The organism is Spirosoma profusum, from assembly GCF_014699005.1.
Lineage (GTDB): Bacteria > Bacteroidota > Bacteroidia > Cytophagales > Spirosomataceae > Spirosoma > Spirosoma profusum.
On record NZ_JACWZY010000048.1, the window covers coordinates 1 to 41,309 of the forward strand.

At 48.4% G+C, this 41,309-nt stretch carries 36 protein-coding genes and 2 pseudogenes; 16 read left to right on the plus strand and 22 right to left on the minus strand.

The window, feature by feature from the left end:
* Positions 1 to 665, minus strand: a pseudogene (locus tag IC229_RS31535) (hypothetical protein); the annotation flags it as partial.
* A 270-nt stretch (positions 666 to 935) separates the two neighbouring features.
* Here IC229_RS31535 and proS point away from each other — a divergent pair.
* A complete protein-coding gene (gene proS, locus IC229_RS31540) occupies positions 936 to 2,408 on the plus strand; it encodes a proline--tRNA ligase (protein ID WP_190892401.1) in 1,473 nt (490 codons plus the stop codon).
* Between the two features lie 57 nt (positions 2,409 to 2,465).
* Here proS and IC229_RS31545 read toward each other — a convergent pair whose 3' ends face one another.
* Positions 2,466 to 2,990 carry a hypothetical protein gene (locus IC229_RS31545; RefSeq protein WP_190892403.1) on the minus strand — a complete coding sequence of 175 codons (525 nt, stop codon included), beginning with the start codon at positions 2,988 to 2,990 and terminating at the stop codon, positions 2,466 to 2,468.
* Between the two features lie 52 nt (positions 2,991 to 3,042).
* The gene (locus tag IC229_RS31550) at positions 3,043 to 3,411 is read right to left on the minus strand and encodes a PadR family transcriptional regulator (protein WP_190892405.1); all 369 of its coding nucleotides are present in this window, start codon (positions 3,409 to 3,411) and stop codon (positions 3,043 to 3,045) included.
* 278 nt (positions 3,412 to 3,689) lie between these two features.
* On the opposite strand from IC229_RS31550, the gene IC229_RS31555 reads away from it, so the two are divergent.
* Positions 3,690 to 4,142 carry an FKBP-type peptidyl-prolyl cis-trans isomerase gene (locus tag IC229_RS31555; protein WP_190892407.1) on the plus strand — a complete coding sequence of 151 codons (453 nt, stop codon included), beginning with the start codon at positions 3,690 to 3,692 and terminating at the stop codon, positions 4,140 to 4,142.
* Positions 4,143 to 4,234: 92 nt separating this feature from the next.
* On the opposite strand, the gene IC229_RS31560 is transcribed toward IC229_RS31555, so the two are convergent.
* On the minus strand, positions 4,235 to 4,636 hold the full coding sequence (locus IC229_RS31560) for a hypothetical protein (RefSeq protein ID WP_190892409.1): 402 nt from the start codon (positions 4,634 to 4,636) through the stop codon (positions 4,235 to 4,237).
* Between the two features lie 150 nt (positions 4,637 to 4,786).
* Here IC229_RS31560 and uvsE point away from each other — a divergent pair, with 150 nt between their 5' ends.
* Complete coding sequence (uvsE, locus tag IC229_RS31565) at positions 4,787 to 5,707, plus strand: UV DNA damage repair endonuclease UvsE (RefSeq protein WP_190892411.1); 921 nt, start codon at positions 4,787 to 4,789, stop codon at positions 5,705 to 5,707.
* 65 nt (positions 5,708 to 5,772) lie between these two features.
* Here the strand turns inward: uvsE and IC229_RS31570 are convergent, their stop codons facing one another.
* Complete coding sequence (locus tag IC229_RS31570; RefSeq protein ID WP_190892413.1) at positions 5,773 to 6,675, minus strand: TolB-like translocation protein; 903 nt, start codon at positions 6,673 to 6,675, stop codon at positions 5,773 to 5,775.
* Between the two features lie 104 nt (positions 6,676 to 6,779).
* Here IC229_RS31570 and IC229_RS35830 point away from each other — a divergent pair, with 104 nt between their 5' ends.
* Complete coding sequence (locus IC229_RS35830; protein WP_262893419.1) at positions 6,780 to 6,911, plus strand: hypothetical protein; 132 nt, start codon at positions 6,780 to 6,782, stop codon at positions 6,909 to 6,911.
* A gap of 31 nt (positions 6,912 to 6,942) precedes the next feature.
* Here the strand turns inward: IC229_RS35830 and IC229_RS31575 are convergent, their stop codons facing one another.
* From IC229_RS31575 to IC229_RS31590, 4 genes are all read right to left on the minus strand, one after another.
* Positions 6,943 to 8,406, minus strand: a complete 1,464-nt coding sequence (locus tag IC229_RS31575; protein ID WP_190892415.1) for a hypothetical protein — start codon at positions 8,404 to 8,406, stop codon at positions 6,943 to 6,945.
* A 138-nt stretch (positions 8,407 to 8,544) separates the two neighbouring features.
* A complete protein-coding gene (locus IC229_RS31580; protein WP_190892417.1) occupies positions 8,545 to 9,462 on the minus strand; it encodes a carbon-nitrogen hydrolase family protein in 918 nt (305 codons plus the stop codon).
* 129 nt (positions 9,463 to 9,591) lie between these two features.
* Positions 9,592 to 9,855: a DUF983 domain-containing protein gene (locus tag IC229_RS31585; protein ID WP_317171674.1), complete on the minus strand. Its 264-nt coding sequence runs from the start codon at positions 9,853 to 9,855 to the stop codon at positions 9,592 to 9,594.
* 236 nt (positions 9,856 to 10,091) lie between these two features.
* On the minus strand, positions 10,092 to 10,961 hold the full coding sequence (locus IC229_RS31590; RefSeq protein WP_190892419.1) for an AraC family transcriptional regulator: 870 nt from the start codon (positions 10,959 to 10,961) through the stop codon (positions 10,092 to 10,094).
* Between the two features lie 375 nt (positions 10,962 to 11,336).
* Here IC229_RS31590 and IC229_RS31595 point away from each other — a divergent pair, with 375 nt between their 5' ends.
* Entirely contained in the window at positions 11,337 to 12,434 is a 1,098-nt protein-coding gene (locus IC229_RS31595) for a fasciclin domain-containing protein (protein WP_190892421.1), read from the plus strand.
* A gap of 93 nt (positions 12,435 to 12,527) precedes the next feature.
* Here IC229_RS31595 and IC229_RS31600 read toward each other — a convergent pair whose 3' ends face one another.
* The 3 genes and pseudogenes from IC229_RS31600 to IC229_RS31610 all read right to left on the minus strand — a co-directional run bounded on the left by IC229_RS31600 (position 12,528) and on the right by IC229_RS31610 (position 19,010).
* Positions 12,528 to 15,338 (minus strand): hybrid sensor histidine kinase/response regulator transcription factor, encoded by a 2,811-nt coding sequence (locus IC229_RS31600; RefSeq protein WP_190892423.1) that lies wholly within the window; start codon positions 15,336 to 15,338, stop codon positions 12,528 to 12,530.
* Between the two features lie 106 nt (positions 15,339 to 15,444).
* A pseudogene (locus tag IC229_RS31605) lies at positions 15,445 to 18,117 on the minus strand (MGH1-like glycoside hydrolase domain-containing protein).
* A gap of 83 nt (positions 18,118 to 18,200) precedes the next feature.
* Positions 18,201 to 19,010: an SDR family oxidoreductase gene (locus IC229_RS31610; RefSeq protein ID WP_190892425.1), complete on the minus strand. Its 810-nt coding sequence runs from the start codon at positions 19,008 to 19,010 to the stop codon at positions 18,201 to 18,203.
* Positions 19,011 to 19,317: 307 nt separating this feature from the next.
* On the opposite strand from IC229_RS31610, the gene IC229_RS31615 reads away from it, so the two are divergent.
* On the plus strand, positions 19,318 to 19,752 hold the full coding sequence (locus IC229_RS31615; protein WP_190892426.1) for a VOC family protein: 435 nt from the start codon (positions 19,318 to 19,320) through the stop codon (positions 19,750 to 19,752).
* A gap of 160 nt (positions 19,753 to 19,912) precedes the next feature.
* On the opposite strand, the gene IC229_RS31620 is transcribed toward IC229_RS31615, so the two are convergent.
* A complete protein-coding gene (locus IC229_RS31620) occupies positions 19,913 to 21,175 on the minus strand; it encodes an alpha-hydroxy-acid oxidizing protein (RefSeq protein ID WP_190892428.1) in 1,263 nt (420 codons plus the stop codon).
* 123 nt (positions 21,176 to 21,298) lie between these two features.
* On the opposite strand from IC229_RS31620, the gene IC229_RS31625 reads away from it, so the two are divergent.
* From IC229_RS31625 to IC229_RS31650, 6 genes are all read left to right on the plus strand, one after another.
* A complete protein-coding gene (locus IC229_RS31625) occupies positions 21,299 to 22,312 on the plus strand; it encodes a bestrophin family protein (protein ID WP_190892430.1) in 1,014 nt (337 codons plus the stop codon).
* Positions 22,313 to 22,619: 307 nt separating this feature from the next.
* Positions 22,620 to 23,225 (plus strand): T9SS C-terminal target domain-containing protein, encoded by a 606-nt coding sequence (locus IC229_RS31630; protein WP_190892432.1) that lies wholly within the window; start codon positions 22,620 to 22,622, stop codon positions 23,223 to 23,225.
* A 360-nt stretch (positions 23,226 to 23,585) separates the two neighbouring features.
* Positions 23,586 to 23,996, plus strand: a complete 411-nt coding sequence (locus IC229_RS31635; RefSeq protein WP_190892434.1) for a hypothetical protein — start codon at positions 23,586 to 23,588, stop codon at positions 23,994 to 23,996.
* A 64-nt stretch (positions 23,997 to 24,060) separates the two neighbouring features.
* The gene (locus IC229_RS31640) at positions 24,061 to 24,552 is read left to right on the plus strand and encodes a hypothetical protein (RefSeq protein WP_190892436.1); all 492 of its coding nucleotides are present in this window, start codon (positions 24,061 to 24,063) and stop codon (positions 24,550 to 24,552) included.
* Positions 24,553 to 24,650: 98 nt separating this feature from the next.
* Complete coding sequence (locus IC229_RS31645) at positions 24,651 to 25,562, plus strand: winged helix-turn-helix domain-containing protein (RefSeq protein WP_190892437.1); 912 nt, start codon at positions 24,651 to 24,653, stop codon at positions 25,560 to 25,562.
* A 232-nt stretch (positions 25,563 to 25,794) separates the two neighbouring features.
* The gene (locus IC229_RS31650) at positions 25,795 to 27,117 is read left to right on the plus strand and encodes a sugar porter family MFS transporter (protein ID WP_190892461.1); all 1,323 of its coding nucleotides are present in this window, start codon (positions 25,795 to 25,797) and stop codon (positions 27,115 to 27,117) included.
* 249 nt (positions 27,118 to 27,366) lie between these two features.
* Here the strand turns inward: IC229_RS31650 and IC229_RS31655 are convergent, their stop codons facing one another.
* The 5 genes from IC229_RS31655 to IC229_RS31675 form a co-directional block, all read right to left on the minus strand.
* A complete protein-coding gene (locus tag IC229_RS31655; protein ID WP_190892439.1) occupies positions 27,367 to 27,678 on the minus strand; it encodes a hypothetical protein in 312 nt (103 codons plus the stop codon).
* A gap of 519 nt (positions 27,679 to 28,197) precedes the next feature.
* Positions 28,198 to 28,476 (minus strand): hypothetical protein, encoded by a 279-nt coding sequence (locus IC229_RS31660; protein ID WP_190892441.1) that lies wholly within the window; start codon positions 28,474 to 28,476, stop codon positions 28,198 to 28,200.
* 128 nt (positions 28,477 to 28,604) lie between these two features.
* A complete protein-coding gene (locus IC229_RS35970; RefSeq protein ID WP_317171675.1) occupies positions 28,605 to 29,882 on the minus strand; it encodes a xanthine dehydrogenase family protein molybdopterin-binding subunit in 1,278 nt (425 codons plus the stop codon).
* 3 nt (positions 29,883 to 29,885) lie between these two features.
* On the minus strand, positions 29,886 to 30,776 hold the full coding sequence (locus tag IC229_RS31670) for a molybdopterin cofactor-binding domain-containing protein (protein WP_190892445.1): 891 nt from the start codon (positions 30,774 to 30,776) through the stop codon (positions 29,886 to 29,888).
* Between the two features lie 48 nt (positions 30,777 to 30,824).
* Positions 30,825 to 33,278, minus strand: coding sequence for an ABC transporter permease (locus IC229_RS31675; protein ID WP_190892447.1), 2,454 nt, complete (start codon positions 33,276 to 33,278; stop codon positions 30,825 to 30,827).
* A 101-nt stretch (positions 33,279 to 33,379) separates the two neighbouring features.
* Between IC229_RS31675 and IC229_RS31680 the strand changes: the two genes are divergently transcribed.
* Positions 33,380 to 33,625, plus strand: a complete 246-nt coding sequence (locus IC229_RS31680; protein ID WP_190892449.1) for a hypothetical protein — start codon at positions 33,380 to 33,382, stop codon at positions 33,623 to 33,625.
* A gap of 60 nt (positions 33,626 to 33,685) precedes the next feature.
* On the opposite strand, the gene IC229_RS31685 is transcribed toward IC229_RS31680, so the two are convergent.
* Both IC229_RS31685 and IC229_RS31690 read right to left on the minus strand, forming a co-directional pair.
* Entirely contained in the window at positions 33,686 to 34,144 is a 459-nt protein-coding gene (locus IC229_RS31685; protein ID WP_190892450.1) for a nuclear transport factor 2 family protein, read from the minus strand.
* A 54-nt stretch (positions 34,145 to 34,198) separates the two neighbouring features.
* Positions 34,199 to 36,592, minus strand: a complete 2,394-nt coding sequence (locus IC229_RS31690) for an ABC transporter permease (RefSeq protein WP_190892452.1) — start codon at positions 36,590 to 36,592, stop codon at positions 34,199 to 34,201.
* Between the two features lie 245 nt (positions 36,593 to 36,837).
* Between IC229_RS31690 and IC229_RS31695 the strand changes: the two genes are divergently transcribed.
* Positions 36,838 to 37,728 carry a carbohydrate kinase family protein gene (locus IC229_RS31695; protein ID WP_190892454.1) on the plus strand — a complete coding sequence of 297 codons (891 nt, stop codon included), beginning with the start codon at positions 36,838 to 36,840 and terminating at the stop codon, positions 37,726 to 37,728.
* Positions 37,729 to 37,826: 98 nt separating this feature from the next.
* Here the strand turns inward: IC229_RS31695 and IC229_RS31700 are convergent, their stop codons facing one another.
* A complete protein-coding gene (locus IC229_RS31700; RefSeq protein ID WP_190892456.1) occupies positions 37,827 to 38,354 on the minus strand; it encodes a hypothetical protein in 528 nt (175 codons plus the stop codon).
* The gene (locus tag IC229_RS31705) at positions 38,332 to 38,961 is read right to left on the minus strand and encodes a hypothetical protein (protein ID WP_190892457.1); all 630 of its coding nucleotides are present in this window, start codon (positions 38,959 to 38,961) and stop codon (positions 38,332 to 38,334) included. The genes IC229_RS31700 and IC229_RS31705 overlap by 23 nt, the downstream gene beginning before the upstream one ends.
* A 218-nt stretch (positions 38,962 to 39,179) precedes the next feature.
* On the opposite strand from IC229_RS31705, the gene IC229_RS31710 reads away from it, so the two are divergent.
* Together IC229_RS31710 and IC229_RS31715 are read left to right on the plus strand one after the other, a co-directional pair.
* Positions 39,180 to 39,689 (plus strand): hypothetical protein, encoded by a 510-nt coding sequence (locus tag IC229_RS31710; RefSeq protein ID WP_223834315.1) that lies wholly within the window; start codon positions 39,180 to 39,182, stop codon positions 39,687 to 39,689.
* A gap of 615 nt (positions 39,690 to 40,304) precedes the next feature.
* Positions 40,305 to 41,180, plus strand: coding sequence for a serine hydrolase domain-containing protein (locus IC229_RS31715; RefSeq protein WP_190892463.1), 876 nt, complete (start codon positions 40,305 to 40,307; stop codon positions 41,178 to 41,180).
* The last annotated feature ends 129 nt before the right edge of the window (positions 41,181 to 41,309 follow it).

The following is a 41,309-nucleotide window of genomic DNA, read 5'->3' on the forward strand; positions in this document are numbered from 1 at the left end:
CCATAGCCGTAATAAGGCGAGTAGAAAGAGTTATATCCTCCCCAACCACCACCGTACGCATACGAACCATAGAACGGGTCATAACCGCGATAGGGCGAGTAGAAGGGGTTGTAGCCATACGCGCCACCATAGTAAGGAGAGTAGAACGGACTGCCAAAGCCAACCCCAAAACCAGGGTAGCCATAGTTGAACGCGCTCATGCCTAAACCGAGTCCCAAACCGTTATAGAAGCCCATGTTGTTGAAACCCCAGCGGTTCCAGCTATAGGCCGATGCTGTAGCGGCATTGTAGCCATTGACGAAGCCTGAATTATAGCTGTTGTCGTCACCCCAGCCTGGGTCAGGCGAGATGCCGCGTTTTAGATTACGAGCGCTCAATTCAGTGTAATACTCGTCGGTGTTCGAATTATAACTTTGCTCATCGTTATAATCCGGGTTGGTGTTACGGGAGCCTTGTTGCTGACGCTCGTACCGTTGTTGCCGACGGCTTAGCTGCGAATCGTTGTACGAATCATTGTTGTTTGCGTACACTTCCGAGTTATTGGAAATGCCATATAAATCGTCGGTCTCCGACGCGTTCTGCGCAGTCTGACGGCTGGAGGAGCAACTCCAGATACCAATCAAAGCAGCCAGCGTTACGTAGCGATATAGGGGTTGCGTTTTCATTTGGCAAGGGAATTAACGTAGTAAAAACTCATAACGAGTACTTGTCTTCTATATAACACAGGAATCCACCGTTTCATTACAAAAATAGAGTAAAAACCTATATTTGCAAGTTCTCAACCTATTAGATTCCCATTTGTTCATTAAGGTTTAATTCGATTTTAAAAATTGTTAAATTTAGATAGTCGCTAGTCATCAGTCGTTCGTCAATAGTTGTTCTTATCCCAGGACAATTGACTAACGACTGATGACTAGCAACTAATCCCCCAAAGTATGGCTAAAGCAATTCCTTCGCGCAGCGAAAACTATTCCGAGTGGTATAACGAGTTAATCAGAAAGGCCGATCTGGCCGAAAATTCAGCCGTGCGTGGGTGTATGGTCATCAAACCCTATGGTTTTTCCATTTGGGAAAAAATGCAGCGGGCACTGGATGATATGTTCAAGGAAACCGGCCACACGAATGCTTATTTCCCACTTTTTATTCCCAAATCGTTTTTAAGTAAAGAAGCGTCGCACGTAGAAGGCTTTGCCAAAGAGTGTGCTGTGGTGACGCATTACCGGCTCAAAAACGCTGAAGATGGTTCGGGCGTAATTGTCGATCCGGAAGCCAAGCTCGAAGAAGAACTTATTGTTCGGCCAACGTCGGAGACGGTTATCTGGAGTACCTACAAAAACTGGATACAGTCGTACCGCGATTTGCCATTGCTCATCAACCAGTGGGCGAACGTAGTGCGCTGGGAAATGCGGACGCGGATTTTTCTACGTACCACCGAATTCCTGTGGCAGGAGGGACATACCGCCCATGCGACTAAGGAAGAAGCGGAAGCTGAAACCCGCCAGATGCTCGATGTGTATGCACAGTTTGCCGAAGAATGGATGGCCGTCCCAGTGATCCGGGGCGCAAAAACGGCGAATGAGCGTTTCGCCGGTGCTGAAGATACACTGTGTATTGAAGCCATGATGCAGGACGGGAAAGCCCTACAGGCCGGTACGTCGCATTTTCTGGGACAGAATTTTGCCAAAGCGTTCGATGTGCAGTTTTTGACGAAACAGAATCAACTGGATTACGTCTGGGGAACGTCCTGGGGCGTATCGACTCGCCTGATGGGCGCACTCATCATGGCGCACTCCGACGACGACGGACTGGTGTTGCCACCTAAACTGGCTCCGATTCAGGTAGTTATAGTTCCCATTTATCGGAATGAAGAACAGCTTGAACAAATTACAGCCAAAGTTAAACCGTTGCTACAGGAACTGAAGAAAGCAGGTATTTCGGTGAAATTCGACGACTCCGACGCGAATAAACCGGGCTGGAAATTCGCTGAGTATGAATTGCGGGGCGTACCGGTACGTCTGGCGATGGGTGCCCGCGATCTGGAAAACGGTACGGTCGAAATTGCCCGGCGCGATTTGAAAACCAAGGAAACCGTTATGTTTGATGGCTTGCCCGAACGTATTAAAGCCCTGCTCGACGATATTCAACAATCGATTTACAACAAAGCAAAAGCGTTCCGGCAGGAAAATACGTACCGTGTCGATACGTTCGAGCAGTTTCAGGAGCAGATCGAAAAAGGCGGATTTCTGCTGGCGCACTGGGATGGTACGTCCGAAACCGAAGACGCGATCAAAGACGCTACCAAAGCCACGATACGTTGCATTCCGTTCGATCAGGAGCCCGAAGAAGGTGTCTGTATCTTCTCCGGCAAACCCTCGAAAGGACGGGTCGTTTTTGCCAGAGCCTATTAAAAATTAGTCGCTAGTCACGGCCCGGCGCAACGGCGGACCGTGACTAGCGACTCTTAACTACCTCATTGATAATTCCTGCTGGCGGATTCGTTCCATGTACCAACTGGCTGTAGCGAACGTAACGCCACATAGCCCAATCAGCCAGACAGCTCCCCACGGACTGAAATAAGACCAGGTTTTCCGGCTTAGTAAATCCATCATGGCCATAAGCATCATACATAGCCCAACAGCCATGATGAAGGCGTTACGAAGCGTGAGTCGATACGATTGACGTAGTGCGTAAGCCCCATAAGCTTTATTGCGAAACTCAAACACAATGTCGTCCAGACTGGCCTGATTGATTTGTTCAGGTGTCATGGCAAGTTCAACCTGATACGTATCGCGCAGGTGTCGAACGGCCGTTACGTTGGCCTGGTCCAAAACAGTGTTCAGAGCAGAATCGAAAGGTAAACCGATCCATATATAATATTCTACTTCGCAGGCCAGATGATCGACTAGTTCATCGACCAATACGTCGGTAGAGCCATTCTGAAGAAGATGTTTGTGCAAAATGGCGACTTGTTGCGGGCTTAGTTTTTCCATGGCGCTTTCTATTTAGTCGTGCATTTAGGTTTAGTCGTTCATTTAAGTAAGGTTAATGACCAGGATTCAGGCTGATCGGCGATTGCATTAGCAGTCGCATGTTTTCCATAAAACGTTCGAAATCAGATATTTTCTGCATAGCCGTTTCGTCGCCTTGTGGTGTGAGCGAATAATATTTACGTAATCGCCCTTCGGCTTCCTCAGTTTCGGTAATGAGCAAACCTTCCTGCTCCAACTTGTGTAAAACGGGGTATAAAGCCCCGAACGTCAGTACAATGTCGCCGTTGGTTCGTTCTTTCACGGCTTGCGTAATCTCATAGCCGTACATACGGCCCCGGTTAGGTGGCTTCTGTTCGGCCAGCAGCTTCAACACAATCGTTTTTAAGGTGCCTCGTAAAAATTCACTGCCCGATGTGTCCATAAGTTTTCCTCTGAATTAGGGTGGCTAATGTACAATAAAGATATATAAATATCCAATATATAGAAGCTGAAAACAATGATACTTTTTGTCTGGCCCTGTCTCCAGTCTGGCCCATTTGAGGTTGCGTATTTTAGGGTAACGGGCGTAGCTGGGACGTATTCCATACTAATTTTTTGTAAACTTTTGCCTGCACTAGCGAGTTGGTCAACAAGTAATGTGTAGTCGTTTGCTACAATTCTGGTAGCTTTACAGCTACGTTACATCAAAACTATACTATTATGGCACAGGCAAAATCTGGCGATACTGTTCAGGTTCATTATACCGGAACGCTAACCGACGGAACTATTTTCGATTCATCAGAAGGACGCACCCCGCTGGAATTTACAGTAGGGAGCGGACAGGTTATAAAGGGATTCGATGAAGGTGTGGCCGGGATGAATCAGGGCGAAAAGAAAACGATAAATATTCCGGTTGAGGATGCTTACGGGCCATCGAACGAAGAAATGATTTTTACGCTGAATCGCTCGGAAATTCCCGATGAGATTCCGCTCGAAGTGGGAGCCACGCTCAATATGCACGAAGATGGTAACCCGCGCCCCATCCCGGTTATTGTGCGGGATCTTACCGACACCAGCGTTACGCTCGATGCGAATCACCCACTGGCAGGCCAGGATTTAACCTTTGAGGTTGAACTCATTGGCGTTAAATCGCCGTCGGGATTGATTTCGTAGAACCGATAAAATAGGCGACAGGAAGAAGGGGTGTGAGGAGACAGGCAAACGCACGAACGTAGCGTCGCCGTCATCTCGCACCCCTTCCTGATTTATTCCGCTTTTGATTTCAGGAGTTCGTCCAGTTCCCGCAGTGTCGTCTGAAAACTACGTACGTTTGGACGTGCTACGTACGAGGCCATGGCCACAACGATGGCCCCGATATTGAGCGCAACGGGTAAATCCTGAACGTATTGAAGGCCCATTCGCGCCTTGTCGGTAGCCAGCCGGATCTGGTCTGCTACGTCGGAAGCATTCGGAAAAGCGGGCCTGACGGTACGTGTCTGGAGGTCATGCGCCCGGTTGAGCAAACTATTTTGGTAGGCATTGATGTCTAAAAGTTGTTCGTCGTCCAGCTCCTGCCAATGTTGCCCCTGAAATTCATTCAATGCACGAGCTAAATTGCGATAACCTTCTGTAATGTTGTTGATTTGCTCAAGTGTAAAATCTTCCATAGATCGTGTTGAGAACTCGTTACGTCCCTCTGCGAAAAGCCTATGACTTTCGTGCAAAAGATACAGCAAAGAGTTACAATTGTGGTTTAACTTTTGACGGAACGGTTAAACCATAAAAAAACACCCGTCGAAGAATCGAGTTACTACGTTATGATTGTAAAACCACACGCTGTTGGGTACGCCTGCATCAACCTCAGCCTACAGGAAAGTAAAATCACGACCAATCGGGGAATGATAAAAAAAACATTCACCGAAAAAGGAATTGCCTACGCGTCGGAACTGGCCCTGAAAAATGTGCAGGATTTGCTGAAAATCGTCGACTGGAATCTGGAAAATGGTTTCCGTTTGTTTCGGATTTCGTCAGACTTATTCCCATGGGCATCCGAGTATAAATTTTCGCAATTACCCGATTTTGTGGAGATCCGGGCCACGCTCGAAGAAATCGGAAGCCGACCCATCCGCCTGACTACACATCCGGGACCGTTCAACCATCTGGCGGGGCAGGGTAAAGTACTCGACAACACTATCGTCGATCTGGAGTACCAGTCAGAACTATTTGATTTGATGGGATTGGCGCCTTCTCACTGGAACAAGATCAATATTCACGCGGGTGGTACGTATGGCGATAAGAAAGCAACACTGGCCCGGTTTGCCCAGAATTTTGCCTTATTATCAGAAAATCTACGCGCTCGGTTAACCGTTGAAAACGATGATCGGCCAAGTCTGTATACGGTGTCTGATTTGACCTTCCTGTACGAAACCATCGGTACGCCGATTGTCTTCGATTATTTTCATCACGCTCTGAATCCGGGAGAACAGACCGAAGAAGAAGCCTTTCTGACTGCTTATGCTACGTGGGACGTACGACCCGTGTTTCATTATTCCGATTCCCGACAACGCTACGAAGACCCAAAAGCAAGGCGCGAAGCCCACGCCGACTGGCTCTACTCGTCGGCCAATACATATGGTAAGGAAGTTGACATCGTCTACGAATGCAAAATGAAAGAATTAGCGGTTTTGAGGCTACGAAACGGAGATTTCGCCGAAGGTGGCGTGGTTGAACAGGTGTAAAATACATCGTCCATCTACCCAAGCCGTAGCCCGAACGTAGCAGATTTTAACTTGATTACAACCCATCAACGTAGCGTATTGATCACCTCAGTTTTCACCCAAAAAATGTCTCCGCTTCGGGAAAAGAAAAGGTATTTCCCATCACTCGTTACAAAGGGGCAAAACTCATAACCTTCCGAGTTAACTACATTGCCCATATTTTTGGCTGGTTGCCATTCATCGGTTTTACTCTTGAAACTTATGTATAAATCGCCTTTACCAAACCCATCCGGGCGCTCGGCGCAGAAAATAACGTATTGCTCATCAGGTGATACAAACACATCGGCTTCATAGTGATCTGTATTAACCGTAGTTCCTAATTTCCGAGAAGGCTGAAATTTTCCCTGGACATACTTCGAAAACCGGATGTCATAATTCTTGTCAGTCGCTTGGGTGGTGCCACCATTCGATGAAAAATACATGGTGCCATCGTTGGTAAAGGACATGTAATACTCATTCTTGTCGGAATTGATGCCCGGTCCGGCACTAATCGGCATTTCAGACCAGCCGTCTTTTTGCCGCTCGATATACCAGATGTCAAAATCTTTCTTCTCTCCCTTCCCGTCGGTTGCCCGATCTGAGATAAAATACAACCGCTTTCCATCTGGCGACAAGAATGGATCATTATACTCGTATTTGGTACTACCAATGACCGTTTTGGGCGCTGTCCAGGCATTTTTTTCAAACCGTATGCAGCGAATCTGGGGCTTTTTATCAATAATAACCGCATAATAAAACTCCTTCCCGTCTCTCGAAAAGACCGACCCATATTCATAGTGATCTTTCAACGAAACCAAATCCGGGGCAAATACGCTGGGAGTTAAACCTGGCGGATTCTGATTCAGATATGAGGAATCCGTTGGTTTCTGTGCCAGTAACGAACCGGTGAAAATGAGTATCAGCGCAAATGCATTCGGTAAACAATTCATATTTAAATGATGGATTTAGGTAAAGTTGTCTTTGTTGAAGCTATAAAAGGAAATAGTAAACAAAAGTCTCGATTGAGTGAGCTTGCCGACCTAGGCGCGTCTGAATGCCAACATCTAATCGCTCCGGTGGCCTGGCCATAGATGATTTTGGTTTCTTAACCCGGCCGGGTTTATTTATCCGCTTAAAACAGCAGGTGGTTTCGACTCATCTTTCGTGCTACGTTGCTGGTTTCTAAATCCATAGAACACTTCCGAACACCTGACGAATTATTTCTTTTTCACCATTTGGTTGACGAGATGTTTTAACTCATCGATTTCGGCCTGATGCTTTTTCTCAAGTGCCTTGAGCTGTTGCTGTTGCTGCTGATTGGCTTTTTCCAGTTGAATACTATACAGCGTAAGTTCTTCGATCTTCTCCAGCAACGTAGCATTTAGTACGTTCAAATCTATTCCTTCTTTCACTACTTGTTCTGCTGGGGGTACACCCGGCAAATGACTGTACTGCTCAATATACGTAGCAACCGAGGATAACGGGCGGAGCTGGTAAGTCGGGTTAAAAACCTTATCGCTCCACTGGTTCGCATTGTCGATGCGTAGTCGCTGACGGGCCAGCACGGTTTCACCCTGTTCGTTGACGGTCAGAAATTGATCAGTGGTGCCGTTACGTAGGTTGGGGTTCAACAGATGGCTAAACTTGATCGTGCCACTGTTACGTAAGTTAATGATACCCCGCACGTCGAGCGGAAACTGGGGAGCGTTTGTGCCGATGCCGACGGCGATACTGGTATTGGTGTAGTCGCCCAGCACAATGGCGTTGTTGCGAGCCACCTGCGCATTGGCTCCGATGGCGACTGCATTTTGAAGCGCCCCACTGGTGGGCTGCGTATTATTCCCAAGCATGACGTTATCGCTGCCCGTTGTAACCGCCGTCCCTGAATTGGGGCCGATGCTGATGTTATTATTGCCAGTGGTGTTATTAAAACCAGCCTGTTGACCTAAGAAGACGTTATTCTGACCTGATGTATTCTGATTACCAGCGAGAAACCCTACAAACGTATTGTACTGCCCAACAGAATTTCTATACCCCGATGAGTACCCCAGGAAGGTATTATATTGTCCGGTTGTATTCTTATTGCCCGTAGCAAAACCCATGAAAACATTAGCGGTACCTTCTGTATTAGTGTAGCCCGCTTCGTTTCCAATAATGACATTTTCACCACCTGTTGTGTTGAGAAAGCCAGCCTGATTGCCCACAAACACGTTCTGAGTACCACCTGAATTTGTATAGCCAGCCAGATGACCAGCGAATACGTTGGCCGCTCCCCCCACATTCGCCTGACCTGCCCGAAAACCGACAAATACATTTCCACCACCAGTACTATTATTCTCTCCTGATTCATGGCCTATAAAGACGTTTTCCGTACCAATTGTGCTGTTAAAGCCCGCATATCCCCCTACATAGACATTATTACTGCCTGACGTATTCTCATTGCCCGCCTGATACCCAATCATAATGTTACTACTGCCTGATGTATTTTTAGATCCAGCAAATGGGCCGAATAAGACATTATAACCGCCCGAAATGGTTGCGTTGCCCGCAAAACTGCCAACAAGCGTATTATAAACCCCTGGTGTGCTTGAGTTGGGCGCGCGAACAACATAATTGGTTACAATCTGAGCTAATGCAGACGTACTAAATAGAATAGCGAATAGAGCGAAGAAAGCTTTCATGAGCGTATGGTTATAGAACTAATCAAAACTGCATGAAAGATAGGGCATTCAGGAAAAAAAGGTGTTGAACACCAAGTCGATACGTTAAGTTTTTAGTTATCGGTAAAGCCGTATTTATGTCACTACGCAGGTTGCTGCCTATCCATTATCCTGAACCTTACTCACATTAAAAGCGAACAGGTCCGGGCGAGTGTAGTGGCCTACTACGTCGAAGTCGAGTTTACTTTTCAGTACGTTATCCATGTCCAGTTCAGCGATCAAAATGCCTTCTTCATCCCAGAGCGGACCGGCTAAAAACTCACCTTGTGGCGAAACTATAGCACTGCCGCCGGCACTAACTACGATTTCGTCTTCGTCGAGAAACGGTTGATAATCTGCTGGATAATCGCTACGTTCAACGAATTGATTACAGCCCAGAACGTAGCAGCGCCCTTCGCAGGCAATGTGCTGTAACGTAGCAGGCCAGGTTGGACGAGCGTCGGCGGTGGGGGCGAGGTAAATGTGCGGAAATTGCTGGTAGATGCTCATGCGCGCCAGCGGCATGTAGTTTTCCCAGCAAATGAGCCCACCGATACGTCCCAGACTGGTGTCGAAAACACGTAACGAATCTTTGCCAGAACCTTCACCCCAGACGAGCCGCTCTACGCCGGTTGGCTTGATTTTCTGATGCTTACCCAAATACCCCTCCGTTGGCGATACGTAAATCAATGTACAGTACAGACTTCCGTGCAACGCATCCCGTTCGGTGACACCCACCGCCAGATACACGTTGTAATCGCGGGCAATCTGCTCAATTCGTATCAACTCAGAGCTGGGAATTTGCAGACTATTCTGCCAGTATTTCAGGTAAAGTTCACGACCGGCATCAGTACGTATTCCGACCTTGGCCCCAAACGTAAATTTTCGGGGATAACCCGGAATAAAGGACTCAGGAAACAGAATAAACTGGCAACCCTGTTCCGCCGACGTAGCGACGCAGGCTTCCAGCTTATCGAGTGTTTGCTGAATATCAAAAAATACGGGCGATGCCTGAACGACGGCGACTTTGACAAGCATAGATTTGTTTGGCTGATGGGCCTAAAGTTAACCATCTTGTCATTACTTGAATGATAAGTTTGTAGCCTGGCCGGGTTGGCGTACCAGCGGCCACATTCGGGCTACACTCGTCGCCCATACAATGACCAACTACGCCACTTTGGGGTTCGGAGCAACGAACAAGGTTAGCCAGGTTCGGCGGGCTACCCGGAAAAAGAAAGGCGTTAATAGTATCAGTGTGGGAACAAGACCAATCAGATAATAATCCAGATCAATCTGCAACCATTGCACAAAGATGAAGAATGTTAGTAGGCAGTAAATGGTATAAAACGCATAACTGACAAACATAGACGCCCAGTAAAATCCGGGTTCGGGCGTGAAGTTTTCGCCACAATGCGGGCAATGCGAATGCATTTGGTCAAAGTTTTTGCTGAAGGCACTGCTTTTAACGAAGAAGTCACCTTGATGACATCTTGGGCATTTATTGGCAACTACGCTATAAAATCGGCTATTGGTAAACATGGTCGTATACGTAGCACAGGAAAACTGATTACCCATTGAAGGCGTTGGTCAGTGCAGTTGCTACGTTACAAAAGTACATATGCCTGCGTTACTAATGATACGTCAAAGCAAGCCAGTTATGGTACAAATCAACGATGGAGCCCTAATCTTGCTCGAAATTCGGCGGGTGTCTGTCCGGTTTGCTTCCTGAAAAAACGGACAAAGTAGGAGGGGTCTTCGAACGCAAGATGAAAACCGATTTCCTTAATCGAATCTGACGTATGAGTCAGCCAGCGTTTGGCTTCAATAACGATACGTTCGTGTATCAGTTGGCTAGCCGATTTGTCAAGCACTTTTTTGCAGATGTGATTCAGGTAATTCGGGGTCAGATGCATCTGATCGGCGTAGTGCCTGACTTCCCGAAGGGTCATAAACTGTTGTTCAATCAGTTCTTCATACTGCCGAATCCGGTCGTAAAGCTGCGGATCGGAGTTGCTACGTTGTTGGGTATAGAGCCGGTTCGCCGTTTCCAGCACCAGGTGAACAAATGACAAAAACACCTCGGCCCGATTGGGGTGCTGGTGCTTATATTCGTCATATGCGTAGGAAAATAACGTTTCCAGTCGTCGTGCTTCATCTCCTGCTTCAAGTAGGGGTTGCTGTTGATTGGAATGGAAAAAAGGATACTGGTACAGCCGCTGCCCGAACCGTTCCCGGAAAAAGTTAGCTTCGAAAAATAAATTGTAGCCTTGAATATCAGGCGACAATTCCCAGCTATGCACCTGTCCGGGCGTAAGAAAATAAAGTTGATGGATACGTACCGGATACGTTTTAAAGTCAATCGTGTGCGTACCCGTACCATGCCGTATCCACATCAATAAATAAAAGGTGTGCGAATGAGGTTTATCGATTCCATGAAATTCCTGCACCAGTTTTTCCAGGCGAGTCATGTAAAAAAGAGCATGAGGCTCGTGCCGGGGAAACGCCTGTAATTTGTAGTTCGGAATCGCTGTTGACATAAAAAAAGGATCAATTATTTATAAGTAATTAAATATAAACTTATAGCTAATGTTCAACTTCATTTACTCATTTTTGATTAAGTTATTTTTAGTAAGATTTACTCTAAATAAGCTACAAATTGCCCAAAATATGATTTTTTCAAGAGGTTACATAGAGAATTGAAATTGTAGTTAAATTTATTGATTATCAGATAGTTAAAAATATTTAAAAATTAGATATATATAATTTTCTTTCATAAAAATCAATAGATTTTATAAAACATACCCGAACAAACTGCGTTTTTTATGCAGAAGTCCTATCCGTATTTCATGCAAGTGAGCCACGGTGCAGACGGAGAATTGAATGTTTACGTTCACTTAATTTACTCAACAAAAATGAACCGATTCTTTTATTCGTACTTCCGGTGGAGTACGTTCGTGCTGCTCGTTGCAGCGGCACCTTTTTTCTCAAGTTGTAAGATGGATACGCCTGACCCAACGGACACTAGTACGACGCCACCAGGTTCAGGAACGACAACCCCAGGCTCCGGAACATCAACCACTCCCGGCTCCGGAACATCGACTACTCCTGGTTCTGGAACATCAACTACACCCGGTACGGGTACATTGGTTGTTGTCAACTCTGTTGAATTTATTGGCAAAAAAAGTAATCTGAATTTCCTGGAGGCTGCTATTGCCCGCGCTGGACTTGCCAGTGAATTCAATAATAGCCTGATTACCATTTTTGCTCCGTCGGACGATGCGTTTAAAGCAGCCGGTTTTGCCAGTGAAGCAGCCATTGCAGCCGCTCCGGTAGCCGATTTGCAACGGGTACTCCGGTATCACCTGGTTGGTTCCCGTATCGACCAGTCGTCTATTCCGACGGCAGTAAATACGGAATATCAGACCGCTTTGGCCGATAACCAGGTTTCTGTGTTTAAGACGAGCCTGACGAACATTAGTGTCAATCAGGCAAAAATTGCTGAAGGAGATTTGCCTACGACAAACGGCGTTGTACACGTTATCAATCAGGTACTTATGCCGGCTACTGCCAACCTGTCTGGGGCGGTTAAGGCCAACAATAATCTGTCATTCATGACGGCGGCTATTGAACGGGCTGGGGCGAGTGTGCAGGACATTATTAACCAGAGCTCTAAAAACGGGTATACGCTGTTTGCTCCGACAAATGATGCTTTTAAAGCTGCCGGTTATGCCAGTGAAGCTGCTATCAAAGCTGCGGATTCGAAGAAAATAGCTGATTTGCTGCTCTATCACATTCTGAAATACCGTGCTTATGCGCAGACATTCCAGGATGGCGCCGACATCGTGACGGCTCAGGGTGGCAGCGTGCGGATTAATGTTAACGGTGGTAAAGTTACCGTTACGGGTAAAGGAAACGGCTCGACCGCTGCCAACGTAGTACAAACCGATCAGATTGCCTCAAATGGTATTATTCAGGTAATTGACCGCGTTCTGCTACCCGCAGCTCCCTAAGATTAGTTGAATTGATACGTAGCAAACCCCGCCGAACGTAGCAACCTGCTACGTTCGGCGGGGTTTTTATTGTAACGTGGCCGACCGTCGGCGTTACGTTCCGACTGGCGATTTGCGGTATTCAGATGGGGTTCGCCCGCTGTGTTGCTTGAAGAACGTAGTGAAATAAGCGGCTGAATTAAAGCCTGTTTCGGCAGCAATATCAGCCATGGTGCGATTGGTTTCCCGCAATAGATACTTCGCCCGTTTCAGCCGGATTTCGGTCAGGTAATCCATTATGTTCATGGAAAGCAGGGCCTGCACTTTCCGGTATAGCTGCACCCGCGACAAGCCCATTTCCCGGCTAAGTTTTTGGACGCTAAAGTTCGAATCACTCAGGTTTTGTTCGATGAGCGAGGTGAGTTCATTCAGGAATTTTTTATCCTGCCGATTGCCGGTCTGGGTCGAAAAATCAGACGTAAGTCGTTGCTGCCACTTACGGCGATTTGCCAACGTAGTACGGATGGTTTCGAGCAGGAACGTAGTATTGAATGGCTTGGTCAGGTAGGCGTCGGCACCGGCGCGGGCACCCTCAATCTGATGCTCGGATTGTCCTTTGGCCGTCAACAGAATAACGGGAATATGCGACGTACGTAGGTCCGTTTTTAACCGTTGTGTCAGTTGCAGACCATCCATTTCCAGACCAGTTTCGACAGGCAACATTACGTCGCTGATAACCAGATCGGGTATGGTTTCGAGGGCGCGTTCCCAGCCCAGCGCGCCGTTGCACTCAGCAACAATGTCGAATTCACTACCTAAACGATCGCTCAGAAACGTTCGCAAATCGTCATTGTCTTCCACAATAAGCAACGTAGCAGCCGACTTTTCAGGGGAACGTAGCGTTGATACAATTTCCGGTTGATTGTTCAGCTCAACACTACGTTGATACGTATTGCTACGTTCGTTGACGTCGGGAATTATCTGTTCAGAAGGGTTTAAGTGCTTATTACTCAGTGGGAGAAGGACCGTGAACAGGGTGCCTCGCTCGGGTGTCGACTGCACGCTGATGCTGCCCCGGTGCAGTTCCATAAATTCCTTCGACAAGGCCAGACCAAGACCTTTCGAAAGATTGAACGGGCGTGTCCCACTGAAAAACAAGTCGAAAGCGTGGGCTTGCTCGTCGGGCGTCATACCCTGACCATTGTCTTTTACCTGAATACGTATCTGCCCGTCGAGCTGGTCGAGTCGGACATGAATCAGGCCGCCTTTGGGTGTGTATTTGAACGCATTCGACAGCAGATTGAACAGAACCTTGTCGAGCTTTTCGGCGTCGAACCAAAGCGGCTGAACCGTCAAATCGGTCAAAAACTGAAGGTCGATACGTTGTTTTTCGGCCTTACGTCCAAAATCCTTCACAATGTCGCGGGTAAACGCTACTACGTCCTGTTCAGCCGCCCGAAGCTGCTGTTTACCGGCATCCGACTTTCGTAAATCCAGCATCTGATCGACGAGTCGCAGCAGCCGATACGCATTTTTCTGCACCAGTGACAAACTCGCCCGAAGTTCATAAGGACTAACCGATTTCTTACTCAGCAAATCTTCCGTTGGCGTTAAAATAAGGCTGAGGGGCGTATTGAATTCATGAGAGATGTAGGCGTAAAACCGGAGTTTGTCTTCTGTGGCCAGCCGAGCCTGTTGCGATACGTCTTCAAGCTGATTTTTTTGCTGTCGGATTGCCTCGTTCTGCTGTTCGAGCGTCTGATAAGCCACTTTTCTCGCCCGTAGCAGATAGTAGGCCCAGACGCCCAAGGCTATGGCAATCAGCAAGCTGAACAACGTAACGTAAAGCGTATTTTGCTGAAACGAATACGTTTGGGTGAGCTGCTCAATGATCTGGCTTTGTTTCTCAATATCAGCTTGTTGCGATAGTAATTTGTCGCTCTGTGCTTTCAGACCGCGAATGTTTTTCGCATCGACCTGAATGGACGTAAGGATTTGTTCTCGTTTGAACGCTTTCCCTTCCAATATCCGGGCCGCCGTTTCTATGGCTTCTTCTCCGCCAGTCGGGTATAAAAAACTGGCTTTCAGAGTGCCATCGGCCACGGCCTGCATCCCCGCGCTGGGTCCGGGAAGGGCGTCGATTCCGATAAATTCCAGCTTATCGGTCAGACCGTTACGTTTCGCTACCTCGTAGGCACCAATGGCCATTACGTCGTTGTGCGCGAAAATCAGGTTGGTGTTCTTGAATTTATCGGGACTGGTGTTCAGTACGTTACGGGCGGTATCACGTTCCCATTTTCCGTCGATTTCCGATGTTACCTGGATACCCGGATATTTTTTCAGTTCCTCCCGAAATCCCTTGTGTCGCTCCTGGGCAGGCGACGAACTACGCAGGCCCCAAATTTCCGATACGTTGCCTTTGCCGTTCAGATACTTGCCCACGAATTCAGCCGCCATCCGACCAATTTCGACGTTATCGCCACCGATATAGGCATTGTACAACTCCGAATTTACCTTTCGATCCAGCAGAATAACCGGTATACCTTTTCTGAATATGGCCTCAACGACCTTCGTAAACGGTGCACTTTCGTTCGGCGAGATGATCAGGAGATCGATGTTCTGGTTGGCCAGCGCTTCTACCTGACGAATTTGACGGGCTGTATTGTTGGCGGCATCTTCGTACAGCAGGGTATAATTGGGGTGAAATGCCAACTCCCGCTTCATGTCGTGCAGCAGTGTTTTTCGCCATTCATCGCCCCCGGTACACTGCGAAAAACCTATGCGATAGACCCGCTCCGAACCCGACGACTGACATCCGGCCACGGCGAACCATCCAACTAAAAACAGGAGGTAACAGAGCCTTTTTTTTGTCCCGGCGAATGAATGTGGACAACGTTGAATGTGCTCGTTACCAGAACTACGCATGAGGGCGAAATCAGGATTTTGGTGTTGACCAAATATAGTATTTTTTGCCCACGACGCACACAGTGGATTCACAGCGCAAACTTCCTGAATTAAAATTGTCCCAGTGTTACTGGCCGTATTTTCGGTTGATGAGTTCGGCTACCAGACCCGTCCAGCCGGTTTGGTGACTGGCACCCAGACCACGGCCATTGTCGCCGTCGAAGTATTCATAAAACAGGACGTAATCGCGGAAATGCGGGTCCTGGTATTTGGGGTGTAGTCCCATCGCCGGTCGTTTGCCGGAAGCATCCGTGGTAAACAGGCTGATGAGTCGGTCAGTCAGTTCACGTATTACGTCCTGGAGCGTTTTATGTTGCCCGCTTCCGATGGGATATTCTACCGTAAACATGTCTCCGAAATAATCATAAAATCGCTCAAGGCTTTCGATGATCAGGTAATTGGTCGGCATCCAGACGGGGCCGCGCCAGTTGCTGTTGCCGCCGAACATATTGCTGTCACTTTCGGCGGGTGTGTAGGTTAAGGTGAACGTTGTTCCGTCCAGCGTAAAGGTATACGGCTGATTCTGATAGACTTTTGATACCGCCCGGATGCCGTGTGGACTCAAAAATTCCGATTCGTCCAGCAATTTAGCCAGTAATGATCGGAGTCGAAAACCCCGAAGCAGGCTGAGGAGCCGTTTTTCATCGTGCCCTTTTTCGGTATATCGCGACACCTGATGATACAGGTCGGGACGGTGGCTCTGGAACCAGTTCATGCGCTGCCGGAAAGCGGGATTGGCTTTTAATAATTCTTCGTCCAGAATTTCGACGGCAAACATTGGAATCAGTCCAACCAGCGTTCGAACCCGCAGACGCTGGACACTGCCATCGCTCATCCGCAACTGGTCATAAAAAAAACCGTCGAATTCGTCCCAGAGACCAACGTGGTTCTCTCCCATGTTGGTAATAGCTCCGGCGATATAGAGAAAATGGTCGAAGAATTTCGTTGCCATTTCGTCGTATACGGAGTCGTGACGGGCTAGTTCCATAGCAATTCGCATCATGTTCAGGGCGTACATCGCCATCCAGCTTGTACCGTCGGCCTGCTCCAGATGGCTTCCGTTTGGAAATACGGTGTTACGATCGAAAACGCCGATATTATCCAGACCCAGAAATCCCCCCTCGAAAATGTTGTTGCCCACTTCATCCTTTCGGTTGACCCACCAGGTGAAATTGAGCATCAGTTTGTGGAAAATACCCCGTAAAAACGTTAAATCGCTAGCCTGCCGGGTTTCGGCCTCAGTTGGTTCAGTACCGCTACTCGCCCGGTTGCTATCCAACTGAAAAATGCGCCAGGCAGCCCACGCCTGTACAGGTGGATTTACGTCCGAAAAATTCCACTCGTAGGCAGGTAACTGCCCGTTCGGATGCATGAACCATTCGTTGGTGAGCAGCATGAGTTGCTGCTTGGCAAATTCGGGGTCGATAACGGCCAGCGCAACGCAGTGAAAAGCCCAGTCCCAGGCAGCATACCAGGGGTATTCCCACTTGTCGGGCATCGAAATCACCCCCGCATTAATCAATTGCAGCCAGGTACGGTTACGTCCCCACCATCGCTCTATGGGTGGGGGAGGCTGGTGAGGATCTCCAGTGAGCCAGCGCGTTACGTCGTAGTAGTAATACTGTTTGCTCCAGAGCATTCCGGCAAAAGCCTGCCGCTGAACATGTTTCTCCTCATCAGTAGCCTGGCCAGGGTGAACGATGTTGTAAAATTCGTCGGCTTCCTGTTCACGTTGCGCCCGAATCTGGTCGAAATCCGCGAACGGCTGCGTCAGGCCGGTACCGGTTGGTCCGGTGGCTTCGAGCCGGAGACGTATTGTAGTGGACGTACCGGGTGCTACGTTCAGGACGTAGTGCGCGGCTGCTTTTGTGCCAACCTGAGCCGGATTGACGGTGTCGGCTCCCCGTACTACGTAGTCATTGATACCATCTTTGGGATACCGATGGCCGGTATGAATGCTGTATAATCGTGCTACGTTCGATTCATTTTCGCAGAATAACCAATGCGGTTGACCATCCGCATGGAGAACGTAGCGTCCGAGGGCCGAGTCTTCGACAGACACCGTTCCATCGGGTTGCAAAATCAGCGAAGGACAATAGTTGGGTACGCCGTCTGTGTCGTCGCCAAACGCCTAGGTGTTTCGAAACCAGAGGGTTGGCAAGACGTGCAACGTAGCAGCTTCTGGCCCTCGGTTATGCACCGTAACGGTCATCAGGATATCCTGCGGACTCGCTTTGGCATAGTCAACGAACACATCGAAGTAGCGATCTTCATCAAAAATGCCGGTATCGAGCAATTCAAATTCAGGCTCCATCCGCGACCTGCGCTGGTTTTCGCTTAGTAACCACGCATACGGATACGCTGTCTGCGGGTATTTATAGAGCATTCGCTGATACGTATGCGTTGGCGTGTTATCGAGGTAGTAGTACAATTCCTTGACATCTTCGCCATGATTTCCTTCGTGATTGGTCAGGCCGAAATAGCGTTCTTTCAGGATCGGATCTTTACCGTTCCACAGGGCCAGTGCGAGACACAACTGTTGCTTATCGTCCGAAATTCCGGCAATGCCGTCTTCACCCCAACGGTACGTGTAACTGCGGGCCATGTCGTGGGTCGTATAATTCCACGCATCGCCGTTCGCGCTGTAATCTTCGCGCACGGTGCCCCACTGGCGATCAGAGACATAAGGCCCCCATTGCCGCCAGGCCGGTTCTTTCAGACGCTGTTGTTCGGTGGTCATATTTTTAATGAACAATGTAGAATGTATAACGAATAATGGTCTTTTGACTCATTACCCATTTTTCATTACTCATTATTCATTAATCAGCCTCCCGTCGCAAAACCTTCAAACACCGTCATGCCGCCGTCGATGAAGATGCTGGCGCCGGTGATGTAGTCAGATAGATCGGAGGCCAGGAAAACGGCGAGATTACCGATGTCCTGCGGTTGGCCGATGCGATTGTAGGGAATCAGCGTAAGCAGGCTGTTCAGGGCCTGGGGCGTTTCCCAGGCGGGTCGGTTGATGGGCGTTTGAATCGCTCCCGGACAAATGCTGTTGACCCGGATTTTGCGGTCGCCGTATTCCTGCGCCAGCGACTGCATCAGCATTTTAATACCTCCCTTCGACGTAGCGTAGTTGACATGCCCTGCCCAGGGAATCAGTTCATGTACCGAACTCATGCAGATGATTTTTCCGGTTGCTAATGATACGTCTGGTCGTAGACCACGGCGCAGAAATTCACGAATCGCTTCCCGTGCACACAAAAACTGACCTGTCAGGTTGACGTTAATGACGGTGTTCCATTGATCGAGGGTCATTTCATCGAACTTGGCATCCCGCTGAAGGCCAGCGTTGTTAATCAGAATATCGACAGTGCCGTAGGCGGCCACTACGTCGGCAAACATCCTGATGACCTGTGCTTCCTGACTAACATCGCACTGCGCTACCATGCCGATTCCACCTGCATCGGTAATTTCTTTCAATACAGCATCAGCCGCCGGTTTCGAAGACTCGACCGGATAATTCACTACTACGTTGGCACCGGCAGAGGCCAGCGATTTCGCTACACCTGCGCCAATGCCGCTGCTGGCTCCGGTAATTATGGCTGTCTGATTCTTTAAGACTTGATCCATGAATGGTGAATAAGATTATGTTAAATAATTGCTACGTCTGTCTTGTTGCTTTACTGGCTAAATAACTTTGTGTAAAGTACGATCAACAAACTATCGAGCTATTGTCTCGTGATCAATGATTTAAGTCAAGTGAATGGCAGCCCGGTCCTGACTGACAGCCCAGTTACAACAATAACTGATTGGCGATTACTCCGGTTTAGTGAAAATGGATTAAATGCGTTTAAGGTGACATATCCGATAACACCATGTCTTATATCGATATTGTGAATAAACTTACAGACCCTAAATCAAAAAACAATCAAGCACTATGACACAGACAACACTCAATCCTTACCTGTTCTTTGGTGGAAATTGCCGGGAAGCCATGGAATTTTATAAGGGTATTTTTGGCGGTGAATTGATGCTGAATACGTTCGGAGATGGCCCGCCAGACGCCCATGCCGACCCGAAGGCCAACAGCGAAGACGTGAAATCGAAAATTATGCATGCCCGCCTTTCAGGCGACATCGTATTGTTAGCCAGCGACGATCCAAATAGCAGCGGAACCGAAAATAAATCTCAATTTAGTTTATCGCTGGAAGGTTCTGACACGTCTAAATTAACAGGTTATTTTGAAGCGCTATCTCAAAATGGTCAGGTGAAGGCACCACTTCAGAAGCAATTTTGGGGTGATACGTTCGGCATGGTAGCCGACCAGTTTGGTGTTGACTGGATGATTAGTATTAACGCTGAAAAGGCCTAAAGCTGTTTGGTTGAGCAACCGGAGTGATTAATTTTTCGTCGCGTAGCGACCAAACAAATTAGCCTTGTTGTTTGGTCGCTACGCGACGGTTGATTCCATAAACACGGTAATAACCATAAACATTTGGTCGGCGACGAAAATGAAACTAAACAAAAGCTTCTTAAACAGCCCGCAAAGCGTCAGGCCGAAGCTCGGATAAACTTTTGTAACCACTCAGGCAAAGTGTTAATTCGATATCCGCCAGCAGATGACGAATGACCGTTTCAACACCCTGCTGGCCACCCAATGCCAGTCCATATACGTACGGACGCCCCAGACAAACGGCTGTAGCGCCCAGCGCCAACGCCTTTATTACGTCGGCCCCGCTCCGAATACCACTATCAATCAGAACAGGAAGCTGATTGTTCACAGCGGCTACTACGTTAGGTAGTGCCTCAATCGTGCTAAGTGCACCATCGACCTGCCGACCGCCGTGGTTTGAAACAATGATTCCATCCATGCCATAATCAACGGCTTTACGGGCATCGTCAGGGTGCAGGATTCCCTTCAACAGAATGGGTAAACGGGTTTTCTGACGTAGGAAAGATAGATCCTCCCACGTAATGGTTGGGTTGGTGTAAATGCTTGAAAAGAGTGAAACGGCTCCCATAGCCCGCCCAGAACGTAACTTGCTGAGGAACGTACCAGATGAGTATTTACGAACAGCCGCTATAAGGTTCCGTAACGTAGTGGGCGTGATGGGAGGCCGGGCCGCTGGCGGACGTAGCAGAAACTCGTCGAGTAGTTGTCCAAAAACAGGGTCGGAGGTGTACTGAGCCAGTCCTTTTCCGTGCAGAAAAGGCAAATGACCCATCGCCAGATCGCGTGCTCTCCACCCAAGCATGGTGGTGTCGAGAGTGAGAACAATGGCCTGGCAGCCACAGACTTCGGCCCGTGCTACAAAACTGCTCACCAGTTCGCGGGAGCGGCTCCAGTAAAGTTGAAAAAAACGCAACGTATCGCTCATTACTGCCGAACATGCCTCCATCGATACCGAAGCCTGATTCGAAAAAATATACGGAGTACTCGTTGCCGCAGCTGCTTTTGCCACAGCCAGATCGGCCTCCGTATGCGCCATTTCGAGTACACCAATGGGAGAGAGCAGCACAGGAGACGCTAATTTATGCCCCAATAATTCGACGCTCAAATCAACATTTTCGACGTTACGTAGCATTCGCGGTACGATTTGCCACTTATTGAAACCATGCCGATTAGCCTGCATGGTATGTTCATGGCCCGCCCCACCCACAATATAAGACGTAGCGGCAGGTGTCATACACTCAATGGCAGCCTGCTCCAGTTCATCGAAATTGGGAGGAATGGATGGCTTCTTTCCCGCAAAGCCATCCAGGTAAATTTTTCGTTGCCAATCTAGTGCCCGCATCAGCTAAAGGTTTGGTATACACGTAAATATCGCTTTTCATGGATTGCTCTCAACGGATTCACTACGTGTTTTCAGCGAATAACTATTAATTTTCGCTTAATCACTTTTTAATCCTCCATTCACATGTTTACAACCAAACGCGTTCCATTACACATCATCTTCCCGTTTGCCTGGCGCTCGGTGCTGCTTTTTCTGATTTATTCATCACTTATCTGCTTTTTATACGTAATACTTGACTGGAAGTTCCTCGCCATTCCATTCGTGCCGATTGCTACCATTGGTACGGCAGTTGCTTTCTACGTTGGTTTTAAAAACAATTCATCCTACGACCGACTTTGGGAAGCCCGTCGAATCTGGGGCAGTATCACCAACGCCAGCCGATCTTTCGCCATTATGGTGCTCGACTACGTAACGGAGCAACGTAACAGTGGGGTAGGGCTTGACCAGGACGTCCAGCAAATTCATCAGCAACTGCTGTATCGCCATCTGGCCTATATCACCGCGTTACGTGTCCAGCTTCGGCAGAAACCGGTTTGGGTACTCCATCACGATCCGGCGCACGATGTCATTGAACGTATTGAAGCTTTTCGGCAATGCAGCCTGGACCTGGAGCTGGGTCATTTTCTGCCACAGGACGAAATCGAAGCAATCATCAAACATCCCAATCCTGCTACGTATCTATTACGTCAGCAATCGGCCCAGCTTCGTCAGTTGCGCGATGACAATTTCCTGTCTGATTACTACCACGTAGAACTGGAGCGCTGGCTGGCCGAATTTTATAACCAGCAGGGCGCCTGCGAACGTATCAAATCGTTTCCGTTTCCTCGCCAGTACGCTTTTTTTAGCTACGTATTTACTTGGTTGTTCATTATCGTATTGCCCTACGGTCTGCTCAACGAGATGGCTAAGGTTGGTGGATGGCACATTTGGCTGACTGTTCCATTTTATACCATTATTGCCTGGGTGTTCAACACGATGGAAGTGGTGGGCGATACCAGCGAAAATCCCTTCGAAAATAGCATCAACGACATTCCCATGACGGCAATCTGCCGAAACATTGAGATCGACCTGCGCGATATGCTGGGCGAAACGGCTTTGCCCCAACGAATGCAGGCTGTTGATAATATTCTGATGTAGCTGAAAAAAGTTGTGACACAGAGATGCACGGAGAACCCACTCGATTTTTGACAATTGCACTATAATCATGAAAATTAGGGCTGCAAACGTATCTAGTCCTATTATTTACAAATATTAGAAAAATACAATTCATACGTCATTTATGGGGACTTGTTGTACTTTTTTTAGAATTATCCTATTTAACAAATAGCAAATTGAATTTTTAGAAGAATCTTCCTTGAAAACAGCTTCCCTACGCCTTTTGCTATTGCATTAAACCTAGTTAGTCGCCCACCTTTGTCACGGTTAATTTAAATATTTCAAGCCAATGAAACAGTTCCGTTTATCAATTGCCGTACTAGTATCAGTATGGGGTCTGGCAGGCATGGGAGGTGCCAAAGCTGACAATGGATCAGGAATGGGTGGTGTGAAAGTGCAAAAGTCCGAAGCGAAGAAAGTACGTGTATATACAAAGCCGGGAGCAGCTGTCGACGTAGCGATCATCGATACGGAAGGCACCATTCTCTATCGGGGAACCATCAGCAAGAATAATCAGAAGCCAACGTTGTTCAACCTGAACAATCTGCCCGACGGTCAATATTACCTGACGGCTGGCAACGATGCCTGGTGGATGTCGCAGAGTCTCTCGATTAAAGGAGACAATGTAAGTGTAGACGAACGTAATCTGCAACAACTGGTACAACCCACGCTGACCGCTTACGATAAAAATAAGGTTGAAGTGGTGCTTCCGTCGAAAAACGTTGCCGAAACCAACGTAGCGATTTACGATGCTCAGAACGTACTGGTGAAAACCGATTCGTTCAAAGGTGATACCCGCCGGTTCGACCTGTCGGCTCTGCCCGATGGTGCCTATACTTTCGTAGTAGGTCCTGAACAGAAGCAGTTCGTGTCGCGCATCGACATTCGTCACTAATCGCACCAAGGGGCTTGCGGCAACGTAGTAGCCCAATTCATTACACAATCACACCCATTACGTTAACCGGTCTTTTCGGACGAGTCGGTTAACCATCCAATCCAGCCCGCTACGTTGTTTGCAACGTAGTGGGCTTTTTTTATAGCATTCCCTGTAGAGACAAGGCATGCCTTGTCTCATATGCGTCAGCAATTTCAGGCGCCAACCAACACCATCCGGTCATGAGACAAGGCATGCCTTGTCTCTACCACGCCTAAAAACGCAGGTTTTACAATTCCTTTACAACCTTTTACAGAACTTTACCAACGCTTCAGAATTGTGGACATAGTTTTGCCCTGGTGTCAGCTAAAAACAAACATCATGAAAAACCTACGTCAATTACTCCTTATCCATGCATGCGCCCTCCTGTCGAACCTGTGTCTGGGCCAGCAAAACTTTACCAATTGTTCAGCCGCTTTTCTTGGCAACAAAATGGTCGTGAATGAGTATACGCCCACCGGAAAATGCAGCGTTCCGACTACGGCAATCGGTGAACTGACGGTGAATACCGTCAACCTCTCGAAAACGGAAAGCAAAGCCGTCGATCGGATTCCGTTCAGCATCGCCATTCGCGATAAGAACACAAAAACGCTGGTGATGTATGCCCGGGAAGAATTCAGGCAGATCCCGATCGAGCGAGTACTGTCCAAATGCCGGAAAGGCGATTCCATTGTGCTTATCACAGCAAATGAACAATACGCCTTGCCCCACAACGAAATTCTGGTACATTAAAGCGAAATCCTCAATTTATTGGTGAAGCGTAGTCTGCAATTCATTCGTCTAAAAACTTACCAAAATGAAGAAAATCTTGAGTTTAATCGCTGTCGCCACCTGTATGGTATGGCTTTCGGTTCGGGCAAATAATGGAAACGTAGCAACTAAAGAAGACCCTAAAAATGACCCGGAAAACAAGTCTGCATTCGCTGCCAATCCGCTGTTGCTGAATGGAAAGTCACTCAATTATGAAACTTTCTGGCTCTACAGCCAGGGCACATTGGCGGTTGTGTCGGGAAATCCCGAATCGGAGGAAGCCGTGAAAATTCCGTTTTACGTATACCTAAATCGCGAAGGGTTTCCTGTTCGGGAAGGCGCATCCAATAGCAGGCAAATCGTGTATTCGGTCGATGTGGCCAAAATCCTGGCCAGCGCCCGTCCCGGCGACGAGCTGATTATTGAGCCCGCCCGAAAAACAGACTCACAAGCGCGTCGAATTATCCGACTGAGACCGATCATCTGGCCTTTTCCACAAAACTGGCTTCCAAAGCCTGCGAAGGGCCAAGGGTGCTAGGAAGGAGTGATGAACGATGAGTAATACGTGATAACAAAGGCAAACTCATCACGTATCACTCATCGTTCATCACTCATTTTTATTAGATTTACAGGGTTATGGGGAAAATAATAGTGCTATTTGGGATAATCAGTATTGGGCTGGCGAGCGGTTTTGCTACGTATGTCGGTGGCCCAACAAATTCCTCGACCGAACAGGCGGACTTCTCCCGACGCGTCAATCTGGCACTACGTCGGACAGTTGACCACCTGCTACGTCAGGCGGGCGATGCTACGTCCCGTATCGAGCCCGTCAGTCAGCAGAATGCCAATACGTTTATTGTTCGACTGAATCGTTCGTTCGATTACGACCAACTCCCTCAAACGTTGAAGGAATCCTTTCAGCAGCACAACATTCGGGCTGACTACGACGTAGCGGTGCTGGATTGTGCCGATGGACAGATACTGTTAGGATACTCCATTCTTGACGTAGCGAAACCCAATGAAATTGCCTGTGTTGGTCGAGTGCGAAAAAAGGGTTGTTACAATCTGCAAGTTACGTTTTACCAACCTGAGCCTCAAAATACTACGTCCACAATGAGCTGGATGCTTGTCCTTGGAACGTTATTGACGGGCATGGGGTACGTCGTCTGGCAGAAAACAAGACGTAGCAGCCCACCCGCGCCAACGACTGATACGTTGCCGGCTTCCCCAGAATTGATACGTATTGGGCAATCGGCATTCGATCCTGCCACGTTGACCCTGCAATCGGGCTCTAATAGCCAGACGTTAACGTATCGGGAAGCCAAGTTGCTCCGTTTTTTTGTCAGCCAGCCCAATCAGGTTATCGAGCGGGATGCCATTCTCAAAGCCGTCTGGGAAGACGAAGGAATTATTGTCGGACGTAGCGTCGATGTATTTGTGTCGCGCTTGCGAAAACTCTTTCAGGATGACCCAACCGTTCGACTAATTGCCGTGCATGGGGTCGGGTATCGCCTTGAGATTCGGACACAGGACGTATCAGTATCTTAGAAACGTAACTACGTTGTTGCCCGGCCCGGCTATTTGCTGAATCAAATCTGTAATTCTACGTAACATTTCTAGAAGTCTCCATTTGATTTTATTTCTTAAGCTATTGTATATCAATAATTTATTGTTTTAAGGTATTTTCGAAAATAGTTGAACAAATTTCGAAATTCTGAGTCTGATAGGTGTATTAAGTTTGCTTCGTAAGTCCAATGCGACTTGTGGCAATTAACCTATGATGAGTCAGAAACAGCGCCTTTTCTTTTGGTCCATTACGGCTGCTTTGGGCGGTTTTCTGTTTGGCTTCGACACGGCCGTTATTTCGGGTGTCGAGCAGTCAATTCAGACGCTGTGGTACCTGGATGTCTGGCAGCACGGCCTTACGGTTTCAATCGCCTTGATTGGAACCGTCGTTGGCTCGCTGTTGGGCGGCATCCCGACTGAGCAGTTGGGCCGAAAGAAAACGCTGTTCTGGATAGCCATTCTTTATTTAGCGGCATCGCTTGGTACCGCACTGGCGCCCAACTGGAGCAGCTTTCTGGTGTTTCGGTTTCTGGGCGGGTTGGGTGTTGGCGCATCTTCTGTGGCCGCTCCTATGTACATCACCGAAATTTCGCCCCCCAAATCGCGTGGCCGGTTGGTAGCTATGTTTCAGTTCAATGTGGTGCTGGGCATACTGATTGCGTATCTGTCGAATTATCTTCTGCAAAATGTTGGTGGTGAATCGTGGCGGTGGATGCTGGGCGTTCAGGCATTGCCCTCGCTGGTTTTTCTGATCGCTGTACTGAATATTCCAGAAAGTCCGCGCTGGTTATTGCTCAAACGTGGGCAGGTTGGCGAAGCGCTGGAGGTGTTGAACATGATCGATCCCGAAACGGCATCGCAAACAGTAATTGCCATTCAGCAGAGCAATCACCACACGGCTGGTTCAACGCGGCTCTTTTCGGCTGAGCACAAAACCCCGATTATGCTGGCGGTGCTGTTTGCCGTTTTTAACCAGGTGTCGGGCATCAACGCCATCATCTATTTCGCTCCCCGTATCTTCGAAATGACAGGCCTGGGTAAGAGTTCGGCCCTGCTATCCTCGACAGGCATAGGATTGATAAACCTCATTTTTACCCTGATTTCGTTAAATCTGATTGATAAATATGGCCGCCGAACTCTGATGAAAATTGGGTCGGTTGGCCTGATTGTCACGCTGGGATTAGTTGCCAGAGCCTTTTACGTAGAGGAATTTGGTATGACGGTGCCGATCCTGCTGTTTGTTTACATTGCTTTTTTTGGTTTCTCGCAGGGTGCCGTTATCTGGGTGTTCATCTCCGAAATATTCCCGAACGAAGTCCGGGCCAGTGGTCAGTCGCTTGGGAGTTTCACGCACTGGCTCATGGCCGCGATCATTACGTTTACGTTTCCGTACCTGTCCGAGCGATTCGGTGGCGGCAATACGTTCCTGTTCTTTACTGTAATGATGATTCTTCAATTGCTATTTGTGCTACGTCTGATGCCCGAAACCAAAGGCACCAGTCTGGAGCAAATCGAAAAAACGTTTGTGGTTCACTGAGAAACGTAGCTAAGTAGGATGTATGAACTATGATGCTTGAGGGGTAGCTATTCATACTTCAAATTGCAGTCAATTGTACGAAAAAACTCCCGACAACACGTAGTGATACGTATGCCAGGAGGTACTTCTGTTGAACACAGGTTGGTAATCCAGCTTAAAGTGGGAAGCATCGACTTCCCACTTTATCTATTACGTCAAATTGAAAATCTCCGTTGCAACGTAACACCTCAAAAGTTGGCTAACCGGAAACTACGTTTCAAGAAGCTGCGCGATCGAACTGGTTTGTGTCGGCGTCATTTCGTCACGACTACGTAGTGACTGTGCAATCTGGATAATATGGGTAGCAATTTTACCCTGTCTTTCAATAGTCGCCTTATCGTACTGATGCTGGCGTACAGGTTCCCAATAAAACAATTCTGTTTTGGCGTCGTAGATACCGATCGGCTTATGCTCTTCCTGAGCACTTAACTGCTCCAGAATGATATCGGCTTCCGAATGGGTTTCACAATCAATATGGTGGTATTGCTTCCTGAGCAGGTATATCACTGAAAAACGATGCATGGTAATGAAAGTTCGTGGTGAAGGCTAAACGGCTAGGCAACAAACAGTTGATCGAAATGCAGTCGGTTCTGATTGATGAGCCTCTTTGCCTGATTAAATAGGCGGGATTCGTTCGGTAAGACGTTATAGAGCGAACGGATACCGGTTTGCGACCAGTTTATCCCAGCCAGCACTGAAGTACGTATCTGTTACGTAGTGCGTATCGTACGTATTAGAGAAGTACAAATATACTGTTAATGAATATAAAGTCAAAGCGGACTATTCTGTTGATTGAAATAAGGTAATGGTTTTGAGATTTGTTTATAATAAGGCTAAAAAAGATATTTTTATTATCTGTGGCTTTGTTTTCTTACTAACGGATTGTCGATGGTGAATAGTTTTGGATTATTAGAAAAAGACAAAAAGTGCTTCTATAAAGTAAATGATTGCCCGACGCAATGAAACCTTTAAACACTGGAACAGTGATGCCAGATTTGCACTTCTGCGACTAAGAACGGTCTGGTGGCAAACGAAATCAGATTAATTTTTTTTCTTACCTGATTCAAATAGCGTGGTTTTACCACCTACAATTTTACCGTTCTCATATTGATATTCCGACTTGATTTTTTTGTTGGGTGTGCTTGGTAACTTAATCGACGGGGCTGTCGAAGTGGTCGTTTGGGGCTGACTGACACCAAATTGGCTGGGTTGCTCAAATTTAGAAAGTGAGTTAGCCGGTCTGGCTTTCGTACTATCGGGAGCCTGTGCATACACCGACAAGGTAGCAAGAGCAATCGGGAGGCATAATAGGGTTTTCATATACGATTAAGATTGCTTATACGTAAATCTACACCATTTCTGCTGTATAAATGTGTTTACACCCTAAAGTGTTTCAACTGGATTTGCGTACTAGTTCTCCCAAACTTTACAACTGCAATGGGGTGCCGTCAACGCGGCTTTAAGGCTGCCAGAATTGGCAATCGACGTATGCGTTTGCCGGTAGCCGCAAAAATCGCGTTACAGACAGCCGGAGCAACGGGCGGCAAACCCATTTCGCCTAATCCTTTAGGTGCTCGTCCACTTTCGATAAAATGCACGTCGACCGTTGGCGCTTCCTGGATACGTAGCATTCGGTACTGGTGAAAATTCGATTGTTGAACCGCTCCATTTGACACCGTAATCTGCCCATACAGCGCCGAATTCAATCCATCCAGAATAGCACCGGACACTTGCTGTTCGGCACCGTTTCGATTGATAATCTGCCCGCAATCGACGGCAGCAGTGACTTTATGAACCACTACGTTCCCCGACGTACCGATCGATACCTCAGCTACTTCAGCCACCGGCACGCCGAACGTAACGTGCGCAGCCAGGCCGTGAAAATGCCCATTCGGTAATGGTTTTCCCCAATTGGCTTTGTCGGCTGCGAGTTGAATCACCACTTTTAATTGCTGAGCATCGTAATCGCCCCCGTGATCCCGGTATTTCATGACGCTACGTTCACCAATCAGCTCCAGCCGAAACGTCAGCGGGTCTTTGTCAGCCGCATGAGCCAGTTCGTCCAGCATCGACTGAATCACGAAAGCGGTAGCATTATGACCGGGCGCACGCCAGGCCCCAACTGGTATGGCCGACGCCGGATTCTGATATTCCAACCGAAAATTCGGGACGAATCCAGCGGGCAGCTCATCAGGGAATACTTCGGTGATGTGGGGCGCCCGGTTTGCTTTCCGAAACGCATAACGTGACGTAGTGGAGGCTTTCATGTGCCAGGCGGTCAGTTTGCCATCGGCATCCAAAGTCCCTTTGATGCGGTACATGCCCGCCGGACGGAAGAAATCATGGCGAAGATCGTCTTCGCGCGTCCAGACAACCTGTACAGGCACTCCCAACTGTTTCGAAATCAGCACGGCATCGGCTGCATAATCGGCGTTGAGTCGCCGTCCGAAACCACCTCCCGACCGGTTCAGGTGTACCTTGATCATACATTTGGGGATTCCCGTCAGAACAGCGGCAAACTCCTGCGTATCATCCGGGACTTGAGTTGAACCCCACAGATCGCAGCGGCTGGTCTGAACGTGAGCCGTGTAGTTCTGCGGCTCCATCGTGACGTGGGCCAGCAACGGGACTTCGTACAGCGCTTCTACCAACTTTCCTGTGGATTGAAGAACGGTCGATACGTCGCCATCCTGCCGGACGACAGGTAAGTCGGTACGTTCTAAAATCGCCTAGAACTGCTGCCGGAGTTCATCCGTACTTTCGCCCACTACGTTACGTTCGTCCCAACTTATTTTCAGGGCGTTACGTCCCTTCATGGCTGCCCAGGTCGACGTAGCGACAACGGCCACTCCGCCAATTCCCATTCCTGGTGTCGGATTAGGCTGCAACGTAACGATGTGCTTTACGCCCGGTATGGCTTTCGCCAACGTATCATCGACCGATAGCACGTTCGCTCCAAATCTCGGTGGTTTGGCAATGCAGGCAAAGAGCATTCCCGGCAGGCGAACATCTAAACCAAACAGCGGCTGACCGGTCACGATGGCCCGCGTATCAGTTTCGGGAACGCGGGTGCCGATAATCGTAAATGCCGACGGATCTTTCAGTACCGGATCTTTAGGGACCGGAAGTTTAGCGGCTGCCTGCGCTAGTTCGCCATACGCCAGTTTTCGCTTATCCGGGCGATGGATTACGTAACCCTTTTCGCTGTAACAGTCTGCTTCAGAGACCTGCCATTGCGTAGCGGCCGCTATTTGCAGCATTTCACGGGCTGCCGCGCCCACTCTACGCAGATCGAGATAATTGGAGCGGATGGCATCGCTACCACCCGTAAACTGATCGCCGTATTTTGGATCAAAATCGCCCTGTTCAACCCGGACGCTGGCCCAATCGACGTTCAGCTCTTCGGCAATTAGCATCGGTACGGACGTTTTTATTCCCTGCCCAATTTCCGGTCGGGAGGCCATGATCGTGATGTGATTATCGGGCGTAATTTTAATAAATCCGTTCAATTCTACCAGATTGGCAGGTACAGACGTTGGCTGACCAGCCTGAACGCGAAAGCCCAGGAGCAGGGCGCCACTGGCTGTTAAGGAGGTTTGCAGGAAGAAGCGTCGTTTCATGGGAAGGGTCTTTGCTGATTACTACTGACCTGATGGACCAATAAACCGTTATTCACTTCGCAGACTTTTCACCGGATTCACCAGGGCGGCTTTGATACTCTGGTAACTTACCGTGAGTAGGGCAATGGCAATCGCCAATACGCCCGCCAACGCAAAGACCCACCAGGCGATGTCGATGCGGTAGGCAAAATCAGCGAGCCATTTGTTCATGGCGTACCAGCCCAGTGGCGTGGCGATAATGATCGCGATAGCTACCAGTTTCAAAAAATCTTTCGACAGCAGGGCTACGATACTGACCACCGATGCGCCCAGTACCTTCCGCACACCAATTTCTTTGGTGCGCTGAACGGTATTATACGCGACTAAACCGAAGAGGCCTAAACACGAAATCAGAATGGCCAGACCGGCAAACAGACCGAGTAATTGACCCTGCGTCTGTTGAGCGCGGTACTGGTTGTTTAGCGTGTCGTCTAAGAACGAGTATTCGAAAGGGCGTTCGGGGAAAAAGGTTTCCCATTGTGTTTTCAGATGGGCCAGCGTTTCGGGTAATCGGTCGGGAAGTACGCTGACAGCGAAAACACTAAAACGCGGTACCTCGATGTCCAGAATTAAGGGTTCGAGAGGTCGCTCCAGCCGGTCGAAATGAAAATCCTTGACAACACCGATAATCAACCCTTTTTTGCCACCTTCGCCCCCGCGCTGAATCGGTCGCCCGATAGCTGCTTCTGGATTCTTGTAACCGAACGACTTGATCGCCGACTCATTCAGGATGAACGCGGCTAGATGATCGGTACCGGTTTGCCTGGAGAAATTACGTCCGGCCAGCAGTGAAATACCCAGTGTGGGTAGAAAATCGTAATCGACCGATACCCACGAAACGAACACGTTACTTTGCTCAGTTTTGCCTTCGGGTACTACCAGCGACTGGATATAACCTGTTCCCGGCAAACCCGAAGCAGCCGTAATGCCCTTGACCCGACTCGATTGACTGACGGCTCCCTCGAAGGTATTCATGCGGGTGCGAAACGGCCCGTCGATGCTCTGCGGCAGTTCAGCAGAGGCCCCGCTACCGAATAACGGAATGGCAATGACCTGCTCTTTTTGGAAACCTAATGGTTTGTTACGCAGGTACGTAAGTTGCTGATAAATAATAACGGCGGCTATAATCAACACCAGCGATACGCTAAACTGCGCCACCACTAATACCTGACGTAGTCTCGGAACTCGGCTCACAATAGCGCTTACTTGCCCTTTTAACGCCAGCACAGGCCGGAACGCTGAAGTGAAAAAGGCCGGATATACCCCCGCCAGCAAGCCGGTTATCAGAAAGAGGCCGCCCCACAGCACGAGTAGATCGGGACGTAGTAAAGTCGCGAACGTAAACGACTGATCCGTTAACTGACTCAGCCAGGGAAGTAGTAAAATGGCCAGCAGGAAAGCCAGCCCGAACGCGATACTGCTCATTAGCAGGGCTTCGCCCAAAAACTGACTAATTAACTGCGTACGTACCGCACCGAGCGATTTCCGCAACCCTACTTCTTTGGCCCGACGTAGTGAATACGTAGTAGACAGGTTAATAAAATTGAAGCAGGCAATCAGCAACGTAATACCGGCAATGAGTGCCAGCAACGTAACGTACTGGATGTTGCCCGTGCTGGTAGAGCCCGTCAGTTCAGCCGAATACAAATGGGTGTCATACAGTTGTTGCAGAGACAGTTTCACGTGCTCTATCACGCGCTCGTCATTGCTCCGACGTAGCACGCCGGCGAATTGTCGTTCAATCTGGTCAATCGACTGACCGGGGGCCAGCCGCACATACGTCTGCGTAGGATTATAGAGCCAGTCTTTCCGCAGGAAATCGGCTACCCCTTGTGTTTCGACAGCAAAAAAGGTTTCGAAATGGATGAGAAAATCAACCTTTATATCAGTTGTTTCGGGTAAGTCAGCGAAGACGGACGTAACGCTTAAATCAATTCGATCTTCATAGCGAATGCGCTGACCGATTGGATTTTGTGTGCCAAAATATCGACTTGCCGCCGACGCAGAAAGCGCAACCGATGCGGGAGCGACTAACGCCTTTTTCGAATCACCCGAACGTAGTGAAATCGGAAATACGGCAAAGAATGTAGAATCCGCAAATACTACGTTCTGTTCCTGAAATAGCTTTGGTGACTGGCCCGCAGCCGCTACGTTCATACTCCCGCTACGTCGGTACAGGCGCGTAGTAGCCTCCACGCCCGGTATGGTTTGGGCAACGGCCGGGCCAACAGGGATGGAGACCATAGCCGTTGCCTGCTCCTCATCAAATTTATTGGTTTGATTGATGCGGTAAATCCGGTCGCCGTTGGTCCAGAAACGGTCATAACTCAGTTCATTCAATACGTAGACCGTAATAAGCAGGCAGGCCGTCAAGCCAATGGCCAGACCCGTAATGTTGATAAAGCCATACGTCTGCTGTCGGCGCAGGTTCCGCAGCGCGATTTTGAGGTAGTTTTTGAACATTGGGCAGAGAGGTTTAGGTCAAGATCCGTGATCTGAGCTAAAAGACACGTAAAAAAGTAGTCTCTTCTGCAATTCGGATAAAAGGTTGTTTCGGCCTATGAGTGGGTTTTGAAATTTCGGTACGTGCCTACGCTGATCTGAGAAGTTCACTGATTATCAGCTGGAACATCCACAACCCACTTCGTCAGACCGGCTTGCCGTTTGAGATTGGCGGCCTTCCAGCGAATGTCCCACAAGCCGCCAGTCAGCACCTTTACGTAGCTGAATCCATAGTCTGTCAGAAAATACCGCTAATACCTTCGGGATGCCACAATTCAGCGTGTATGTCGTTTATGGAGAAGGGTTGAAGAGGAAGAGAGGAAATGAAGAAAAATGCAGGTGCTATTTTCTTCATTTTTCTCCTTCAATTATTTCATGGCCTGTACGGATTTAGGTGGCGATTGCCACAGTACGTTTACAATCATCCAGCGTCCATTTTCTTTAATCAGATGAATATAATCGATGCCCCACTCGGCCGTCACTTTGGCTGATGCGGTTTTGTCGGCCACTTCAAACACGCTCACCTCTCTCGGCGATTGGGGTCCAGCGTGTTTTCCGTCTTTATTCCAGTTCTTCGCCACCCGGATAAGTGCAGGGAAAGGCATTTCCAACTGTTTGGAATAAGCCGTCGTTTTTTCATCGAAATAAAATCCGCGTTTTTGGAGGGTAGGATGGATGTTCTGGTATGCCAGCGTCGTATCGACTTTGTAGAACGTATCGATGTAGTTGAAGCAGGCCTGACGAACCTGGGCCACATCATCAGTTGAGCTGGTTTGTGCATAAACACCAGTGATCGTCAGGGCGAAAAAGAAGAGAAATAGTTTCATAATTGTTTGGGAATTGGAATTATATAATGAAAGAGTTAATAGATAATTCTTTAGTTACTCTGCCCGCAACGATTTCACCGGATTCACCATAATGGCCTTGAATACCTGAAGATTAACCGTAACTAACGTAACAAGTACGGCCGCTGATCCGGCAACCACAAACAACGTAGCACTTTGGTCGGTACGGTAGGCGAACCCTTCGAGCCAGCGATTCATGAGATACCAGGCCAGGGGTGTTGCTACCACAAACGCAATGAGCACAAGCTTCACGAAATCTTTCGACAGGAGGTAGAGTAAGCTACCCGTTTCGGCACCCAGCACCCGGCGGATGCCGATTTCTTTTTGCCGCTGCTCTGCGGTGAAAGCCGCCAGTCCGAACAGACCCAGCAGGGCAATGAATAGCGCCAGAACGGTAAAATGGCTGAACATAGTCGCAAAAGCCTGTTCGCTTCGGTAGAGTTTACCGAAATCCTCGTCCAGAAAACTGTATTCAAAGGGGGTTTCGGGGTTGATCTGCTTCCAGGTCTGCTCAATGAAACTCAGCGTTTGGGGCGCGTTGGCGGTGTTCATTTTAACAATTAGTTGCCCATTTATTTTGCTGTAGAGCATAAACAGTGGTTCAACTTTGTGTCGGACTGTAGCAAAATGGAAGTCTTTCACCAGGCCAATTACGTTGTAGCTGGTCAGGTCGTTGGGCGTCGGACCGGTTTGTAGCCGAATGGTTTTGCCGATTGGTTCGGGCCAGTTGAGAAGCCGCGTCATTTCTTCGTTGATAATCATCGACGAAGCCGAATCAGCCGGGAAATCCAGCGAAAAATTACGGCCCTTAAGCACTTTCATCTGCATCGTCGGAATGAACGACTCATCGGCGGCCATCACACTGGCAATGTAGTTGGTTGTCGTCGGTTTACCTTCTGGCAGAATGTTGTTACGTCCCAATTGCTGGCCCAGTTTGTTACTGGTCGTACCAGTAGCCAGGATGGATGTGTTCCGTTTCAATTCGTTCTGCAACGCTTTAGAACGTCGGGCTGCCTGCTGGCCTTTAAATGGAATGGAAATGATCTGCTCACGACTATAACCCAGGTCTTTTTCCTGAATATACCGCATCTGCCGGAACACAACCCCCGTTCCGACCATCAGCGCAATAGAGATCGTAAACTGAACGACCACCAGCGACCGACGTAGCCAGATACCCTGATTCGTATTTTTGAACGACCCTTTCAGCACCGTTACGGGTCGAAAACGCGACAGAATAAAAGCCGGATAACTTCCTGAAACCAAACCAATTAGTAAGACCAGCCCTGTCAGTCCCAGTATCACCCAGGGATGCAGGAGTGTTGTCAGACTGGCGTGGCGCTGGTAGAGGTTATTCAGCAGGGGCAGGAGCGCAGCCGCCAAACCCACGGCCAGCCCGAACGAAATGACCGTAACGATCAGCGATTCGAGCAGGTGCTGCCAGATCAACTGATCACGTACCGCGCCGACTACCTTCCGCAGGCCCACTTCCTTCGCCCGACCCGTGGCGTGCGCCGTGACCAGGTTCATGAAATTGACCGATGCCAGTAACAAAACCAGCAGGGCAATGGTGGCCAGTACGTAGAGGTTGGACGCATCGGTCTTGTTTACATTTTGCTCAAATAGAATATCACCCGACCGCAAATGAACATCTTTCAGGTACTGCAACGTCGGGGAGAAGAACGCGTAGCCCTGATTCTTATCGGCTACCTGTTTGAGCTTCGGGATAATGGAATTGAGATCACGGGGTTTGTCCAGCAGCAGGTAACTATGGAGACTGATGCTGGTAAACGAGTTCAGAAACTGGGCAAAATTGGTATCGGCCTGCGCGGGTTTCAGCGAACGTAGCATGTCGAACTGAAGGTGCGAATTCTTGGGCGGATCGGCCATCACGGCCACGACTTTTAGCGTGGTTTGCCCCGACTGAATCGACTTACCGATGGGATTCTGGGTTTTGAATAGTTTTTGTGCCAGCGTTTCCGTCAGAATTACGGTTTCGGGTTCATCCAAAATGCCTTTGGTAGGTCCGGTCAATACGTTGTAATCGAATAGTTCGAAGAATGAACTTTCGGTGCGGAACGTACCTTCGGAGCTAATCAGCTGATCGCCCACTTTGAGCGGTACCCGGCCCTGATTCAGTACCCGCACACTGTTGATTACTTCGGGAAGGTCGCGGGCAACGGCGGGCGCAATTCCCGGATACGTAACGCCCACGAGCTTGCTCTTGACCCCTTCGGCGTTGTCTATAGTGAGCATTCTGACGATTCGATCCTGCTTCTGATTAAAGCCATCGTACGAAAAATCTTCGTACACAAACAGGGAAATCAGGATGCTGGCGGCCAATCCTACGGCCAGTCCGGCAATTTTGATGATAGAATAAAACCGATACTTCAGCAGATTCCGAAGGGCAACTTTAACGTAGTTCTGTAACATAGGGCATGGGGGGTTGGGGCTTAGGGCATAGGCTAGCGTGCGTAGGCAAAGACGTTTTATCCTATGCCTTCTGCTTATTTGCTTCACAAAGACGTAACAAATTCGTTAATGCTGCTTTGATAGACTGAAAACTTATTGTAAACAAAGCATCCTTAAGGCGATTGAGTCTACTCCTTTTTTTTGCATTTTGTACTTTTGTCGATGGCCTTCCAGCCAGACCTTTAACCCTAACCCTCTTACTTTTTATGTTACCGACAATCACCTGCTTTGGCGAAATTCTCTGGGACGTACTGCCAACCAGTAAACAACCGGGTGGAGCACCCATGAACGTAGCGGCCGACCTGCGCAATTTTGGCCTGAATGCTCAACTTATCAGTCGGGTAGGTAATGATGAATTAGGGCAGGAACTGCTCGATTTTTTGAACCGAAAAGGTATTCCGCTTGAACTGGTTCAGGTGGGACAATCGCACCTGACGGGCGTAGCGAAGGCCAATGTCTCCGACAGCAACGAAGTAACGTATAAACTGGTACATCCGGTGGCCTGGGATTACATTCAACTGGAACCCAGTCTACTCGAAGCGGTACGTAGCAGCGCTCTATTTGTTTACGGGAGTCTGGTGGCACGTAGCGCCCAGAGCCGTGAAACGCTCACTACGTTGTTAACCGTCGCCAAACGCAAAGTTTTTGACGTGAACTTACGGGCACCGCACTACGAACAGGCGTTGGTATTAGAATTGATGCAACAGGCCCACATCGCCAAACTGAACGAACATGAACTGAGCATAATAAGCGGTTGGCTCGATGGCCCGACTGACGTAGAACCCGCCATGGAGTTTCTGCGCGAGCACTTTGGGATGGACGTACTGTGCGTTACGTTAGGGGAGAAGGGGGCCGTTTTGCTGGATACCAATGGTTTTATTCGTCAGGCTGGTTTTCCCGTAGAAGTATCTGATACGATTGGTAGTGGCGACGCTTTTCTGGCCGCATTTCTTCACAAAACCCTGCAAGGCGAAACGTCTCAGGAAACGTTGTCGTTTGCCTGCGCAACAGGTGCTTACGTAGCAACAAAACAAGGCGCTACACCTGAATTTTCTGAAGAAACAATTTTGCAGTTTCGCCAGAAGTTGGGAACGTAGCAGTTTCAGAATAATCCCTCATGTAAATAGGCCTGTGGCCATATAGATTTCCTTAACGAATTAATCATTGATCAATTCCGTCCTGTCCGGAAGTAGGGCTACTCAACTTTGCCGGACTTTTGATGAATATAACTGGTCTTCTTGGGTAAGAGTTTATCTAACCAACCCATAGGCTGAATGGGCAGGCTGGTAGCCCCTTTTTTGAGAGAATCAAAGGAAATACCAGGTTGTCGGATGAGTAATTCACGACTGGCTAATGGTTCCCCCAGACCACTGGCACTAAAATCATAGGTCGTGCAAACGCAGATGAGCGTATCCACTCGTTGCCAATCATGGTTTTCACCCCATAGGCCACAATTGAAATGCCGATAGCCAATGGCATCCTTTCGATCGTTTCCATTTTGGTAAACACTCATGAAAAAATGGAGTTGCGGGATAGCGCCATCGATAAATTCAATCCAGCCAGCGAATTCCATGGCTTTCCAGTATCGCTCGAAGGTAAGATAACCGTCTTTATCGGAGCCTATTGTCCAGGCTATTCGGTTGAAAATATAGGGATCTGTTTTTCCCCGGGCTTCGTAAGTTCGATTGTAACTGTACCAACTACCGATGACGCCTTTGGCCAACGTAGAAATATGCGCTCTTTTTCGAATGATGTGTCCCTGGGGAATGGCGGGGGGGCTGTTTTGTAACGAATAGCCAACTTAGTATCACCAGCAAACCAACCGTTCCAATAGCAATCGCTTTCAGCCAGCGTACGTGAATCCGGAGACGATGATTGTTTGCGGTCAGGCTTTGAATAGTCAGTGTCGTGTCAGTGTCCGCTTTTTCTTTTTCAGTTTGTTCTGAAATCAACGCTGACTCATAGGCATTTTTATAGGCGTTAAAATCCGGATAACCCAGCGCTTTTGCCAGGGCTAGAAAGAACTCTGGATTCGCATTAATATCGGCCTTTTTCTTAATGAGATTATCATAATGATTCCGGTAATTGCTGCCGCTGAACCGGTGTCCTGTTTTCAGAGCAACATATTCCGGCAATCGATTTTTACCCATGTAGGGGCTCGATTTTGCCCATACTTCTTCCCCTTTGACATTACGCATGTTACCCAGCACCTGATTCATGGGGACCGGTGGATTTTCCGGATTAGTGAATTCCAGCGCTAATTCTTCCCAAAAGTACTGGCGCAAGACTTCGTTCCACAAGGTTTCAAATAGCAGGCGGTCGGTAACCATACCCCAAATAAAATGAATAGTTACGTCCGATAAGAAATCGACAAAAACAGCTGTGTAAGTCTGTGTAAACGGCGCTGCATACAACTTAATACCGCTGCAATCTTGACTTTATAATCAAAAATAGTGGAAAATTGATACCAAAACAGCAGGCCGCTATCGCCAGAAACCTGGCTTCAGGCCAACCTTTTAAATCTCAGACCATCTAAACATGTTTGACAATGAAAACTCTACTGGCCGACTATCAGGCAAAATCAAGCAACTCTTTATCGTTTGAATTGACGCAGGGCGCTGAATCGATTGGTAAACTTACCTACAAAAACTGGTTCCACTTTACGGCTACCCTTGAACTGGCCAACCATTCGACCTATCAGCTTATTCCGAAGGGATTTTGGCATTCAACCATTGAGCTGAAAGAAGCCGACAGGGTGCTGCTGAAATTCTCCATGAACTGGAACGGAAGTATTGCTTTAAAGACCTATTTTAATGACATGGAGAACGAATATCTTTTAAAGCACCGGGGTGTTTTTAACGAATCCTTTCTGCTCATCGACCAGGAGGAAACTGAACTATTAATCATGAAGCCTCATGTGAAATGGATCAACCTGAACTACGAATATCAGATCCAGGCATCCGATCGTTTTGAGTCTTTATCGAATAAAGAATTACTATTGCTGACTTCCATACACTGTGCCAACTATTATATGTCAATGATGGCCGGTACGTATTAACCTGTGATTTATTGACTCCTGAATTAGTTTGTAATGCTTCAGTTGCCGCTTGAATGGAATACCTATAGTTTATATTCACGCATCACTAACAGCTGTTAAAGAAATGAAAAAATCCCAGCTATATAGTTTCTGTCGTTTGGTAAGAAGCGAACAAGCATTGGGCAAAGGTCTCACGAAATCGCTCGAATATTGAGGCATCGCCCTTAGCCTCCTTCGTCTCATGCAGGAGGGTTTATAGGACAATCAGTTTGGGTAGTTTGGAGACCACTTTTGCTCACTATTACGTCTCTTGCGGCACTTGCAGTATCCTAAGCACTTGAACATTGCTCGGGTATAAACAGCCGATAAGTTACTTACAAGCAAATAACTGATCTTTCCCACCCCTTTATGCGTCTGTACTACTTATGTTGCCTATTTGGCCTTATGTCCTCGTCCAGCACTTTTGGCCAAGATCAAGACACCTTGATTCAGCGGCTGGGAGCGGATTTTGTCAAAAGTCCTCAGGCGGCTGGTCTATCCATCGGCGTTCTAAACCTAGGCAAGGCAGGATTCTACAACTTTGGCATAACCGATAAAGAGACAAACTGGCGACCATCCGCCGCCACCCGCTAGGAGATTGGCTCAAACACCAAAACCTTCGTCAGCACCCTGCTGGCGCACGCGGTACTCGAAGGGAAGCTGAAGCTGGAGGACGACATTCGCACTTATCTGGCGGAGAAGTACCCTAATCTGACCTATGGAGGAGAAACCATCAAGGTGCTCCATTTAGCTAACCTGACCTCAGGGCTTCCCAATTGGCTGCCTGATAAGCCCGAACTTTTTCAGCAGGCAAACCCCGATTCAATTCCTTACCTACTACTAAAGCAGCACCGTGGTTACACCAAGACGAACTTTTATAAAGATCTGCATTCGGTTCACTTGACGGCCAAGCCTGGCAGCATGCCCCGCCATTCCAACGTGGCCGCCCAGTTGCTGGGCTTTATCTTGGAAACGGTCTACGAGCAAACGCTTGAGGCTCTTACGGCCCGCTACATCACCGGTCCTCTAGGCATGACTCAGACAGCTTACTTGATGAAACCGGGCCCAACGATGGCGAAAGGCTATGATGCCAAAGGCAACCCGATGCCGTACATGATGTTGCCGGATACGCGCGGTTCCAGTGGGCTAAGCTCAACGACGGCCGACCTGATCCGCTACATGCGCCTTCAACTAAGCGAAACAAACAAAGCGGTGAGCCTGACTCATCAAACAACGGTATCTACCCTTGATGATGCCATTGGCCTCAATTGGCATATCGACAGAACAGCAGCGGGCGAGCGGCAACTCTGGCACACAGGCGGGACGTTCGGTTTCAGTAGTTACCTAGTACTCTATCCTGAGCGGCAGCTGGGCATTGTTATGCTCGCGAACGAATCAGATCCTTTGACTCAGAACCGGTTAGTAGCTGTAGCCAAACAAATAGCAGCCCACTTAGGACAAGCCAAGAAATGAAGCTTTCTTCTAGCCTTTCAACTACGTCCGCAGAATCATGGATTTCTTACTTATAGGACTTTCGCTTAAAGGGTGATTGCCTGAATTCTTGGGTTGGCTAACTCGTGTCGGAGGTAGTCAGCGAACAAG

Bases quoted from the DNA above. Each gene is read 5' to 3' on its own strand.
- IC229_RS31635 (WP_190892434.1), top strand. From the start codon at position 23,586: ATGAAAAACCTACGTCAATTACTCCTTATCCATGCATGCGCCCTCCTG.
- IC229_RS31645 (WP_190892437.1), top strand. From the start codon at position 24,651: ATGGGGAAAATAATAGTGCTATTTGGGATAATCAGTATTGGGCTGGCG.
- IC229_RS31670 (WP_190892445.1), bottom strand. From the start codon at position 30,776: ATGAAACGACGCTTCTTCCTGCAAACCTCCTTAACAGCCAGTGGCGCC.
- IC229_RS31640 (WP_190892436.1), top strand. From the start codon at position 24,061: ATGAAGAAAATCTTGAGTTTAATCGCTGTCGCCACCTGTATGGTATGG.
- IC229_RS31610 (WP_190892425.1), bottom strand. From the start codon at position 19,010: ATGGATCAAGTCTTAAAGAATCAGACAGCCATAATTACCGGAGCCAGC.
- IC229_RS31690 (WP_190892452.1), bottom strand. From the start codon at position 36,592: ATGTTACAGAACTACGTTAAAGTTGCCCTTCGGAATCTGCTGAAGTAT.
- IC229_RS31575 (WP_190892415.1), bottom strand. From the start codon at position 8,406: ATGAAAGCTTTCTTCGCTCTATTCGCTATTCTATTTAGTACGTCTGCA.
- IC229_RS31560 (WP_190892409.1), bottom strand. From the start codon at position 4,636: ATGGAAGATTTTACACTTGAGCAAATCAACAACATTACAGAAGGTTAT.
- IC229_RS31650 (WP_190892461.1), top strand. From the start codon at position 25,795: ATGAGTCAGAAACAGCGCCTTTTCTTTTGGTCCATTACGGCTGCTTTG.
- IC229_RS31545 (WP_190892403.1), bottom strand. From the start codon at position 2,990: ATGGAAAAACTAAGCCCGCAACAAGTCGCCATTTTGCACAAACATCTT.
- IC229_RS31620 (WP_190892428.1), bottom strand. From the start codon at position 21,175: ATGCGGGCACTAGATTGGCAACGAAAAATTTACCTGGATGGCTTTGCG.
- IC229_RS31570 (WP_190892413.1), bottom strand. From the start codon at position 6,675: ATGAATTGTTTACCGAATGCATTTGCGCTGATACTCATTTTCACCGGT.
- IC229_RS31595 (WP_190892421.1), top strand. From the start codon at position 11,337: ATGAACCGATTCTTTTATTCGTACTTCCGGTGGAGTACGTTCGTGCTG.
- IC229_RS31695 (WP_190892454.1), top strand. From the start codon at position 36,838: ATGTTACCGACAATCACCTGCTTTGGCGAAATTCTCTGGGACGTACTG.
- proS (WP_190892401.1), top strand. From the start codon at position 936: ATGGCTAAAGCAATTCCTTCGCGCAGCGAAAACTATTCCGAGTGGTAT.
- IC229_RS31660 (WP_190892441.1), bottom strand. From the start codon at position 28,476: ATGAAAACCCTATTATGCCTCCCGATTGCTCTTGCTACCTTGTCGGTG.
- IC229_RS31625 (WP_190892430.1), top strand. From the start codon at position 21,299: ATGTTTACAACCAAACGCGTTCCATTACACATCATCTTCCCGTTTGCC.
- IC229_RS31705 (WP_190892457.1), bottom strand. From the start codon at position 38,961: ATGGTTACCGACCGCCTGCTATTTGAAACCTTGTGGAACGAAGTCTTG.
- IC229_RS31600 (WP_190892423.1), bottom strand. From the start codon at position 15,338: ATGCGTAGTTCTGGTAACGAGCACATTCAACGTTGTCCACATTCATTC.
- IC229_RS31655 (WP_190892439.1), bottom strand. From the start codon at position 27,678: ATGCATCGTTTTTCAGTGATATACCTGCTCAGGAAGCAATACCACCAT.
- IC229_RS35830 (WP_262893419.1), top strand. From the start codon at position 6,780: ATGCCAACATCTAATCGCTCCGGTGGCCTGGCCATAGATGATTTTGGT.
- IC229_RS31630 (WP_190892432.1), top strand. From the start codon at position 22,620: ATGAAACAGTTCCGTTTATCAATTGCCGTACTAGTATCAGTATGGGGT.
- IC229_RS31685 (WP_190892450.1), bottom strand. From the start codon at position 34,144: ATGAAACTATTTCTCTTCTTTTTCGCCCTGACGATCACTGGTGTTTAT.
- IC229_RS31580 (WP_190892417.1), bottom strand. From the start codon at position 9,462: ATGCTTGTCAAAGTCGCCGTCGTTCAGGCATCGCCCGTATTTTTTGAT.
- IC229_RS31555 (WP_190892407.1), top strand. From the start codon at position 3,690: ATGGCACAGGCAAAATCTGGCGATACTGTTCAGGTTCATTATACCGGA.
- IC229_RS31615 (WP_190892426.1), top strand. From the start codon at position 19,318: ATGACACAGACAACACTCAATCCTTACCTGTTCTTTGGTGGAAATTGC.
- IC229_RS31710 (WP_223834315.1), top strand. From the start codon at position 39,180: ATGAAAACTCTACTGGCCGACTATCAGGCAAAATCAAGCAACTCTTTA.
- IC229_RS31675 (WP_190892447.1), bottom strand. From the start codon at position 33,278: ATGTTCAAAAACTACCTCAAAATCGCGCTGCGGAACCTGCGCCGACAG.
- IC229_RS31590 (WP_190892419.1), bottom strand. From the start codon at position 10,961: ATGTCAACAGCGATTCCGAACTACAAATTACAGGCGTTTCCCCGGCAC.
- uvsE (WP_190892411.1), top strand. From the start codon at position 4,787: ATGATTGTAAAACCACACGCTGTTGGGTACGCCTGCATCAACCTCAGC.
- IC229_RS31585 (WP_317171674.1), bottom strand. From the start codon at position 9,855: ATGCATTCGCATTGCCCGCATTGTGGCGAAAACTTCACGCCCGAACCC.
- IC229_RS31550 (WP_190892405.1), bottom strand. From the start codon at position 3,411: ATGGACACATCGGGCAGTGAATTTTTACGAGGCACCTTAAAAACGATT.